The organism is Bradyrhizobium sp. UFLA01-814 (genome assembly GCF_046718885.1).
Taxonomy (GTDB): domain Bacteria; phylum Pseudomonadota; class Alphaproteobacteria; order Rhizobiales; family Xanthobacteraceae; genus Bradyrhizobium; species Bradyrhizobium elkanii.
Genome location: NZ_JAQOSR010000072.1, coordinates 1 through 41,264, shown reverse-complemented (window position 1 = coordinate 41,264; position 41,264 = coordinate 1). Strand labels below are relative to the sequence as shown.

Annotated in this window: 49 protein-coding genes, 3 tRNA genes and 1 pseudogene; 23 read left to right on the top strand and 30 right to left on the bottom strand. The window is 63.8% G+C overall.

Translation table 11 applies throughout. From position 1 onward, the window contains the following. Together PMN64_RS22170 and PMN64_RS22165 are read right to left on the bottom strand one after the other, a co-directional pair. A partial coding sequence (locus tag PMN64_RS22170; RefSeq protein WP_411782166.1) for an extracellular solute-binding protein occupies nucleotides 1-478 on the bottom strand: 478 nt, incomplete at its 3' end. Between the two features lie 857 nt (nucleotides 479-1,335). Next, nucleotides 1,336-1,409, bottom strand: a tRNA-Gly gene (locus PMN64_RS22165). A 492-nt stretch (nucleotides 1,410-1,901) separates the two neighbouring features. On the opposite strand from PMN64_RS22165, the gene PMN64_RS22160 reads away from it, so the two are divergent. After that, entirely contained in the window at nucleotides 1,902-2,288 is a 387-nt protein-coding gene (locus PMN64_RS22160; RefSeq protein ID WP_411782165.1) for a YciI family protein, read from the top strand. 73 nt (nucleotides 2,289-2,361) lie between these two features. Here the strand turns inward: PMN64_RS22160 and PMN64_RS22155 are convergent, their stop codons facing one another. Continuing rightward, the gene (locus PMN64_RS22155; RefSeq protein WP_411782164.1) at nucleotides 2,362-2,784 is read right to left on the bottom strand and encodes a hypothetical protein; all 423 of its coding nucleotides are present in this window, start codon (nucleotides 2,782-2,784) and stop codon (nucleotides 2,362-2,364) included. Between the two features lie 72 nt (nucleotides 2,785-2,856). Continuing rightward, the gene (locus PMN64_RS22150; RefSeq protein WP_411782163.1) at nucleotides 2,857-3,654 is read right to left on the bottom strand and encodes a lytic transglycosylase domain-containing protein; all 798 of its coding nucleotides are present in this window, start codon (nucleotides 3,652-3,654) and stop codon (nucleotides 2,857-2,859) included. Between the two features lie 345 nt (nucleotides 3,655-3,999). Between PMN64_RS22150 and PMN64_RS22145 the strand changes: the two genes are divergently transcribed. Then, a complete protein-coding gene (locus PMN64_RS22145) occupies nucleotides 4,000-4,230 on the top strand; it encodes a hypothetical protein (RefSeq protein ID WP_411782162.1) in 231 nt (76 codons plus the stop codon). Between the two features lie 89 nt (nucleotides 4,231-4,319). Here PMN64_RS22145 and PMN64_RS22140 read toward each other — a convergent pair whose 3' ends face one another. Continuing rightward, nucleotides 4,320-4,547 (bottom strand): hypothetical protein, encoded by a 228-nt coding sequence (locus tag PMN64_RS22140; protein WP_016843397.1) that lies wholly within the window; start codon nucleotides 4,545-4,547, stop codon nucleotides 4,320-4,322. Between the two features lie 62 nt (nucleotides 4,548-4,609). Further along, on the bottom strand, nucleotides 4,610-4,906 hold the full coding sequence (locus PMN64_RS22135; RefSeq protein ID WP_092082318.1) for a hypothetical protein: 297 nt from the start codon (nucleotides 4,904-4,906) through the stop codon (nucleotides 4,610-4,612). Nucleotides 4,907-5,244: 338 nt separating this feature from the next. Between PMN64_RS22135 and PMN64_RS22130 the strand changes: the two genes are divergently transcribed. The 3 genes from PMN64_RS22130 to PMN64_RS22120 all read left to right on the top strand — a co-directional run bounded on the left by PMN64_RS22130 (nucleotide 5,245) and on the right by PMN64_RS22120 (nucleotide 8,348). After that, complete coding sequence (locus PMN64_RS22130) at nucleotides 5,245-5,640, top strand: NUDIX hydrolase (protein WP_028339396.1); 396 nt, start codon at nucleotides 5,245-5,247, stop codon at nucleotides 5,638-5,640. Between the two features lie 853 nt (nucleotides 5,641-6,493). Beyond that, nucleotides 6,494-7,807, top strand: a complete 1,314-nt coding sequence (locus tag PMN64_RS22125; RefSeq protein WP_411782161.1) for a chloride channel protein — start codon at nucleotides 6,494-6,496, stop codon at nucleotides 7,805-7,807. A 340-nt stretch (nucleotides 7,808-8,147) separates the two neighbouring features. Next, entirely contained in the window at nucleotides 8,148-8,348 is a 201-nt protein-coding gene (locus PMN64_RS22120; RefSeq protein WP_411782160.1) for a hypothetical protein, read from the top strand. Nucleotides 8,349-8,426: 78 nt separating this feature from the next. Here the strand turns inward: PMN64_RS22120 and PMN64_RS22115 are convergent, their stop codons facing one another. Continuing rightward, a complete protein-coding gene (locus PMN64_RS22115) occupies nucleotides 8,427-9,617 on the bottom strand; it encodes an adenylate/guanylate cyclase domain-containing protein (RefSeq protein ID WP_411782159.1) in 1,191 nt (396 codons plus the stop codon). Nucleotides 9,618-10,478: 861 nt separating this feature from the next. Between PMN64_RS22115 and PMN64_RS22110 the strand changes: the two genes are divergently transcribed. Both PMN64_RS22110 and PMN64_RS22105 read left to right on the top strand, forming a co-directional pair. Next, nucleotides 10,479-10,967, top strand: a complete 489-nt coding sequence (locus tag PMN64_RS22110) for a TIR domain-containing protein (RefSeq protein ID WP_411782158.1) — start codon at nucleotides 10,479-10,481, stop codon at nucleotides 10,965-10,967. A gap of 887 nt (nucleotides 10,968-11,854) precedes the next feature. Then, a pseudogene (locus tag PMN64_RS22105) lies at nucleotides 11,855-12,622 on the top strand (response regulator). Nucleotides 12,623-12,696: 74 nt separating this feature from the next. Here the strand turns inward: PMN64_RS22105 and PMN64_RS22100 are convergent. Both PMN64_RS22100 and PMN64_RS22095 read right to left on the bottom strand, forming a co-directional pair. Further along, entirely contained in the window at nucleotides 12,697-13,941 is a 1,245-nt protein-coding gene (locus PMN64_RS22100; protein WP_411782157.1) for an amidohydrolase family protein, read from the bottom strand. A gap of 22 nt (nucleotides 13,942-13,963) precedes the next feature. After that, a complete protein-coding gene (locus PMN64_RS22095; RefSeq protein WP_411782156.1) occupies nucleotides 13,964-15,319 on the bottom strand; it encodes an MFS transporter in 1,356 nt (451 codons plus the stop codon). Nucleotides 15,320-15,438: 119 nt separating this feature from the next. Here PMN64_RS22095 and PMN64_RS22090 point away from each other — a divergent pair, with 119 nt between their 5' ends. Both PMN64_RS22090 and PMN64_RS22085 read left to right on the top strand, forming a co-directional pair. Further along, complete coding sequence (locus PMN64_RS22090; protein WP_028335380.1) at nucleotides 15,439-16,365, top strand: LysR family transcriptional regulator; 927 nt, start codon at nucleotides 15,439-15,441, stop codon at nucleotides 16,363-16,365. Between the two features lie 156 nt (nucleotides 16,366-16,521). Further along, a complete protein-coding gene (locus tag PMN64_RS22085; protein WP_411782155.1) occupies nucleotides 16,522-17,382 on the top strand; it encodes a sterol desaturase family protein in 861 nt (286 codons plus the stop codon). 165 nt (nucleotides 17,383-17,547) lie between these two features. Here the strand turns inward: PMN64_RS22085 and PMN64_RS22080 are convergent, their stop codons facing one another. Together PMN64_RS22080 and PMN64_RS22075 are read right to left on the bottom strand one after the other, a co-directional pair. Beyond that, on the bottom strand, nucleotides 17,548-18,783 hold the full coding sequence (locus tag PMN64_RS22080; RefSeq protein ID WP_411782154.1) for a glycosyltransferase family 87 protein: 1,236 nt from the start codon (nucleotides 18,781-18,783) through the stop codon (nucleotides 17,548-17,550). 303 nt (nucleotides 18,784-19,086) lie between these two features. Beyond that, nucleotides 19,087-19,172 (bottom strand) — tRNA-Tyr (locus PMN64_RS22075). Between the two features lie 309 nt (nucleotides 19,173-19,481). Between PMN64_RS22075 and PMN64_RS22070 the strand changes: the two genes are divergently transcribed. Then, on the top strand, nucleotides 19,482-20,306 hold the full coding sequence (locus PMN64_RS22070; RefSeq protein ID WP_411782153.1) for a TrmH family RNA methyltransferase: 825 nt from the start codon (nucleotides 19,482-19,484) through the stop codon (nucleotides 20,304-20,306). Between the two features lie 60 nt (nucleotides 20,307-20,366). Here the strand turns inward: PMN64_RS22070 and PMN64_RS22065 are convergent, their stop codons facing one another. From PMN64_RS22065 to PMN64_RS22055, 3 genes are all read right to left on the bottom strand, one after another. Further along, complete coding sequence (locus PMN64_RS22065; RefSeq protein WP_411782152.1) at nucleotides 20,367-20,780, bottom strand: hypothetical protein; 414 nt, start codon at nucleotides 20,778-20,780, stop codon at nucleotides 20,367-20,369. A gap of 95 nt (nucleotides 20,781-20,875) precedes the next feature. Then, nucleotides 20,876-21,349, bottom strand: coding sequence for a hypothetical protein (locus tag PMN64_RS22060; protein WP_018272262.1), 474 nt, complete (start codon nucleotides 21,347-21,349; stop codon nucleotides 20,876-20,878). 220 nt (nucleotides 21,350-21,569) lie between these two features. Then, nucleotides 21,570-22,319 carry an urease accessory protein gene (locus PMN64_RS22055; protein WP_411782151.1) on the bottom strand — a complete coding sequence of 250 codons (750 nt, stop codon included), beginning with the start codon at nucleotides 22,317-22,319 and terminating at the stop codon, nucleotides 21,570-21,572. A 194-nt stretch (nucleotides 22,320-22,513) separates the two neighbouring features. Between PMN64_RS22055 and PMN64_RS22050 the strand changes: the two genes are divergently transcribed. The 10 genes from PMN64_RS22050 to PMN64_RS22005 all read left to right on the top strand — a co-directional run bounded on the left by PMN64_RS22050 (nucleotide 22,514) and on the right by PMN64_RS22005 (nucleotide 26,241). Then, entirely contained in the window at nucleotides 22,514-22,954 is a 441-nt protein-coding gene (locus PMN64_RS22050) for a hypothetical protein (protein WP_411782150.1), read from the top strand. Between the two features lie 206 nt (nucleotides 22,955-23,160). Then, nucleotides 23,161-23,235 (top strand) — tRNA-Thr (locus tag PMN64_RS22045). Between the two features lie 10 nt (nucleotides 23,236-23,245). Then, on the top strand, nucleotides 23,246-23,626 hold the full coding sequence (locus PMN64_RS22040) for a hypothetical protein (protein ID WP_411782149.1): 381 nt from the start codon (nucleotides 23,246-23,248) through the stop codon (nucleotides 23,624-23,626). Nucleotides 23,627-23,809: 183 nt separating this feature from the next. Next, complete coding sequence (locus tag PMN64_RS22035) at nucleotides 23,810-24,067, top strand: hypothetical protein (protein ID WP_411782148.1); 258 nt, start codon at nucleotides 23,810-23,812, stop codon at nucleotides 24,065-24,067. 14 nt (nucleotides 24,068-24,081) lie between these two features. Continuing rightward, entirely contained in the window at nucleotides 24,082-24,315 is a 234-nt protein-coding gene (locus tag PMN64_RS22030; protein ID WP_411782147.1) for a hypothetical protein, read from the top strand. A 68-nt stretch (nucleotides 24,316-24,383) separates the two neighbouring features. After that, complete coding sequence (locus PMN64_RS22025) at nucleotides 24,384-24,629, top strand: hypothetical protein (protein WP_411782146.1); 246 nt, start codon at nucleotides 24,384-24,386, stop codon at nucleotides 24,627-24,629. 176 nt (nucleotides 24,630-24,805) lie between these two features. Continuing rightward, nucleotides 24,806-24,994, top strand: a complete 189-nt coding sequence (locus tag PMN64_RS22020; protein WP_411782145.1) for a hypothetical protein — start codon at nucleotides 24,806-24,808, stop codon at nucleotides 24,992-24,994. Between the two features lie 55 nt (nucleotides 24,995-25,049). Then, nucleotides 25,050-25,229, top strand: coding sequence for a hypothetical protein (locus tag PMN64_RS22015; RefSeq protein WP_038383198.1), 180 nt, complete (start codon nucleotides 25,050-25,052; stop codon nucleotides 25,227-25,229). A 125-nt stretch (nucleotides 25,230-25,354) separates the two neighbouring features. Further along, on the top strand, nucleotides 25,355-25,573 hold the full coding sequence (locus PMN64_RS22010) for a hypothetical protein (protein WP_411782144.1): 219 nt from the start codon (nucleotides 25,355-25,357) through the stop codon (nucleotides 25,571-25,573). Nucleotides 25,574-25,707: 134 nt separating this feature from the next. Next, complete coding sequence (locus PMN64_RS22005) at nucleotides 25,708-26,241, top strand: hypothetical protein (protein ID WP_411782143.1); 534 nt, start codon at nucleotides 25,708-25,710, stop codon at nucleotides 26,239-26,241. A 42-nt stretch (nucleotides 26,242-26,283) separates the two neighbouring features. On the opposite strand, the gene PMN64_RS22000 is transcribed toward PMN64_RS22005, so the two are convergent. The 3 genes from PMN64_RS22000 to PMN64_RS21990 all read right to left on the bottom strand — a co-directional run bounded on the left by PMN64_RS22000 (nucleotide 26,284) and on the right by PMN64_RS21990 (nucleotide 28,759). Beyond that, nucleotides 26,284-27,444 carry a DUF2652 domain-containing protein gene (locus PMN64_RS22000; RefSeq protein ID WP_411782142.1) on the bottom strand — a complete coding sequence of 387 codons (1,161 nt, stop codon included), beginning with the start codon at nucleotides 27,442-27,444 and terminating at the stop codon, nucleotides 26,284-26,286. Between the two features lie 101 nt (nucleotides 27,445-27,545). Continuing rightward, entirely contained in the window at nucleotides 27,546-28,394 is an 849-nt protein-coding gene (locus PMN64_RS21995) for an alpha/beta fold hydrolase (RefSeq protein ID WP_411782141.1), read from the bottom strand. After that, nucleotides 28,391-28,759 (bottom strand): hypothetical protein, encoded by a 369-nt coding sequence (locus PMN64_RS21990; protein WP_050384776.1) that lies wholly within the window; start codon nucleotides 28,757-28,759, stop codon nucleotides 28,391-28,393. Before PMN64_RS21990 ends, PMN64_RS21995 begins: the two co-directional genes overlap by 4 nt. A 510-nt stretch (nucleotides 28,760-29,269) precedes the next feature. Here PMN64_RS21990 and PMN64_RS21985 point away from each other — a divergent pair. Beyond that, a complete protein-coding gene (locus PMN64_RS21985) occupies nucleotides 29,270-29,521 on the top strand; it encodes a hypothetical protein (RefSeq protein ID WP_028342643.1) in 252 nt (83 codons plus the stop codon). A 65-nt stretch (nucleotides 29,522-29,586) separates the two neighbouring features. On the opposite strand, the gene PMN64_RS21980 is transcribed toward PMN64_RS21985, so the two are convergent. The 4 genes from PMN64_RS21980 to PMN64_RS21965 form a co-directional block, all read right to left on the bottom strand. Further along, a complete protein-coding gene (locus PMN64_RS21980) occupies nucleotides 29,587-29,826 on the bottom strand; it encodes a DUF6719 family protein (protein ID WP_026192929.1) in 240 nt (79 codons plus the stop codon). A 183-nt stretch (nucleotides 29,827-30,009) separates the two neighbouring features. Continuing rightward, nucleotides 30,010-30,726 carry an outer membrane protein gene (locus tag PMN64_RS21975; RefSeq protein WP_411782140.1) on the bottom strand — a complete coding sequence of 239 codons (717 nt, stop codon included), beginning with the start codon at nucleotides 30,724-30,726 and terminating at the stop codon, nucleotides 30,010-30,012. 359 nt (nucleotides 30,727-31,085) lie between these two features. After that, nucleotides 31,086-31,511: a hypothetical protein gene (locus tag PMN64_RS21970; RefSeq protein WP_411782139.1), complete on the bottom strand. Its 426-nt coding sequence runs from the start codon at nucleotides 31,509-31,511 to the stop codon at nucleotides 31,086-31,088. Between the two features lie 230 nt (nucleotides 31,512-31,741). Next, the gene (locus PMN64_RS21965; protein WP_038383214.1) at nucleotides 31,742-32,062 is read right to left on the bottom strand and encodes a His-rich protein BRANT; all 321 of its coding nucleotides are present in this window, start codon (nucleotides 32,060-32,062) and stop codon (nucleotides 31,742-31,744) included. Nucleotides 32,063-32,346: 284 nt separating this feature from the next. Between PMN64_RS21965 and PMN64_RS21960 the strand changes: the two genes are divergently transcribed. After that, entirely contained in the window at nucleotides 32,347-32,895 is a 549-nt protein-coding gene (locus PMN64_RS21960; RefSeq protein ID WP_304495915.1) for a tetratricopeptide repeat protein, read from the top strand. 186 nt (nucleotides 32,896-33,081) lie between these two features. Here PMN64_RS21960 and PMN64_RS21955 read toward each other — a convergent pair whose 3' ends face one another. The 9 genes from PMN64_RS21955 to PMN64_RS21915 form a co-directional block, all read right to left on the bottom strand. Then, a complete protein-coding gene (locus PMN64_RS21955) occupies nucleotides 33,082-33,993 on the bottom strand; it encodes a DUF1932 domain-containing protein (protein WP_411782138.1) in 912 nt (303 codons plus the stop codon). Nucleotides 33,994-34,116: 123 nt separating this feature from the next. Then, entirely contained in the window at nucleotides 34,117-35,340 is a 1,224-nt protein-coding gene (locus PMN64_RS21950) for an MFS transporter (protein ID WP_411782137.1), read from the bottom strand. A 120-nt stretch (nucleotides 35,341-35,460) separates the two neighbouring features. Next, nucleotides 35,461-35,742, bottom strand: a complete 282-nt coding sequence (locus PMN64_RS21945) for a hypothetical protein (protein ID WP_411782136.1) — start codon at nucleotides 35,740-35,742, stop codon at nucleotides 35,461-35,463. Nucleotides 35,743-35,870: 128 nt separating this feature from the next. Then, a complete protein-coding gene (locus PMN64_RS21940) occupies nucleotides 35,871-36,620 on the bottom strand; it encodes a cation transporter (protein ID WP_411782134.1) in 750 nt (249 codons plus the stop codon). 151 nt (nucleotides 36,621-36,771) lie between these two features. Continuing rightward, on the bottom strand, nucleotides 36,772-37,086 hold the full coding sequence (locus PMN64_RS21935; protein ID WP_411782133.1) for a copper-binding protein: 315 nt from the start codon (nucleotides 37,084-37,086) through the stop codon (nucleotides 36,772-36,774). Nucleotides 37,087-37,115: 29 nt separating this feature from the next. Further along, the gene (locus tag PMN64_RS21930; protein WP_411782132.1) at nucleotides 37,116-37,589 is read right to left on the bottom strand and encodes a cupredoxin domain-containing protein; all 474 of its coding nucleotides are present in this window, start codon (nucleotides 37,587-37,589) and stop codon (nucleotides 37,116-37,118) included. Between the two features lie 42 nt (nucleotides 37,590-37,631). Next, complete coding sequence (locus PMN64_RS21925) at nucleotides 37,632-38,987, bottom strand: multicopper oxidase family protein (RefSeq protein WP_411782131.1); 1,356 nt, start codon at nucleotides 38,985-38,987, stop codon at nucleotides 37,632-37,634. A 12-nt stretch (nucleotides 38,988-38,999) separates the two neighbouring features. Continuing rightward, on the bottom strand, nucleotides 39,000-40,424 hold the full coding sequence (locus PMN64_RS21920; protein ID WP_411782130.1) for a TolC family protein: 1,425 nt from the start codon (nucleotides 40,422-40,424) through the stop codon (nucleotides 39,000-39,002). Nucleotides 40,425-40,433: 9 nt separating this feature from the next. Continuing rightward, on the bottom strand, nucleotides 40,434-40,739 hold the full coding sequence (locus PMN64_RS21915) for a hypothetical protein (protein ID WP_411782129.1): 306 nt from the start codon (nucleotides 40,737-40,739) through the stop codon (nucleotides 40,434-40,436). A gap of 251 nt (nucleotides 40,740-40,990) precedes the next feature. Here PMN64_RS21915 and PMN64_RS21910 point away from each other — a divergent pair. Beyond that, nucleotides 40,991-41,264 (top strand): hypothetical protein (locus PMN64_RS21910; RefSeq protein WP_411782128.1); only part of this gene is annotated, 274 nt, incomplete at its 3' end.

Below are 41,264 nucleotides of genomic sequence, written 5' to 3'. Positions count from 1 at the left end.
GATCACGACCGTACTTGGCCTTGAAAGCCGACTGAATGTCGGGCCGCGAGAACCAGTCCTTGCGGTAGGTCCAACCCACGGCGTCGGCCATCGCCGGCAGCGCCCAGTAGTTCGGCGTGTTCTTCGGCCATTGCGAGTAGCCGACGACGGTCGCCGGGACGAAGTCGTCCATCGAGATCTTCTCCTTGGCGAAGAAGTCGTTGAGCTTGACGTACCACTTGTTCTCGGCGGCGCCGCCGATCCACTGGCTGTCGCCGATGATCAGGTCGCAGAGCTTGCCGTGGGAGTTGAGCTCGTTGAGGAAGCGATCCGCGTAGCTCGTCCAGGGGACAAACTCGTACTTCATCTCGATGCCGGATTGCTTGGTGAAATCCTTGCCGAGTTCGACCAGCGCGTTGGCCGGATCCCATGCCGCCCAGCACAGCGTGAGCTGCTTACCCTGGGCCGCAGCTTCGCCTCCGCCAAATATCCCCAGCAGCGCCGCCCCGAGAACCGTGGTGGCCGCCGAGCTTCTCAGCCAATTGAATGTTCGCATATCCGTTTCCTCTCTCGTTGAAGCATCCAACCCGCTCGGCGCGCTCTGCCGGAGCGACGCCAAGACCCTGAAACCGAGTTTGAGGAGCGACGAGTGAAGGACGAGACGGACCGTTGCCGGAGACGGCTCCGGCATTGGCTTGGGCTCCTCCTGCACATCGGCGCTCGATGCGCGATGTTTAGTTTTTTGTATTACTAAACGTAGTACTAAAATTTTTCAGCCGTCAAGCCGGTTCTCGCGACCCTGGCGAAAATATTCGCGACGCTCGCACGGGCAAGCGGCGTTGTTCGCAATGCAGCAAACTATTCGGAATTTGTAGCGGATGCGGCGGACAACGATTGCCGATCTGGTCCGGCCGACGCAGTTCGGCCCGTCCCGATAACAGGAAAGCCAGAAGGTCAGCCGCAGCCGGTATGTTTAGTACGCCACTTTACTGAACGTTCAACAGGACGATTGAGAGCGCAAGCCGCCTCGCCGGCAATGTCTGCAGACGCAGCGCTGACCGGGGGAGATCAAGACATCGCTGAAAGTTTGCGCGCGGCCGATATTGCTTCATGCCGAGTCAAGCGATCTGGCAAGCCACTTGGCAGTTGGGATATGAGCCGGCTACTGCACGGTCGCGCCACGAACCGGCACGTTCGGGCTCCTGAACATCCTTGCGGTTGGCATGACAAGACGGGTGCGGTTCAGATCCGCAGCACACATCAAACGCTTCGCGGCAGACCCGCAGCCGATGCATCCGGATGAACCTACGGCCGCCCAGACCCTTTAAAGGGCCTTGCAGCATCAGGGGGAATCATTGGAGCGGGTGAAGGGAATCGAACCCTCGTATTCAGCTTGGAAGGCTGCTGCTCTACCATTGAGCTACACCCGCATCTCGCGTTCACCTAACACGGCCGGGCGGCGGCCTCAACTGCCCCGGCGTGCGTTCTGATTCTCCGCAAAAGAAACCATTTCGCCGCAATCCCGCCGGTTTCCCGGCGCGGACGGGCCGGAGGCGGCCTTAACAGCGGCGGATTCGGCACCTATATTCGAAGTCCCATCAACAAAGAAAGGAGGTGATCTAGTGTCTTGTCTCAAGCGCTGTCACCTCGCTGGGATCGCCCGCTAGGACCTGAGCAATCAGCCTGGCATCGGGGCGCTCTCAGCCCTGGACCAGCGAGACATCAAAATCGGGGGCGCGGCGGAAGCTCATCCGCCGCGCCTTTTTGCTGTTTTGGCCTGCGCGATTCGCCGCCGCCATGCCGGCCGCCGGGATACCTTGTCGCAGCACAGAAACCGTCCGATCCGCTACAGATGAAATGTCGGCTCGGATCGCCGCGAGACGTCCTTGGGCCTGTCGCATCAGAAATAAGGAGCACATCAGATGCTTTATGCCATCCTGGCTTATCACGTCGAAGCCGAGGTCAAGTCGTGGAACGCCGAGGAGGACGCTGCCGTGATGACGGGTCTGCGCGAGGTCCATCAACGGCTGAAGGGCAAGCTCGGCCCCGCTGCGCGGCTCGGCGATACTCGCAACGCCAGCACGCTGCGCGGGCCCGGCCACGGCATGGTGATCGACGGGCCGTTCTCCGAGACCAAGGAGCAATTGCTCGGCTTCTACGTGATCGATTGCGCCGATGAAGCGGAGGCGATCGCCGCGGCGCGCGACCTGCGCAGCGTCAACCCATCGGCGGTCTACGAGATCCGCGCGCTGAAGCTCTACATCCCCGGCGCGCCGTTCGCGGAGACCGCAGGCCCGCGCGACGCGTGAGCATGATCCCCGCGCAAACGCCTTTGGCGTTTGTCGCGCGGGAAAACCGCTTCGCACTTTTCCGGATCATGCCTTAGCGGCTGGAGCGTTTCGGCAGCTTCGGAAGCTTGCTCGGGTCGAACTTCGGCAGCGGCAGATCGAGCGGCGGCTCGGGCGCCACCTCCTGGCTCGGAATCAGCGTCACCTCGAAGGCGAGATCGGGCACGGCGTCCGCCCTGCCCGTACAGGTCGCGATCGCGCCGGTCCAGATGCCCTCGAGCCGCACCACGAGATCGTCGGTGCCGAACACGGTCGTGCCGTCCCTGGAGTGCCGCTGCGTGGTGAGCACGGCGGAGAAGTGCTCGCCGTCGACCTCATAGGTGCCGCTGTAGAGCATGACCGCGTCGCTGCCCCACAGCCTGCCATCGGCGACGTGCACGATGCCGGTGCCGTCCGCAAGCGACGTTCGAAACCACGCCGCGTAGGTGCCGTTCTTGAGCATGGAGCCGGTTTCCATCTGCTCCCGTTTCACAGCGCACGATCTGGGCATCGTTGCGTTAACAGGCGATGAAGGAACTCGCGCCTGCGCTCATTGGCCGTCGATCTGCCGCCCCATGATGGCGATCGCCTTCTGGTAGACGCCTGCCGCGTTCCACGCCTCGATCGCAGCGAAGTTGGGTTCCCCGGGCTGATAGCCGGCGCCGGCGCGCCAGCCATGGGCGCGCAGGAAGTTCGCCGTCGAGCTCAGCGCGTTGGCCGCGACGTCGAGATTGCCGGTGCCGTAGGCGAGGACGTTCTTCGGCATGAACTGGGTCTGGCCGATCTCGCCATGCATCGAGCCGCGCGTGCTTCCGGACAAAGTGCCGCGGTCGACGAGCTTCAGCGCCGCATAGAGCTGGTCGGTGAAGAACTCCGGACGGCGGCAGTCATAGGCAAGCGTTGCGATCGAGGACAGCATGTTCTGATTGCCGCGCTGGCTGCCAAAACCGCTCTCCATGCCCCAGATCGCGATCAACGGTCCCGGCGGCACGCCATAGCGCTGCTGGATCGAGGCGAACAGCGCCGCCTGCGACTGCTTCAGCGATCGGCCGCGCGCCACGATGGTCGCAGATCCGCGCTTGGCCATGAACTGCTCGAGCGACAGGCCGAAGCTGCGCTGGCCACGATCCGCGGCAATCGTCGCACTGGCATAATGGGTCTGCATCAGCGCGGCGACGGCGGTGGGGCCGATGCCCTTGGCGCTCGCCTCGCCCGAGAACTGCTGCTTCCAGGCTTCGAACCCGCCGGGCCCGTTGCCGCACTGCGCCGCGTTCGCCTCAGCCCCCAGCGTTGCAACCATCACGACGATGGCGAGCGCCGACGTCGCAACCTGCCAGCCCCTGATCATCCGAAACTCCTTCGCAAATGTGCCGCCGCCCCTCGCGGGCGCGGCGCTGACGATGGCCGGATTGACATGACCCGGCGATGAACGATCCGCCTCAGATTCGGCCGCGGACCGTCACGATATGTCGCCGGCAGCGGATTGGCCATCCCGGCCGCCTCAGGCAGGCCGGGACATTTGGCCCCTGCGCCCGGAAGGCGTCATGCGCCGGACATGACGACGAACACGGCGTGCGCGACGATGCAGAGCGCGCGTTTGATCAGCGAAATCCGGTGGTGAAAGGCGTGCGATGTAGTAGGTTCTCCGCGGGGACGGCGGCCCCGCTGTCCTCCAACTTGGGAGGCGATGGCTATGATGAAGACCCTGTCACTTCTAGCGGTCCTGCCCGTGATCGGCGTCCTGTCGATGTCGACGGGCCACGCCGCATCCACATGCTCCACCAGCAATTTCGGCATCTCTGCGGTACCGTGCGGGAAGCGCTATGCGGTCAGCTACGAAGCCTGCCGGAAATACGTGATCGAGCATGGCGCATCGCCGGCCGAATCCTGGTGGTACTGCAGCAGTCAAGGCTACACGAAATAGCCGGCATTTCCTGAGCAAGGCCTTTCGCCGCCGCGGACAGCGCGTTGAGCTGCCGCGACGCCGAACGCGTATGCCTGCCGATCAGCGTGTTAAGGCACGTCGCCTCTTCTCACCGGGCCGACGGTCTGCGGCCGGTTGAGGAAGAACTCGCGATTGCCGAGCGCGGCCTCGGCATACTGGTCGATCGCCACGATGATCGCCTGCACGTGGTGAAAGCACCAGCCTTCCCGCGTCGCCATGTGCCGGACCTCGGCCAGCGCCTTGATCCAGGGCGCGTGATCATCGCTGTCGTGGAAATACCGAAGCGGCTCTCTCATCTTTCCTCCGGCACATCACGTCTTGCAACTCGGCGCGCAGCCGCCGCATTCCGAGCGCGCCGTCATGCACGCGCTTCGCCGGCGGCCAGCTCTCGCCTCGCCGGGCGAATGAAGGCTGGCGTCGCGGCGCGACGGCGCGGTGCAACGCTCGCATGCACGATGATCGGATCGCGGTCGCCCAGGACCTCCCGCTCCTCGACCAGGCGGCTCATGACCAGCCGCATCTTCAAGAGGTCCCCGGCGACGAAGGCGCAGTCCTCATCGCGGTTGATCTGCTGGCGCATGATGGCTTCGGCCTCGAGCATGCTGACGCGCAGCGCCCTGATCTGCCTGCGAATTTCGCTGATGCGGTTGTCCATGGCGTCCTCCAATTCCCGGTGGAGGTAATTAGAACAAAACAAGAACATTGAGTCAAGCGGTGAAAGCCGGTCCGTCATGGGGATCGTTATCACGACGCAACCGGGTGAGTTCCGGTCACCGGCCGTAACAGCTTTCACGAATTCAACGTGAGGTACCGGACATCAAGCGAGATGGAAGCCACGGCCGACCGCGCGCAGCGAGGATCGCAGCCGTCAAAGACAAACAGCCGACACACGGCTGTGGAACAATGTGGCATCGAACTTGTCTACACAAATAGACAAGTTAAAATGGGTCGATTCTATTTCGATCATTGCGCAGCAAATGCCCAAGTACTCCAATGCCCAAGTCCTCCAAGCTGGTAGCCGCGAAGCGCGGCAAGGTTCTTCTGGTTAGACGCCGATCTGACGGGCTGTGGATGTTCCCCGGCGGGCGCAGGCGCGCGCGCGAGACGGGGAAGGATTGCATCAAGCGCGAAATCAAGGAGGAGCTGCCGAAGCTCAAGCTCGGCAGGCTCAGCCTGTGGAAAGAAGTGACGGCCAGGAACAAGCGTTCCGGCCGCAGGATGAGCGACGCGATCTTCATCGCCAAGAACGCCAAGGGTCGACTGGCGATCGGCGACAAGAAGGAGATCGACCGCGCCGCCTGGCAGAAGCCGCGGGGCCTTCGCCTGACGCCGACCTCCCGCTACATCCGCGACCGGCTGTTTCCGAGAAAGCAGCGGCGCCGGAGATAGACGCACGATCGACCGCGCCCGCATCGCAGTGCACGCAGGGCTTTTTTTCGGCTCTCGCGCAGGCCACCAGTTCCACCGCAGGAACACCGTACTGATCCGGATTTCTGGAAAGATAGGACGGACGTAATACCAACCCTGCTGGCGTTACCGTTCTTTGCAGAGCATTTTTTCACGACTGAGTTTTTACAGACCTATTATGACCGGCAGAAAAGGGCCGCCGATGCGACGGCCCTTTTCGATTCAGTGCCCGTATCAAGCGGGCGGCTTCAATCCCGGTGAATTTGCCTTAGCCAACTCAGTATCAGGCAGAATGAGGCCGCCCAACCGGCGGCCTCCTTGTTGAGCGGCCCCAGCAACCTATGGGGGCCTGGGAGGGCAGGCGCTGGGGCCATCTACCGGCCCGGGTAGCGCGGTCGGGCCAGGTGAGCATCCATCAAATGAACAGAGCAACGGCAACCATTGCGATTGGGCAAAGTCCCAATACGACGATGCCCGCTCGAACAATCACTTCGGACATGACACGCGCCCTTCAATGGGACGGTCAAAATACGCCGCGGCGAAAGCCGCGCAAAGTGCAATTTGTGCCAGTTTTTCCGCGTCCCTCAATCATGCGTCACCGCGGGAAAGGACGCGCCGGGGCGGAGTCGTTCAGACACCAAAACTGACGCGCGAACCTCCTGAAGATCGCCGAAGAGTTGGCCCTCAGCCGGTATCGCGCATTTCGGCCTTGGAGTTTGGCGACTGCGCCGGCACACCGTGCTGATTTCTTGAGCTTCGTATACCATCGACGCGTGCTAGGAATGACGTGATCCGCTTCGTATCGGACCACGACATGAGCTGAGAATTCGTCAGGATGACCTTCCCCTCCAACCGCCAGAGGCGGCTGTTCAGACTGGTCTCCGCGCGCTGGCAGCGCCGGGCCCTGTTCTTGCTGGGCGGCATTGCGGTCGGTGCGGCGGCCGTCGCGCTCGCACAACTCGCGGATCTGGCGCAGATCGCGTTTGGCGCAGTGGTATCCCGTTTCCATTATGCCTCGCTGGTGCTGACGCCGGCCGGGTTCGCGCTGTCGGTGTTTCTGACCAACCGCTTCTTTCAGAACGCGCAAGGCAGCGGGATCCCGCAGGCGATCGCTGCACGCCATCTGACCGACCAGACCGCGCGCGAAAGCCTGGTTTCGCTGCGCGTTGCGGCCGGCAAGATTCTGCTGACCCTGTTCGGCCTGTTGTGTGGCGCGTCGGTCGGGCGCGAGGGGCCGACGGTGCAGATCGGCGCCTCGATCATGTTTGCGCTCGGCCGCTTCTCGCCGCGGCGCCAACCCGGCCTGATCCTTGCCGGCGCGGCCGCAGGTGTCGCGGCCGCCTTCAACACCCCGCTGGCCGGGATCGTGTTCGGCATCGAGGAAATGAGCCGTGCCTTTGAAACGAGAACCAGCAGCCTGATCATCGGCGCGGTGATCGCTGCCGGCCTGACCTCGCTCGCGCTGATGGGCAACTATACGTATTTCGGCACCAGCGCGACGGCCCTGCGCAACGGCACCGACTGGCTCGCGGTCCCGCTCTGCGGCGTTGCCGGAGGTCTTGCGGGCGGCCTGTTCAGTCGCATCCTGATCACAATGGCACGCGGGTTTGCCAATCCGGTGGGAAGCGCGATCAAGCGTTATCCAGTCGGTTTTGCCGCAATGTGCGGATTAGCGGCTGCGATTTGCGGGATTGCGTCCGACGGCGCGATCTATGGCACGGGATATCATCAGGTCAAATCCGCGCTCGAAGCCGGAACACAATTGCCGGCGAGCTTCAGCGTCTGGAAATTCCTGGCGACCACGTTCGCTTCGATCAGCGGCATGCCGGGCGGCATCTTCGCGCCCTCGCTCGCGGTCGGTGCCGGGCTCGGCTCCAACATCGCGCCGCTGTTTCACGGCGCGCCGCTGTCGGCCATCATGCTGCTCGGCATGGTCTCCTATTTCGCCGGCGTGGTTCAGGCACCGATCACCGCCTTCGTGATCGTCACCGAGATGACCGACAATCACGCGATGGTCGTGCCCTTGATGGCCGCGGCGCTGATTGCGCATGCGAACTCGCGCCTGATCTGCAAGGAAGGCGTCTATCACGCCCTCGCCAAGGGCTTCGTCGAGCAGGCCGCGCCGGCGCAGAAGATCACCTCGATCTGAATTCCCCGGCACCAAGGGAAACCGGCCCCAGCCTCTCGCGTTGCCGGGGCCGTCCTATTCCCATGCTCACGCCGAACCGCCGGCTCCGATAATCAGGCGGACCCTCTGGGTCTTAAAAAATTCCTTAAATGAAAAAGCCTGCCCAGTGCTCGAATGATTCGCGCGATCCGGCGTTCCGGAAAATAACGCGTGTGAATCCAGCTTAAATAAACTTCGCCTGAAACAAACGGAATGTTTCAGTGACTCTTCATGCGTGAACGAAGTTCCGGGTTCCTCGGGGAGCGGACTCATCGCGGCGACGTTGGTCTATGGGCAGTCCCCGGGAAGAGGGGGAAGCGCTATGATCGAGAACGTCATGAACAACCCCGCCTATTGGCGGGATCGAGCCGCCAAGACACGCGCCAAGGCGGATTCGTTCAGATACCAAGACTCCCGCGCGAACCTTCTGAAGATCGCCGAAGAGTACGATCGTCTGGCAAACTATGCCGAGCAGCAATTGTTGCGCGCACCGGCGATGAAACTGTCCGGCCAATCTCCATAACGGTAGGAGCCTTTTGGACATTGGGCCGTCTCAGCCGGTGCGTGCGCCCCACGTCACGCTGCTTTCGGCCATCGAGCCTCAGCCGCGATACGCAAACAGCTCGATCGGCTCGCTGAAACCGCGCACCGAATGCTCGCCGACATGCTCGAGCGCGAAATCGTGCTCGACCAGATCGGCGAAGGCGCGCGACAGCAGCACGTTTCGTCCCAATTGCTTGGTCAGAGCCTCGAGCCGCGAGGCCATGTTCACCGCGGGGCCGATCACCGTGAAGTCGAGCCGGCTGCGCGATCCGATATTGCCGTACATGACGTCGCCGACATGGACGCCGATGCCGTAATTCATCGGCGCCCGACCCATCATGCTGTTCTTTTCGCTCAGCGCCGCCATCGCCTGCCGCGCCTCGGACACCGCGTGCAGCAGGTTGGCGCAGGCCCTGGGATCGCTGAGCGGGAAAATCGCAAGCAGGCCGTCGCCGATGAATTTCAGGATTTCACCGCCGTGCCGCGCGATCGGCTCCGACATCGCGTCGAAATAGTCGTTGAGGAGATCGATGACGTCGTCGCGCGGCCAGGAGTCGGAGATCCGGGTGAAATCCCTGAGATCGCAGATCATGATCGCGGCGCGGACCGTGGTCCCGCTGCCCCGCCGCGTCGCACCCGCCAGGATCATCTCGCCGGCATGGGTGCCCACATAGGTCTCGAGCAGCGTCCGCGCCAGGCGGTTCTTCATCCGGATTTCGCTGACCAGCGCCAGCACCGGCAGCACCTTGCGCAGCTCGGCGATGTCAGCGTCATCGAAGCCGCCGGACCGGTCGGTCGCGAACGTCACGACATGCCGCTTGCCGAGCGTATGCAGCAGCGGCCACGCCACATAGTCGGTCAAGCCTTGCGCGCGCATCTCGTCAAAAAGCGCATGCGTGCGGCCAGGCGGCCGTTCGAGCCGCTCGCGCACTTCGCCGGCGCCCTGGTGGATTTCGTAGACCGGGCTGCCGATATATTCCGAGCGCTCCCTGACCTCGTAGTCGACCCGCGTGATCTCGGCCTCGCGCTTGCCGTCGCCCCAGATGATCCGGGCGCCGAGCCATTGCGGATGCTGGATCAGGAGATTCATCGTCGCCCGCTTGAGGGGAATACCCGTCTGCTGGAGCCTGATGCACAGCTCGGCGAAGATATTGTCGATGAAGCGCTCGTCGCGGGTCTCGTTGGTCAGCCAGGCCACCACGTCGCCGCCCGATTGCGGCGTGACGGACTCGATGTTGGGGGCGTTCATGGCTTGCTCCGGAGCGGCGGGTGGGATCGGCACGCGATATGTCGTGCTTCCGCCCGGCAACGTCAACGCCGCCAGCGGTAACGTGATCGAGCTCGTCGGACCTGCCCGAGCCCCTCGATGGGCACCGCGGGCCTCCGCGTGGTGTGGTGAGGGCGGACGGGATAGCCGGATGCGATAGCCTGCCGTCGCGTGGACCAAAATATCGAAAACAACCCCATGCACAGTAGCCGGCGGGCACGGCAACTTGACATGTCGGGCAACTCAGTGGCATTCTTCTATTATCCAGAAATCGTGCAGAGCCTCGCCCTGGACTATCGCCTATGGCATTTGCGGACTTCTGCGACTGACGTCTCCACGCCGTCATGGCCGGGCCATGGAACGTGGCAGGTGGCCATATGTGATCGCATCGCCCTTCCCGCAGAACGGGAGAGGCTCAGGAAGCCTGTCGCAGGATCGATCAGCCTGCCCTCTTGCCGTCCTACCCGCCCAGCCGGTCGACCTCGGCCTTGCCGGCCTTCATCATCGGCGGGATGTACTCGCCCAGAGGCAACCTCGACACCTATCGGTGAAGAATTCTGGTACGAGCAGCGGCGATGCAAAAAAGCACGCTAAATGTCAGCGGTAGCACTAATCACAAAGGTTAGCCCAGCACCTCAGACATATCGCGCTGCTGCCCACGTGTTCTTTATTTGTTCCACTTCATGTGCGCTACCGCTTACCGTTTCCACGATGATCTGATGACGACGAGTTTTCCAAGCTCATTCAAACGTGTAAACGTGCGCAACCACAATTGACGGCCTATCCTGCTTGCGGCCTCCGGCCGACCCATCAGATGGGCATGGAGAAGACTCGAATGCGAGCATGTCCGCTATGAACGGGTTTGTATCGTATTCCCACGACGATTATGGTTCGTTTCAGGTCTTTCAGACTCATCTGCGCTCAATCGAGCGCGCATTCTCGGCTTCGTTTTGGGCGGACAAGCGCATCCACGCAGGGGCACACTGGAATAAGACCATCCAAGATGCCATCGATGCCGCTAGTGTTTTCATCTTATTGTTGAGTCCGGGCTTTATCGCTTCCGATTACATCTACGATCACGAAATACCCGCAATAGGATCGAAGCATCTCAGCGCTGGAGCATTGGTGCTGCCGGTGGTGCTTAAGCGCTGCTCTTGGCAGATGGTGGCTAGTGCGTTGCAGGCGATCCCCAGTCATGACGGAAGAACAAAGCCAATCGTCGACTGGGTACCACACAACCACGGCTACGATCGGGCGCGCGAGCAGATCGCAAATGCGATCAACATGCATTTTGGACTAGCTCCAACGTCTGTCGATTGGACTAAGCCATGACGACGGCACCCGATTTGCCGATCGGCGAACAAAGAAAACAAGGGCTAATTGTAACGCTCCAAGAACTCAACAGTTCTCTTTCCGAGTTTAAGTCGGATCTAAACAACGTAAATGACAGTCACCTTAGAGATGTGGCGACAACTCTAGTTAAAGCCTTCCAGCCGGTCGTAGATGCCCATCTAGGCCAGCCAACCTTTTCTATCGCAGACGATATGGCCGGCTTGATCTCAGGTGTAATGTCACTGCGGCTTCCGCTTGATGACGAGTTAGGATCGACCCAATCACGAAAGCTTCTTCGAAAGCATGCTGGACTTCTGCTCTTTAATTTGAAGGATGTCATGGCGGCTGCAGCAAGCCTTGGCATTCATCCAACTACATCGCCAAGCATTAGCAACTCGGCGACGGTTTCTCGAAACGGCCTTGATGGAAAACTCGAGGCACTCAAATCTCGCCTGGCCGATGTTGAGCATGTCCTTTCCCAGCTCGAGTCGGCGGAAGCCCCGCAAACAAGCTTCCGCCAACAGTCAGACCTTTTGCAATTTTACATTGGCTCGATGAGAGTCGAAATAAATCTCGCCAAGTTTCAGCTCGATGTTTCGAATGTTACGATCGACCTGACCTCCTTAACCAGAACTATGGAGGTCATGGCCGAACTAACTCGAGATTTCGTTGAGACTGCCCGAAACTGGGCGGCCCGGCTTACTTCCGGCATCAACTCCCTGATACCTCCACTTCTGTTTCGCTTTCGCAAATTTGCGCAGGGTGTAGGCACCATCGTAAAGTCAGTTCAGAACGCTCCGACGCCGAAAGCTCCCCGCTCGCCGCAGGCGGAAGAAAGCGTACGTGAGCCTCCGAGAGTGGACGCACCACAACGGTTCGAAAGAGGCATCCTTGAAGAGCACTTTCCTCTCCTGCGTCGTTATGCTCGCGCATTGTTAGGAACCCAGAAGAGTGCGGATGAAGTCTTGCAGCAAACACTGAACGCACTTGTCGTTCGCCGAAGGACCCAGCCACTCCAGCTTACGAGAAAGGCGCTCTTTTCTGAATTTTCGATGGTCGTGAAGGGACAGATCAAAACATATCCAGACGTGCAGCCGATCTTACTTCCTGAACAGAAGTTGACACAACTACCTCCTCTCGAACGTCAGGTATTCTTACTGAAGTCGCTCGAGGGATTTTCGGTTGAAGAAATAGTCGACATACTTCAGGTGAGTACTGCCGTCGTCGAAGCCGCCGAAAACGAGGTCGGCATGTTGCTGGAAAGCATACTGAAAACACGTGTGCTGATAATTGAGGATGAAACATTCGTCGCCAACGAATTGGCGAATCTATTTTAGTCATTGGGCCACGACATTATCGGTATCGCTCGAACAGAAAAGGAAGCAATTTCACTTGCTAATTCCGACAGTCCCGGATTGATTTCCGCTGATATCCAGCTCCGCGATGGCAGTTCTGGATTGGACGCCGTTAACACAATATTGAGCAAGCACGAGGCGCCCGCAATTTTCGTCACAGCATATCCTGAGAGGTTCTTGACTGGATCGCGGCCTGAGCCAGCTTTCTTGATTTCGAAGCCATTTGTTCCAAGCATGTTAGCAGCTGTAGCTTCGCAGGCCTTGTTCTTTAGTCGTCATAGCCGAATACGAAAGAAGTAGCGGCGTCCCTAATAGGGCGGAAGCACTGCGAAACGTTGTTTCCGATCGTCACCGATAAGGCGGCTTTCACCTCACTACCCGCCCAGCCTGTCCACCTCGGCCTTGCCGGCCTTCATCACCAGCGGAATGTGCTCGCCCTGGCCGAGCAGGCACGTCACGTCGCGCAGCGGGTTGCCCTCGACCACCAAGAGATCGGCGAAGGCCTCCGGCGCGATGCGGCCGAGCTTGCCTTCCATGCCGAGCACCTCGGCGCCGATGATGGTCGCGCTGGCGATCACCGCCTGAGGGCCGAGCAGCTCGGCGCGGATCCGGAACTCGTCGCTCTGCAGCCTCTGCGACGGCCCGAGCAGGTCGGTGCCGAACCCCATTTTCACGCCGGCCTCGCGGTAGATCGCGAGCGAGCGCAGTCCGGCGTCGCGCACGTCGGCGATCTTGGCAACGCTCGCCGCCGGCAGGCCGTATTTCGCGCCCTCGTTTGCCAATGCTTCGTAGGTGACCAGCGTCGGCACCACATAGGCGCCCTGCTCGGCCATCAGGCGCGCGGTCGGAAGGTCGATCAGATTGCCGTGCTCGATGGTGCGCACGCCGCAGCGTATTGCCCGCTCGATCGCCTCCGCGGTGTAGGCATGCGCCAGCACATAGGTGTGACGCGCCTTCGCCTCGGCGACGATGGCGCGGATCTCGTCCTCGGAATAGCCGTAAGCGCCGATCGGATCGGTCGGCGACGCGACGCCGCCGGACGCCATGATCTTGATCTGGTCGGCGCCCATCTGCAGCTCCTCGCGTACCGCCTTGCGCACCGCATCGACGCCGTCGACGACGCGCGCGATCGCGCCGACCCGCACGCAGCAGGAGCAGGTCGGGTCGGCCAGATAGTCCGAGCGGGCCCGCCCGTCGCCGTGACCGCCGGTCTGGCTGAGCGCGCGGCCGGAGACGAACAGCCGCGGACCGTCGGTGAGGCCGGTGTCGATCGCCTGCTTCAGCGCGTAGCCGGCGCCGCCGGCATCGCGAACGGTGGTGAAGCCGCGCTTAAGCATGCCACGCAGCAGCATGGTCGACCGCAGCGTCACCAGCACGTTGGCCATCCGCGCCTGCTGCGACAAATCGAGCTCGACGGCGACAGCATGCACATGCAGGTCGATCAGGCCGGGCATCAGGGTCTTGCCCTTGAGGTCGATGACGCGGTCGGCGGAAGCCTCGATCGGCCTGTCCGACACCTCCTTGATCAGGCGATCCTCCACCAGCACGTGGTGGCCCTCGAGCAGATCGGACCGCAGCGGATCGAGCAGCGCGGCATTCTTGAAGAGGATGGTGGACATGGTCGTCTCCTGGCCTGCGTGATCACGCAGCCTTGCTTGCAATGTCTTCCAACGACCGGCCGCGCGTCGGCACGCCCATCAGCACGACGGTCAGCGCGCCGATCAGGAGCACCGACGTGGTGACGCCGAACACGCCGGCAAAGCCGAAATTCGGGTAGAGGTAGCCGACCAGGATCGGCGCCACGATCGCGCCGATGCGGCCGATCGCGGATGCGAGCCCGGCCCCCGTGGTCCGGATCGATGTCGGAAACACCTCGGCCGTGTAGGCATAGACGCCGGCATAGGTGCCGTTCATGAAGAACGAGAGCAGCAGGCCGGCCGTCATGATCTCCGCATCGCTCTTGGCAAAGGCAAGCCCGAGCGCGCTGGCGCCGCCGAACAGCATGTAGGTCGCAATCGTCGCCTGCCGTCCGATCCGTTCATTGAAGAAGGCGGCGGTGAAATAGCCCGGCACCTGCGCGCAATACATCGCGAGCGAATAGCCAAAACTCTTGGTGATGCTCATCCCGTTCTGCACCAAGAGGCCGGGAATCCAGACGAAGAAGGAATAGTAGCTGAAGGTGATCGACAGCCACATGATCCAGGTCATGGTGGTGATGCGCGCCTGCCGGCCGGCGAGCAGCGCGGCAAAATTGCTCAACAGCGTTCCCGACGAGGCGACTGGCGCTGCCGGCTCGGCGACCGCAGGCGGCAGCGCGCGGCCCTCGCGCGCGAAGCCGGCCTCGATCCTGTCGAGCACCGCTTCGGCTTCCTTCGCCCTGCCCCGGCTCTCCAGCCAGCGCGGCGATTCCGGCAGCGATCTCCGCCACCACAGCAGCATCACGACAGGCACGGCCGTGATGACGAGCACGATGCGCCAGCCGTTCTCGTAGGCGGGCACGATGAAATAGCCGAGCAAGGCGGCGGCGACGAAGCCGAACGAGAAGAAGCCCGCCAGCGCGCCGGTGAAGGCGCCGCGGTAACGCCGCGCCACGAACTCCGCGAGGTACGGCGCGATGATCGCGCTTTCCGCGCCGGTGCCCATGCCGGCGACGACGCGCGCGGCAAAGAATGCCGGCCAGCTATCCACCGCCGCGCTGACCAGCGAGGCTGCGCTGTAGAGCGCGAGCGCCGACATCATCACCGCGCGGCGGCCGATCAGGTCGCCCAGCATCCCCGCGAGCAGCGCGCCGAACAGATAGCCGACGAAGGTGCTGCTGCCGAGCACGCCGGTCTCGACATTGGTCAGCCCCCAGGCGGTGCGCAGCACCGGCAGGATGAACGCCAGCACCGCGGCATCCATCGCGTCAAAGAGATAGCCGAGGCCGCCCATCAGCAGCAGGTGCACATGGAACCGCGCGAACGGCAGGCGCTCGATGCGCGCCGAGATCATCGACATGAAAGTCCCCCCTCGCCCCGCGGTCGGCACGCGCCACAGGGTCAGCCGGGGAATGATAGACAAACCAATATTATCCGAATAATTTATAATCGTTATCTGGCACATCACCATTGTGAATATTGCTCGTGTCCTTCCGCACGCTCGACCTCAACCTGCTGAAAGTCTTCGAGGCGCTGATGACCGAGGGCAGCGTCACGCGCGCCGCCAGCGCGCTGACCATGACCCAGCCCGCGGTCAGCAACGCGCTCGCGCGGCTGCGCGACGCGCTCGGTGATCCCTTGTTCGTGCGCACCGCGAGCGGGATCCGCCCGACGCAGCGCGCCGTGGCGCTGTGGCAGCCGATCGGCGATGCCCTGGAACATGTCCGCCACGCACTCGACGAGGACGCCTTCGATCCGCGACAGACCCAGGCCGAATTCATCCTGTCGATGTCCGACTACGTTGCCTCGCTGGTGATGCCGCGGCTGCTCAACCGCTTCAGCGAAGTGGCGCCGTCCGCGCGCATCCACACCGTGCCCAACACCATCCTGGAGATCGGCGACCGGCTCGAGGACAACCGGGTCGATTGCGTGCTCAGCGTCTATGTCAACGAGGCGCAGCAGCCGCCGGCCGTGATCCGCTCACGCTCGCTGTGGACCGTCGAATATGCCTGCATGATGCGGCGCGACCATCCGCTGGCCAGGCAGAAGCGGCTCAACACCCGGAGTTTCCTTGCCGCCAAGCATGTCGATGTCAGCCTCGCCGGCAAGACGCTGCCGACCTACGACCAGTTTCTCGCCTCGCGCGGGCTGTCGCGCAATCTGGTCGCGACCGTCAACCACTACAACGCCGCCTACGAGATCGTGCGCCAGTCCGACCTGATCGCCGTGCTGCCGCGCGATCTCAGCGCGCAGTCCCGCCACGCGCCCCATCTGCACGCCATGCCGGTGCCGCTGCCCGCGCCGCCACGCATCGTCAGCCTGTTCTGGCACCAGCGCAACGACACCGTTCCCGCGCAACGCTGGCTGCGCGAGACGCTGGTGGAGATGTTCGCAAGGATGGAGTGACGGGCTGGATTTGGCCCGCTCCGGCGCCCGGACACCCGTGATCCCCGTAGCGGCACGGGGATGCTGATTAACGCTCCCACAACTCGGGTTTCGTTTCCGATTGACGCCATCGGGGACCGAGGTGGTAGGCTGTCGCCATTTCACGTGGCCATTTGAATGCGCGCGCTATTGGAACAATACCAGCTTTTGCTGGCGCCCTTGATCTTCGTGCCGTTCGAGCAACTCTTTGCGGCGAGGCAGCAGAAGATCTTCAGGCGTGGTCTTTCGACCGATATGGCCTTCCTGTTTCTCAACGGCTGGCTGGTGTTCATCGGCGTGACCGCGATCATCGCGGTGGCGACGCTGGTCAATCAAACGATCCTCCCCTCGCCAGTCAAGCAGGCGGTCAGCGATCTCCCGTATTGGGCTCAGGCGCCGATCGCGATCGTGATCGGGGACCTCGGCATCTACTGGACCCACCGCATTCTGCATGTCGTGCCCGCCATGTGGCGCATCCATGCCGTTCATCACGCCGTCGAAGAGCTGGACTGGCTCGCCGCGATCCACCAGCACCCGCTTGACGTGACCTTCATGAAGGTTGGTTCGCTGTTTCCGCTGTTCGCGCTCGGTTTCTCCGTTGAGGCGATCGGAACCTATCTTGCGATCTACTACTGGCAGTCCTGGCTCGCGCACGCCAACGTGCGACTGGGCTACGGCCCGCTGCGCCATGTCCTGGTGTCGCCGGAGTTTCATCACTGGCACCACAGCAGCGAGCGGGAAGCCAGGGACAAGAACTACGCCGGGCTGTTCTCGTTCTACGATGTGCTGTTCGGCAGCCTCTATCTTCCGGAAAGGCAGAAGCCGACGGCATTCGGCGTCGATCATCCGATGCCCACGAGCTACCTGGCACTTTTGGCCTATCCATTTTTCGCCTGGGCCTCGATGCTCAAGCGCGACGATCCGTCGGGCACCAGGCACCCGGTTGGCACGGAGGCTGTGCCCGGCACGGCAACACCGCCGGCGCACCAGGACGGCTGATCCTGATGATCTTCGCAGACTGTTCGCGATCACGACACTCAAGCGCGATGAGATCGGGTTGAATCCTCATCGCGCCTAGGCTCTTTGCTTGAGCATGATCTCCGCGCAAACGCGTCCCGCGTTTGTCGCGAGGGAAAACCGCTTCGCACTTTTCCGGATCCTGCTTTAGCCTCCGACGGTCGCGGATTTTCGCAACTCCTCGCCTGGAGCTGTCTCGCCGGCCTCTTGCCGGTATCTCGTCCAGATCAGCGCGATCACGGTTGCGCACATCATCGGGCCGAGAGGCGTGCGCACGAACGGGAAAGCGTATCCCAATACGAAGATGACGCTGACCGCGATCCGGAAGGCGCTTCGACCCGAACGCGACGCGAGGCGGCCCGCGGTGGCGTTCATGAGAAAGAGCAGCGCGACCACCAGGATCGGCATATCGTAGATCGCGAAGTAAGGAGAAATCAGCGGCGTTGCCGCCAGCAGGCTTGCGGCCTTTACGGCGAAGCTGACATGGCCGCGCCACAGGATCAGCACCCCGATCGTAACCACCGATGCGATGGCGACGTGGACCGCCATCGCCAAACCGTAGCCAAGGCCGGCGTCTCTCAAGAGCCCATAGATACTCTGAAGCTTGTACCACGGCAGCGCGCCACTGAGGTGGAATTGCGTCGTGGCGAAGGTGGCGGCCGCGCGGAATCCATCAAAGGTATCCCAACCGAAGATCAGTCCGGCGAGCAGCAGCAGCACCGGAATCACCAGGGCGGCGGTGATGACGACGCGCCAACGCCCGGTGGCGATCAACACGAAGGGAAGCAGAACGCCATATTGAGGTTTGAAGATCAGCAGCGCGATCAGGATTCCGCTGAGAAGCGGACGCCTGTCCAATGTCAGCAGGATGCCGCCGAGCAGCGATGCGGCGAGCAGTGCGCTTTGGCCGGAAATGAAGTCGTAGAATACAGGCGGAGCAACGAGTGCCAGCAGCAGCGCGCCGAAGCGTGGCCGGATGGCATAAGCGACAAGCAGCCAGCAAGACAGCTTTGCCGCGCTCCAGACCCAGAACGCAACCGGAAACGGCAGCAGCGCCAGCGGCGCCAGAACCAGGAAAAACACCGGCGGATAAAAGAACGGAACCGGCACCTGATCGTAAGGATACGGAGCGTGATTGAGGGATTGCACCCGGAGAACAAGTTGCTGATGCAGCTGCTCCCAATCGTAGGCCGCCGCCGCATGGCCTTCGAGCGCCATCGCGCCCGCGCCCCAGAAACATGAAAAATCAATTCCGGCCTGGCCGCCACCACCGAAAAATGCCGGTATCGAAACCAGGATCGAGACGCCAAGCAAGATGACGCAGGCAACCATCAGCGCCGGGTCATCTCCTGCAGAAACGTCCCAGTGCAAAATTTTCTTCATGTCGTCTGAAACGGCTCAATCATGAAATGGCGCAATCTATCATTTCACTCGCGGGCCGAGCAATGGAACGCCGGCGGCGGCCGGAGCTGTTTGCGCGGATAGGGTGAAGACGCAGGCGTCGAATGGGCGAGTAGGTTGTGGCCCGCCTTCGCTAACTTCGCTGCGATGGAGTTTTCTGGGCTTGCCGCGCCGTAGGATGTCAGTCCGTCTACGCTTTCGCTGGCGCTCAAGCTACGCCGGACACGCTTCGCCCTGACGGGCCCCGGCGCGGCTGCGCCACGCGTAGCCCGTCAGGGCGAAGCGTGGTGGGGGAGGCAGGACTCGAACCTGCGAAGCCATGAGGCGGCTGATTTACAGTCAGCTCCCTTTGCCACTCGGGACACTCCCCCGTCCAACAGCATCAGACCGGCCGCGCGAGTGGCGGCGGACCGGGTCATCGAAATGACGCTGATAACCGGCCGACCCGAAGCGGGTGCGCGGTCGGGCGCGTTTATGGGGGAAGGCGGTCCCCAAAGTCAACCAAGCCAGCGGCCTATTTGGGATACTTTTGCAGGCTCCGGCGATCTCTGTTCCAAAGTCGTGCGTCTTGCGGCTAGATTCTTGTTTTGTCGCGTTTTCTTCACGCGAACCGGACCCCACTTCGCTCGAAAACGCTGTGTAAAATTGCCAATATTCGGGAGCCGTGACACAAGCCTCACATGAGCGATCGCGACCGCAAACCCAATTTCCGAGGCAAGGGCGGTAAACCCTTCCAAAAAGGCCCGAAATTCGGCCGCCCGCCGGCCCGGCGGGACCGCGAATCCGGTTCCGACGGGCCGGTGATTCTGTATGGCTGGCACACGGTGTCGGCCGCGCTTGCCAACCCCGACCGCCATATCCGCAAGCTTTACCTCACCGAGAACGCGGCCAAGCGCCTCGCCGACGAAAACATCGCGACCCGCGTCGCCCCCGAGATCGTCCGGCCCGGCGACATCGACCGGCGCCTCACCCCCGATGCGGTGCATCAGGGCCTCCTGGCGGAGGCCGATCCCCTGCCCTCGCCCGGCATCGACACGCTGCCGCTGGAGGGCATCGTGCTGGTGCTCGACCAGATCACCGATCCGCACAATGTCGGCGCCATCCTGCGCTCGGCCGCGGCGTTCGCGGTGAAGGCGATCGTCACCACCGCCCGTCACAGCCCGGAGGCGACCGGCGTGCTGGCGAAGTCCGCCTCCGGCGCGCTCGAGCTCGTGCCTGTTGTCACCGTGCAGAACCTGGCGCGCGCGCTGAACGAGTTGAACGAGCGCGGCTTCCAGACCGTCGGCCTCGACAGCGAGGGCACGGAGGATCTCGGCAAGGCCGCGCTGCAAGCGCCGCTCGCGCTGGTGCTCGGCGCCGAAGGCAAGGGCTTGCGGCAATTGACGCGCGAGACCTGCCGCCTCGTCGCCCGCCTCGACATGCCCGGCGAGATCAAGAGCCTCAACGTGTCGAACGCCTGTGTGCTCGCGCTCTATATCGGCGCCAGCCGGCTCGGGCTGATGTGAACGACAAACGCCCGCTCGCGTGACGCGAACGGGCGCTGATGTCTTCGATCGATCGCCGGATCAGTAGTAGCGGCGCAGCACCGGATGGCCGTAGCGGCCGTAGCGATAGCCGTAGTGCGAACGGTAGCCGTAGTGATGGCGGTAGCCGTAGTGACGGTAGCCATAGCGGCGATAGCCGTAATATGGGCGGCCGTAGCCTTCGCGGTAGTACGGGCGCGGTGCCCAGTTGCCCGGACCGGTGTAGGTCGGTCCCTGGTTGACGTAATAGTACTGCTGCGCCGCGCTGGGATAAGCGGCATCCGGGTCGGGCAGACGTTCGACGGCGCCGTAACCGTAGCCGTAGCCACCGCAACCACCGCAGCCGTAATTCACGACGGGCGCGGAATAGCCGCAAGGGTTGAAACCGCACGCCATTGCGGGCGCGCTCAGCATGACGGCCACCGCCGCAATCAGTCCTTTGATCATTTGACGCATTACTCTCTCCTGTAGGTCTCTCTGTTCGTCGCGTAGCTCTTGATGGCTATTCAGGACCCCCGTTTCGCGGGGCTCTTGATTTCGGGCAGTTGATTTCAGAATCCTCGGGGTCGCGGTGGCCGCGGGAACGGGCGCGGCAGCGGCCGCGGCCCGTTGAACTCCGGCGCGTAGATCACCGGCGGCGGATCGACCGGCACGTTGGACTGTGCCGGCAGCGGAGCCGATTCCGCACCCCACGATTGATGATAGCTCTCGGCCGGCTTGGGCAGGCGGCGGTTGGCCGGCGGCTCGATCTCGAGGCGGCCGTAACCCGGCATGCGGCCGAGGCTCGGATAATAGTGGCCGACATTCGGCTGGGGATCGATCGGGCGGCCGCCATAGACGGTCGGCACCATCGACTCGTTGCGGGCGAGCCCCATCGCGCTTTCGACCACGGCATAGGAGGCGTCGACGCCGTTAATGATGATCGGCACGCCGGGCCGCACCGGCACGACAATGTCGAAGCCGCCGCCGGCCAGCGCCGTCGAGGTCATCGCAGCCAATATCGCCAGCGCAAGACTTGCGCGCATGTTCACCCAGCGTCCCGAATTGTTTCACCCGCAACCTAATCCAACGGCTTGGCGGAAGGGTTAAGGACGCCGGCCAAACTGCCGGTAAGCCTAACGCGTAAGCATCGGCATCCGGTCAATACGGCCGTGCGGAATCAGAAATCGTTAACGCGCGCCCCGGGAGCATGATCCGGAAAAGTGCGAAGCGGTTTTCACGCTCAAACAAGGAGCCGCCTACCCGTCAGGTGAAGGCGTTCTCGACGATCGAGTGGACGCCGATCGCGATCGTGACCGCGCCGACCGCCATTTGCAGGCCGCGATTGGCCCAGGTCAGCCAGCGCGCCGAGGCTGCGAGCGGCACCGCGATCACGCTGGACAGCACGCCCATGCCGATCATCGAGCCGATGCCGAACAGCGCGACATAGCCGAGCCCGATCACCGGACTTGGGGCCTGCGATACCGTCAGCACCAGGAGCGCCGCCGAGCCGGCCATGCCGTGCATCAGGCCGACCAGGAGCGTGCGCCAGCGGAAGCCGTGCGCATGGCTGTGCGCTGCGCGGACGTGCGGCACGGTGGACGCAGGCGCCACGGTGGACGCACGCGCCACGGTGGACGTGGCCGCCATGGCTTCACCGGCATGGCTGTGGGCGTGGAAGTGCGTGGTGCCGTCGCCATGCGAATGGGTGTGGAAGTGCACGCGGTCGCGCCACAGCCGCCACCACACATGCGCGCCGAGGCCGACCAGCATGATGCCGACCGCGGTCTCGATCGGCTGTGCGACCGTTTCCGGGATCGCGCGCCCGAGCAGGATCGCGGCGCCGGCAAAGATGAACAAAGTGAGCGTGTGGCCAAGCCCCCAGGTCAGCCCGTGCTTGACGATGTCACCGACATGGGTGCGGCGGGCCGCGATGCTCGATACCGCCGCGATATGATCCGGCTCCAGCGCATGCTGCATGCCGAGCAGAAAGCCAAGACTCAAGATTCCGAACATCAATCCCCCGCGTCGGCACCGACACCAGTTCGTTCACCGCTCTACACGCAATTCTCGTTAAAGGCAGCATGCTCCGGAACGCATCATGCGCACGAACCTGCAGAACTTCACACTGCTTTGAACACGGGGCAAGGCCGCGCTGGAACAGGCACGGCGCCGCGAGATTAGCTCTCGACGACGAGAGGAGATTTCGCATGACACAATTCAAAATCCTCGGCGCAGCAGCCCTGCTCGCCTCGGCGCTGGCGAGCCCGGCGATGGCGCAACAGACGATCGGCACCCCCGCGCGCTGCTCGAATGCATGGCCGGACGCCCGATGCCAGGCGATGGCACCGGCCACCACCCGCACCGCCTATCACCAGCGCATCGGTCGGCGGGACCAAGGCTGGCAGGGCAGCTACAACCGCTATGACCCCGGCCCGTTCGCGCCTGTCGACGCCGCGGCCCGCGTGGCCGGTGGTGTCGTCGGCGGCGCGGTCGGCACGGCGGCTGCGGTCGCCACCGCGCCGTTCGGCGGCCCCGACTATGCCCGCGCCCCGATCGGCGGCGCCGAATATGCGCGGCAGAACGGCTTTGTCTGCACCCCCGGCACCTGGTTCCGCGGCAGCGACGGCCGCCAGCATCCCTGCCAGTAGTTCAGCTGACAGGCCGACGGCGCAAAAGGCGGCCTGCGGGCCGCCTTTTTTGCTGCCAGGCCGATGCGCGCCGAATGATGGAATCCGGGCCGCGCACGTTCCGGCCTTCGGGCTCTGCTTGGGATCCTGGCCTTGGCGGTTCTGGCCTTGGTTCTGGCTCTGGCGCGCCAAGTCTGCTATGCGAGCGCGCAAATCATTCCCAATTCGCCGGCTTAGCTCAGCGGTAGAGCAGCAGTTTTGTAAACTGAAGGTCGGGGGTTCAATCCCCTCAGCCGGCACCAATTGGCTTGGATGTCCGCCGTCCCGGCCGCCGCGACACGGCTTCAGTCTGCCGAGATCGACCGTCGACCGCGGCAGCCCCGCCAGCTCGCAGGCGAATACGGCAGTTCCGAGCATGGGGAAGCGTGCTTCGAGGCTGCAGAGCTATCCGAAGCATGCTTCTTCGATGCCGACGCCGAAGCAGTCCGCTGCTGCAAATCCCTTGATGACCCTGTGAACGCCGACCGTCCTGCGGCCGATGCTGCCTTCAAACCGAAGTGCCTGGGCATCGCGTCCTCCATCCAGATATGCGCGGCCTACGCCGCGTCGTTCCCGGCTGCGATTCGAACACGTCGTCGCGATTCAATCAAAGCGCTTCGCCTGATTGCCCACAAGGTACAGAGCGAGCCGTAGTATTCCGGTTGTCGGGAATGCCACATCGTCGATCGCGCTCACATAGCCAATGCAACGACCTCTGCGCTTCGCAATGTCTTGCGTGAAGCCCTAGCGAGAACGTTGAGTACCCACGCGACGACTACTTGTGATTTTGTTCCCGCTGGCTATTGTTCCGGCACTTTCATCTTTGGGAATTTCAAAATGAAGATTGTTTTCTGCACCGCGATTGTCTTGTCCACGCTGGCCGTCGCTCCGGCGAGCGCCAGGGAGCGCAATGACAGCCCTCACTCCCAGGCCTGCATGGCCAAGAACGGCTTTACTCTCGATATGTGGCGCGCTCACTCCGCGGGCACCGACGCGCAGGTGCTGAGATACATTCAGTGTCGGGATCGGGTGTCCGCAGCACAGGCCAAGGCGATCGGCATTCGCGACCATAACTTCAGCGCGGGCTATCGATGAGCCTTGAAGGGGACATGAAAATCGCACTCGCCCTCGCTTTCCTTGCCGTCGGCTGCATCCCGGCGAGCGCCGCAGGCTGGACCTGCTCCGCCCCGGGTCTGATCTCGGGGTCGTATGATGGCGGCGATAGCGCCTACATCCATCTCACCGGCTTCTCGAACGGCAACAACTATCCCGTCGCGAAGAAGGGCAGCCGGGCCACCGGCACGACGAAGAACGGCACGCGCTTCGTCTGCACCCAACGCTAAGGCGCATCGCCAATCCTGATCGGCCGGAAATTGTCGCCGACCAGGCTTCACCATTTTGAGGAATCACCATGAGATTGCTGATCCTGCTCGCGACCTTCGCCGCCACCATTTCGGCGGCCACTGCCGAAACCGCTGTCGAGCGCCAATGCGCGTCGGGCAAATGCACCTGCTCCTTCATCGCGTCGACCTGCAAGACCTGGAATCGCACCCATGGCGGCGACCTCGCCGTCTGCGACAGCTACCGCGAGAGCTGCCTGCAGAGCGGCCGATGGGACGACAGAAACCGCCACATCGATGTGGTGGTGAAGCGCTGAGGCAGTTCGCCCTTTCCGAATCGGCGCTGCGCCGCAGGGGCCGGTTCGGAAAGCCGCCGCGACACCTCCCTGGCAGGAATCGTGGGATCCTTCCCGTAGGATCACCCATCCCTCGCCTTGCTTCTGTTCTTGCGGCCCCAAACGGGGTATGCAGAATGCGGGGTGGGACTCTGCCAATGACCTATTTGATCCTTGCCCGAGATGGCACCAGCCAAATCGTGCTGAAGCGCGACAGCGAAGACGCGGCCGAGAAGAAGGCACGCGAGCTGAAGGAGATGGGCTGGTTCGAAGTCGAGGTCCGCGAGGACAAGACGGGGCCCGCCACGTCGGCCCCGCCGGCGGATCGCCCACCGACGCTGCAATGACGCCTTGATGAACCTTTGCCGGGTGGCCCTTACAGATATGTGAGGAGCCGCCATCATGTCCGACACAGCACATTACCGCTTCCAATCCGATCAGGCGCGACGGCTGGCCCGGCAGGTGACCGACGCCGCGGTGCGCGAGAAGCTGCTGGAAATGGCCGAGGAATATGGCCGCTACGCCGACCTGATCGAGGCCCGCAGCATCGAGCAGGTACCCGCCGCGGTGGCGGCCCACTAAACCCACCCCGTTCCGGCCGGCTCACTCCTCTCCTGATGCTCGCTCTTAAGGTGAGGCCAAATCAGCTCGACAACGCCCTGAGGATTTGTTCGGAACGTTATGCCCGCTCACGCGATTTTCCTCGCATGAGGGTCCGCGAATCCGACCGCAATCTGCTGCTTCTGGGCACGTTCACGCTGCTCAGCGTGGCCGCGGCCGGCCTCGTCGCCCTGCTCGATCCGGCACCCGCGCCGGCGAACCCCGCGCCCCGGCCGGCCGCGAATCAAGCATCTGCGGGCGGTCAGCCCCCGGTCCGGATCGTCGGTACCCCGTTCGTGCCGAACACCAATCCCCGTCAGCGCTGACCCGTCCACCACGCGCGGCGTGTCACAATTATGTCACCGCGCCTACCAAACAGGCGTCTTCGTCAACCATCATGATGACGAGCGCTTGATTCCGCGCGGTTGCTTTGCTGGAATCCGCGCGCTCAAGGTGCGCCATGAAGTGGATGAAGGAACGCGATCTCCTGATCGCGCAGACAATGGCCTTCGTACAGTCGGTGAAGGGCAAGCTGCCCGACGCCGAGCCGCTGGCGCCTGCCCCGCAGACGGAGGTGCCGCCTGCCGCAAAGCCGACCGCCGCGCCACCCGCTGCTACACCTGCACCCGTCGCCGCGTTGCCAACCGCCGCTGAACAGGCCCTGGCCGAGGCGATCGCCACGTTCAGCGTCAAGCCTGCGGCCGAGGTGCGGGCTGCGGTCGTGCCGCCTCCGCTTCCGGTGCCGACCGTGCTCGAGGGCCTGCCCCCCGCTCCGTTGGCGGTGACGGTCGTCGAAGTCCCGCCTCAACCGGCGCAGCTGCCGCATTTTGCCAGGCTCGACATCAGCGGCGACTTCGGATCCGAGGTACGGGAGCGGGTTGCCAATTTCCGCGCCCAGCAGCAGCGCTTCCTGAAGGAGCGCGAGGAATACTGCACCACGACCATGGCCAAGGTCCGCGCCGCGATCAACGAGCTGCCGCGCTCGGGCAAGTAAGCGGGCCCCCTTTTTGCCGGATCGGTCCGGGTCCGTTGGGCTTCAGCCGCGCTCGCCCGATTTCACCGGTTCGGTCAGAAAGCGTCCGCCCGATCGCGTCAGCGTCGGCTCTTCCACTGCGTCGAGGGCAGGCTGCTTCCCCTCCATCATGGATCGCAAGCCGGCGATCGCCTTGGTCATGCGTTCGGCGTATTTCACCGCGGCGCCGTCGACGAACTCTCGATCCTTTGGCTTAGGCTTGGCGACCCGCAGCTCCAGATGCGTCATTCCGTTTGGACCGTCCAGAACGGCGCGAGTCATCACGATCCGCGGCGCGCCCGGAATTGGAAGCGTGATGCCCACCGTAAAATAATCGGTCGGGCGCCAATCGAGCATCTCCTCAACGACGGTATGGTTGCCGTGCATACAGTGGTTCTTGGTGCCGAGACCACGACGTCCCTTGCCGGAATCCTCGACGATGGCGTCGGCGTCCCACCATTTCTGCCATTGCCCGGGCACGGTGAAAAACTCCCACACCGTCTGCCGCGGCGCGGCGATGTCGAATTCCAGCATGGCGTAGGCATCGCCACGCGTCACCTGCATCCGGGTTTGCGCATCTTCCTGCCGCCACGCCGCTTCGAGATCGCGCGCCCACAGCGTCACGTCGCCGATGACGTCGATGGTTTCGTGATGGGCGATGAGACCCTGCGCGACCGGATCGACGCCGATCGCGCGGATGGCCGCGTCGCTGTAGAGCGCATATGCGCGCCCGCCGATCTTCTCACCAATCGTGTTCTTGAGCAGCCGGTGGACCAGAATGACGTCGCGCCCGGCGAGCTCCTCTCTCCCGCCCATCTTCTGCTTCACCATCTCGCCATGATGAATAACGAACTTGAAATCGAGATCGCCCATCGCGACGCAGGCCTGACACTCGCAAGTCGAGGCCTGGCGCACGTCGCGCAGGCGCCGCCGGAATTTGAAATAGGCGCCCTCGATCGCGTCCTGCAGCAGCGAGCCGTCGATTGCTTCGGCGGTGGTGTAGACGAACGCGGCATCGCCTTCGAACTTGGCGAGGCGGAATGGCGGGCGCAGCGCTTTCACCACCGTATCCATGAAATCGGCGATGATGTCCTGCGCATGGTCGAGCTCGACCGCCGCGAGGAAGTTGGTATAGCCGGAGATGTCGGCAATCGCGAAAAAGGCCGCTTCAGCCTTCGGAAGCATGGGGACCTCCTGCGCAACCGGTTCACGCCCAATCGTGCGGATGCGCAGTCTGTCATACCGCGCCGCCCGAGGTCGAGGACCAAAGCAACCCTGGGCGTGCGCTAGCGGCCGCCGATCTTCTCCAGCACCGGCAGCAGGTGCTTGAGAAACTCACTCGGATTCTCGCTCATCGGGAAATGGCCGAGGCCTTTCATGATGGTGGCCTCGGCTCCGGCAATGCTGTTCGCGACCGCCAGCGTCTCTTCCGGCGTACAGGAATAGTCGTACTCGCCCGACAGCAGGAACAGCGGGCAACGTCTCGTGTCGATCTCGGCGACGCGGGCGCGAATGTCGCCGTCGACCTTGTAGAAATAGAGGTCGCCCTTGAACACGCCGGGCCCGCCTTGCATGTAGTGCCACAGCGTCTCCCACCGCTCCTTGTCGGGTGCGTCGGGGCCGACGAGGCCCGAGACGATGGCGGCGGCGACCTCGCCGCCATGCACGTCCGGCCGGTGCAGGAAATTCAGGTCGTAATAGGGATCGACATGCGCGCCGGCCTGCAGGCCGATGATGGCGCGGAAACGTTCGGGATGCTCGAGCGCGAGATGCAGCGCGATCCGGCCGCCGATCGAGCAGCCGATCACGATCGGCCTGTGGAGGTCGAGCGCGTCCATCACCGCCAGGATCATGGTCGTGTATTGCGCGGAGGTGAGCTGGTATTCCTCGTCGTGCCAGCCCTGCGGCGGCGACGACTTGCCGTGCCAGGGCATGTCGAAGGCGATGACGCGGTGGTTGCGCGTGACGCGCGCATCGTTCATCAGGCCGCGATATTGCCGCCCGTCGGCGCCCGCGGTGTGCAGGCAGAGCAGCGGCGTGCCCTCGCCCGCCTCCTCGACATAGACGCGGTGGGCCCGGCCGAACAGCTCCAGATGCATGTAGCGGCCGACGATCGGTTCGAATTTTGCGCTCATGCGGCCACTCCCTCGCGGCGCAGCTTGCCGAGCGCCTCCTTGAAGTAGCGCAGGTTCGCCATGAAGATCTGCAGCTCGCCCTCGGCTTTCAGCACGCGGCGCTTGATCAGCGCCATCAGGTCGTTCGAGCCCGGCGGCGGCCGCTTCTCGCAGAACCGCTCCCACTCCGCCTGCGAGGTGCGCAGCGCGAACGACGACGAGGGCATCACGAACGGGCCCTTCGTCACCGCGACGATCCGGCCCTCATGGATCGCGATCAGCCAGGCGGCCGCGCCGATCTCGAGCAGGAATGTCGTGGTGAGGTAGCGGCCGCGCCGCACCAGGCCGGCATCGCCATTGACCCGTTCCTTCAGCGTATCGATCATATCAGCTCCCCCGATCGCGGCCCGTCCGCGCAGGGCGCAGCGGGCGCTTGTTCTGGCGGCAATGATGGAAGGAATGCAGGTGCCGTCAATCGCCAGCGGCGCCACGCGGCCCCGGCGATTTCGCGTGGCCGCCACATCCAGATTTTGGCGAGAGCCGGCAGATCCAGGGGTCAGGAAATCTAGAGCCAGGACCAGACCAGCGCCACGTTCGCGGCGCAGGCCGCGAGCAGCGCAACCGCAAGGGCGAGCTGCACGCGTTCGTAAGGAGGCTGGTGGATCGCTCTCATGGACCGGAGCATCCGGCGATTCTACCCGGAGAGTCCCGGGGATTCTTTTTTCGGGGATTTACCACCCGTTAAGGACTCAGGGCCCCTGCGCGAAAGGGCCGAAATGACTCATATTTTCAGAGGCTTGCCGCGGATGCTCGCTCACGGTTCCGTGACCGGAACGGCGATATTGCCTGAAACCCAAAACGGGTGCTGGCGTTGTCGGTTGTTTGGGGAACGACGAATGCCGTACGCGCTGTTTTATCAGGACGCCAAGCTGAGCAAGGCCTACCCGACCGAGGCGGATGTCTGGACGCTGGCCAGGAAATCAGGCCTGGTGGTGGATGCCGTCTCCGAGGAGGAGAAGTCAGCGCCCCGCCCGGTGCTGGATAACGACTACGAAATCCGGCCGTGTCAGCTCGACCCGAACGAGGATCCGGCCAAGAACAAGGCCGATGCCGATCGCGAAGCGCGACTGGAGCCGCGGTTGAACTAACAGACGTTGGGTTGGCCGGCGCGCAGCGGCGGACCGGGGATGCAATGGGTGCGGTCGCCCCGCCCCTATGGGGTTGCCGTCGCCAGCGAGGCCTGTTCGGCGGCGAGCGAAACGCAAATCTTCCGCCGATGCAGACCCCGGATCGCGCCGGTCACCTTGAGCACCTTGCCAGCCGAGCAGGACGCGTCCTGCACGAACACGACCTCATAAGGCGCGAGCGCCAGGGGTTCGGATTTGAGGATAGTTTGGGCAAGGCACGGCACGGAGACCGCAGAGAGGATCAGCCCTAACGCAAAACTACGCATGTTCGTTTGTCCACCAGCCCGGCGATCGCATAATAGCGCAGCACGATGAAAGTTCCGTGCAATGCAGGAATTATTTTTTGCATTGCACGATCAGGCGTGAACATCAGCTGAATGAGACAGCGTCAGACAAACAAAAAGGCCGCCCCGAAGGCCGGCCTTTTCATTGATGCGATGAAGCCGCGATCAGTAGCGGGAGCCGACCGGGCCACCCCAGCCGAAGCGGTAGTTGACCCCGAGCTTGACGGTGTGCTCGTCGTTCCGGAAGCTAGTCCCGACGAGGTCGGCCGGGCCGCTGGTGAAGTTGGTCTTGCCGAAATTGTAGTACTGGTATTCGGCCTTCGCCGACCAGTTCGGAGCGAACATGTATTCGAGGCCCGCGCCCACCGTATAGCCGTCCTTGTGGCCGCCATCGGTGGTGAAGGACGCCGGCACGCCGCCGACCGACGCGGTGATGTTGTTGTTGTCGCGCCAGGCATAGCCGCCCTTGGCGTAGAGCAGCGCCGGACCCCAGGTGTAGCCGAGGCGGCCGGTCACCGAACCGAGCTGGTCGGTGTTGCCGGTCACCAGCGTTCCGCCCGGGAGCAGCACGCCGTTGTTCGAGGAGCTGGGCAGCCAGGAATACTGCGCCTCGACGCCCATCACCCAGTTCGGGGCGAACTGATAGTCGAAGCCGCCCTGCACGCCACCCATGAAGCGCGCGTCGCTGCCCATCAGGTTGTTGCCGTCGGTGAACGCGCCGCCGACATGGCCGCCGATATAGAAACCGGTCCAGTTGTAGACGACCGCGGGGGCGGTATAGGGCGGCGGTGCCTTGGTATAGGTGCGGGCCGGCATATCAGCCGCAAACGCCGGGCTCGCGAGAGCGGCCAGCGCGACCGTGCCGAACAAAAACTTCTTCATTTCTGGTCCCCGTTACTAACGCTGCGCTATTAAGCCAAACAACGTGACCTCAATTAGGTTGCTTTGGGGCAATGCCGGACCCGTGATGTTTCCGAGCTGTGACAGGGTCGCAACAACGCCCGTTTGTTCCTTGGCACAGCGAGATTTTTCACCGGTTAAGCAACCGCATCTCGGCTGCATGTAAGTCGCAGACGGCTAAGTTGAAGTTCAACGCTCCCCGAAAAGTGATCGGAGTTCGCTAACGTTTCGATCAGGGTTGCGACAAGCCGCCGCGCAGAAGCGCGATCAGATCACGCTTCTGCCTCTTGTTCGGGCATGATCTTTTCGGAAACCCGCTTCACACTTTTCCGGATCATGCCCTAGCGCGACATCTTTTCCAGTTCCGGAAATGCCGCGTAGGACGCGCCGGCGCAGGGCTCGGCGGGGTTGTCGAGGATGCGGTCGAGCCGGCCGTCGACAAACAGGACACCGCGCTCGCGGGCCGGCCGGTAATTGCCGTCGGTATCCTTCGCGCTGTAGCGCAGGCACACGACGTAGCGCAGCCGGCCGCCGATCGTGCGCTGCGCCGGCTCGGCGATAGCAGCCTCGCGGACCCCGACCGGATTGTTCAGGTAGGTCCGCATGAAGGCGAGGATCTGGTCGCGGTACCGGTCCGGGAACGGCTGGTTGGCGACGCCCCGGTCATCGGTGAAGGTGGTCGGCCCGCCGCCGTCGTCGCTGGTGAGGCAGCCGGCGAGCGGAAGCGAGAGCAGCAGGATGGCTACCAGTTGTGATGAAATCCGCAAACGACGCTGTTCCCTGAGTCCCCGGAGGCGTCTCATAAACTGCCGGGCGGCCGAAGGGAATTCGCAAGTCGGTTATTCTTCGCCCGGGTTCACAACCGGAGCCGGACGCACTCCGGCCCGTCGCCATTGGGGAAGCAATGGACGGACGGGCCGGTTCTGCATCCAAAAGGCGCAGCGGGGCAATGTGGATCGAAACTACGCCCCTCGGATCAGATTCAACCGCGCTTGGGTCAGCCGCGTTTGGCCGGCGCGACGTGCTTGGTCGCGACCTTCGCACGGACGTGCGTGGTCGCATGCTTCGGCGACTTCACCTTCAGCATGCCCATGTGCTTGTGGTGGCGATGATGGCGATAGTGCTTGTGGTGCATCTTGGCGTTGGCGTTGCGCACCTTCGACGGCAGCTGCTCGCTCTTGATGACGGGGGCGGCCTTGGTCGCGGGGGCGGTCGTGGTCGCCGGCGCGGGCGTTGCGGCCTTGCCGGTCTCGGCGGCGAGCGCGGGCGCTGCGATCACGGACATGGCGAGCAGCGCGGCGGAAATCGTCTTCAGCATGATGGTCCTCCTCGTCGGGATCGAGAGGTTTCCGGCCGGATGGTCGGCCTCACCGATCAATGCATGTGACCTTAGGGACCGCGCGCTGAACCGGTTCTGAAGGACCCTGACGGACTTCATTCATGTGAATGACATCTCTGTCATGTTCTCCTCCACCGCCGGAAAAGCAGGATCACGCAATCGTGGGATCGGCCGGGAATGTTCTGCACCCCTGGGTGTTCAAGTCATCAGGCTTCGGTGTAGGATTACCGAGCACGATCAGGAACGATCAGGAGCAACCAGGAATGAGCAGGAAGACGAAGTTTTTGGGCCTCGCAGTGCTCTCGATGACGCTCGCCTCCGGGCCAGTCATCTCGGCCTATGCCGCGGGCAGCGACAATCCCTCGCCGCCGGCTTCCGACAGCGGCAGCAGCAAGGGCAAGAAGGCGAAGAAGGACAAGAGCTCCGCGATCGACGATCAGAAGTTCCTGGCCAGCTATCGCGCCGCCTACACCACGATCTACGACAAGCACGACTACACCGCCGCGATCGAGCAGCTGAAGGCGCTCGGCCAGGATGATCGCGCCGACGTCGCCAACCTGATCGGCTACTCCTATCGCAAGCTCGGCGACTACAAGGTCTCGCAGATCTGGTACGAGCGCGCGCTGAAGGCCGACCCTGCCCATGTGCGCACCTGGCAGTATTACGGCCTCTGGCAGGTCGAACAAGGCAACCGCGATCAGGCGCAATACCACCTGAACCGCATCGCGCAGCTCGCCGGCACCAACAGCGACGAATATCGCTCGCTCGCCGCGGCGCTGGAGAAGCCCCCGGGCACCGGCCTGGTTTACTGAGTTAAGGCAACCGCTTTCGAGCCGGCGTGGTCGCGACGACTGCGCCGGCTTTTTGCTGTGCTGTAGGATGGGTAGAGCCGACGGTCCGCGCAAAGCGCGGCCCGATGATAAACTCCGCGAAACCCATCGTCTGTCACCGTGGCGCGAAGTCGATGGGTTTCGCTTCGCTCTACTCATCCTACGAATTTACAAATCGCGAGCGAGATCAGCCATTCTCGCAGCATACGCATCGAGCACGTCGTCGGCGCTGTAGACCTGGCGCGCCGCGAAATCATCGCGCAGGCCGAGCCGCGCCGATGTCCTGAGCCGTGCGGCGGTCGCTTCCGTCATGATCGGTTGCAGGCCGATCTCGCGCAGCCCCTCGGCGACGCCATCCATCTCGACGGCGCGGCGCTCGGCGTGCAGCACATCGGTGCGCACGCACATGTCGACGAATTTGCTGTAGCGCGTCGCGTCCATCGGTTCGCAAATGCCGCGCAGCGCTTCGCTGCGCACCCCCGCGAGCGAGGCGGCGGTCAGCGCCTCCACGATCAGCGCCTCCATGCCCTTGGTCACCACGCTGCGCAGCATCTTCACCGCCGCCGCCGTGCCGGCCTCCAGGCCGGCGAGCTCGATCGTGAAGCCCAACGGCGCAAACAGCTCGGCGAAGCGTGCGGCGCCGTCGCCGGAGCAGTACAGCGGCACCGCCGCACCGTAGATGCTGACCGCGCCCATCAGGTTGGCATCGACGAAGCCACCACCGTTCGCTGTCACCGCATCGCCCACCAGCCGCTTGGCTCTGGGCGTGGAGGCGTTGACGTCGACCACCAGCATCCCGGGCCGAACCAGGCCGGCGATGGCCTGCCCGACCGGCACGGCCGTTGCGACCACGACCGCGGAGAACACGATGTCGGCGCGCGCCATCAACGCGGACAGGCTGTCCACAAGCTCAACGCCGCGGGCGGACGCGATGCTCCGGAACGCTTCCGAATATGGCGGACGATGGGTCTTGCCCTCGCAAAACACCAGCGGTGCGGATTCCTGCCTGCCTGCGAGATGCGCCGCGAAGCATTGCGCGGCCTCGCCGAAGCCGACGAAGCCGATACGCCGTTGGGTCATGGCAACCTCTCGCGTCATGCTTTGAGCGCGCGCTTGCGATCGCTGTATCGCGCTCGGTGGCAAGAGATTCAAAGGCAAGAAGTGTGCCGGGCACATGCGCCATGACCGAAAAGGCGCTGCGTTTCACGACGTCGCGCCGATCCCGACGACGCGCCTTCGGCGACCGAGCATGGTGAGCATCACCAGCGCACCGATCGAGCAGGTGAGCGCCAGCTCGAGCACGGCGTTGCTGCCGAACCGCGTCAGCAGACCGGCCAGGACCGGCGGCGCCACCGCCGAGATCAGGTTGAGCGGCAAGGCGATATGCGACGTCGCCTTGGCGAACGCGCTCCTGTCGTAGAACACCAGCGGAATCGTCGCGCGTGCGACCGCAAGCGCGCCGCTGCCGAGGCCATAGATCAGGATGAAAGCCGCAATCGCCAGATGGCTGCCGTGGCCGACGATCAGGATCAGCATCGCGACCGGCAGCAGCGTGCCGGCGACGAGCCCCGTGGTGATGCCGTCCCAGCGGCCGCCGCCCATGAAGTCGATTGCGCGTGCCGACACCTGCACGATTCCGAGGGTGGAGCCGAACGCGACCGCCTCGGGTGCCGACAGCCCCTGCGCCTTCAACAGTTCGACCAGCACCGCGCTGAACCCAAAGCTGACGAAGGCGTTGAGCGCGATTGCTGCGACCACCAGGAAGAACGTGCTTCTGGCCGGCGGCGACGCGGCCGACCGGTCCGGTGGCAATGCTGGTTCGGCCGCGTTGGCCAAGCGGCGCGGCAGCCCGAAGCTGTAGAGCGGCAGGCAAACAAGGACCATCGCCGCGGCATAGAGCAGGCAGGTGCTGCGCCAGCCGATGGCTCCGGTGAGGAACGCGGTTGTCGGCCAGAAGATGCTGCTGGAAAGTCCGGTGACCAGCATCAGCGCGCCGATCGCCCCCTTGGCGTTCCGCCCGGCCACCTCGTTCAACATGATGTAGGCGGCCGTGCTCAGTGCCGCGCTTCCGGCAATACCGAGGACTGCCCAGGCGACGAAGTAGAGCGCGGCCTGATGCGCGCAGGCCAGCACGACGAAACCGAGCGCGGCAATCACGCTGCCGATCATCATGACGCGCCGCGCGCCAACGCGCCGGAACGGTTCCGCCAGCAACGGCCCGCACAGGCCCATCGTCACGTACAGGGTCGACGTGCCGGCAAACACCATCGGGAGCGAGATGTGGAGATCAGCCGCAATCCGGTTACCGGCAATGGCCGGCAGACCGAGGATCCCCCAGCCGAACACTTGCGCCACGGCAAGGACAAGAAGCACTCCGGCGGTGTGCCGATCCATTCCCGGGAATTGGGCCCGGTTCTTCCCCGCCATGAACCTGTCCACCGCGTTTCAGCCAAACGCCTTGGCTAGCCGATGCGGCATGACGATATCATGACTGATGCCGCCCGAACCGGCCCAGACCCGGTGACGTCCCCAGGATTACGAGGGTGATTACGGATAATGCTCGAGGCGACGATCGGGCTTTGGCGGGCGGCTCGCCCCCACCGTGTTGCCCGCAGCAGCGCCGGCATCCGGCTTTGCCGGACGCGCGGCCTTCTCCACCGGCGGCCCGCTGTCGCCGGTCTTCTTGGCGCTGTTCAGCGCCTGACCGGTGGTGGTCACATTGGCGGCCTGCCCGGCCCCCGCCGAGCCGGCCGAAGGGCCGGAGCTTTGCGCCAACACGGTTCCCGACAGCACCAATGCCGCCATCAGTATTGCCGCGTTGATTGTCATTGAGGGGGCCTTCTGTGCGCGAATGATGCACAGCAACGCGCCGCTGCCACGGACGTTCCCCCGGAGCCATCATTTAAGGTAAATGCGCGGCAAATTTCTGCCCTGGCGCGGCCTATCTTGCGGCCTCATCAGCCATGCGCCGCTGACGGGCTGCGTAGCGCCGCCTCGCGATACTCGGTCCATGCCTGCCGCAGGATTTGCACCGACGAGGTGAGGAATATCATCGCCATCACGGCGGCGACGGCAAGATCAGGCCAGGCCGAGACCGATCCCCACACGCCGAGAGCAGCCGCCATCACGATGAGGTTTCCGATCGCGTCGTTGCGCGAGCAGAGCCAGACCGAGCGGACATTGGCGTCGCCGTCCTTGTACGGCAGCAGAAGCAGAACCGAGCCTAGATTGGCCGCGAGTGCCAACATGCCGATGGCGCCCATCACCTCGGCTTTCGGTACGCCGAGCACGAACGTCTGGTAGACGGTCGAGCCGAATACCCACAACGCCATCAAGCTCAGCGACGCGCCCTTCAGCAGCGCGGCGGAGGCGCGCACACGCAGGCTGGCGCCGATCACCGCAAGGCTCAGTCCATAGGTGACCGTATCGGCAAGGAAGTCGAGCGCATCGGCCTTGAGCGCCTGCGATCCGGCAAGCTGCCCCGCGATCATCTCGGTCAGGAACATCGCGCCATTGAAGCCGATGACCGTCCAGAGCACGCGCTTGTAGCGCGGATCGAGACCGTCAAAGACCGGAACGCCGCCTGAGCAGCCGCACGAATCGGCCGCGCGATCGCGGTCCCCTGCCCGCACGCCGGCCTTGATCGGCAGCGTCAGCCGCGGCGGTGCGCAGCATTCGGTCGTCTTCTGCCCGCAGCAATCGTTCATGGCTCGTCCTTCCAGACGACAGGATAAGGCCTGCCACGCAAGCCATTCAAGCCGATCCGTCTGGAACAGCTCTGGCGATCATGCGTCGCGGATTCAAGGGCCGCCGGCTGGGTTCAGCCGACAGCCCAACCTGTTGATGCGGGCCGTCGCCTCACTTCGCCTTCTGGATCGCGGTGACGGTGTAGCCGCCGTCGCCCTCCTTGGCCTCGAACCGGACCTTGTCGCCGACCTTGACCTGCTTCAGCAGTGCCGGATCCTTGACGCGGTAGACCATCGTCATCGGCGCGTCCATGCCAAGGCTCTTGGCCGGGCCGTGCTTGAGCGTGATCTTCCCGGCGCCCTCGTCGATCTTCTTGACCTCGCCATCGATATCGGCGCCCTGCGCGAAAACAGCGCCCCAAGGCACACTCCAAGTCAACGCCAGCGCAAGCGAGGCCGCGCCCGCGATCCGGATGATCCTGTTCATGGTTGTTGTGCTTTCTTTCGTTGCTGGTTTCATTTCACGATGACGCGGCCGGTCATCCCGTAGTCGCGGTGATCCGGGATCAGGCAGGAATATTCAAACGTTCCGGCCTTGGTGAATTTCCAGACGATCTCCGCACTCTTCTTCGGTGCGAGGCGAACGCCGTTCGGATCGTCATGCTCCATATGCGGATGCTTCTTCATCACTTCGGCATGCTTCAAATTCTCTTCGGTGGTCGCGAGCAGAAATTCATGATCCTCGGTGCCGGCATTGCGGATCACGAAGCGAATCTGTTCGCCGCGCTTGACCTCGATGCGGAACGGCGTGAACTCCATCTCCTTCATCTCGACCTCGACCGTGCGCGAGGGCTTGCTCGGATCGCCGGGCTCGCCGGCCGAATAGGATTCGTGGCCGTGCTTCTCGTGGCCGCGCGACGGCGCGGCGGTTACCGACAGCGCGATCAGCGCGACGCCGATGCTGGTGAGTTGCTTCACTGGATTCTCCATTTTTGTGTTTGATGCTTGTTGTTGGTGAGTGAGCTGGGTCCGCTACATCTTCATTCCCTTCATCGATGGCTTCGCTTTTTGCTCGGGCGCCGCCGGCGGTTGGCGCGCGGGCTCGGCGGCCGGCGCCTCGATCTCATAGGCAACCGTGCCCGCCGGATATTTGTACGGTCCGGGGTCGGCGTAATCGTCGCGGCCGAGCCCCTGGCGGATCTTCATCACCGTGAACATGCCGCCCATCTCGATCGGCCCGAATTGTCCGGTGCCGGTCATCATCGGCAGCGTGTTGTCGGGCGCGGGCATCTCCATGTTGCCCATCGCCATGCCGGTCGATCCCATCACCATCGCGTCGGGCGCGAGTTTGCCGACCGCCTTCGCCAGATCCTGGCGCGACACGCCGATAAAGTTGCGCATGTCGTGGCCCATCGCGTTCATGGTGTGGTGCGACTTGTGACAGTGGAACGCCCAGTCGCCCGGATTGTCGGCGAGCATGTCGAACGCCCTGACCGCGCCGACCGGCACGTCGGTCGTGGTTTCCGGATATTGCGCTGACACCGGCACCCAGCCGCCGTCGGTGCAGGTCACCGCGAAATTGTGCCCGTGCACATGGATCGGATGGTTGGTCATGGTCAGGTTGCCGATCCGCACGCGGATCCTGTCGCCGAGCCGGATCGGCATCGGATCGATGCCGGGATAGACGCGGCCGTTCCAGGTCCACATGTTGAAATCGGTCATCTCGTTGACCTTCGGCAGATAGGTGCCGGGGTCGATGAGGTAGCTGCTCATGATGAAGACGAAGTCGCGGTCGACGGGACGGAACGCCGGATCGCGCGGGTGCACGATGAACATGCCCATCATGCCCATCGCCATCTGCACCATCTCGTCGGAATGCGGGTGGTACATGAAGGTCCCGCTGTTCTTCATCTCGAACTCGTAGACGAAGGTCTTGCCCGGCTTGATGTGCGGCTGGTTGAGCCCGCCGACGCCGTCCATGCCTGACGGCACGATCATGCCGTGCCAGTGCACCGTGGTGTGCTCCGGCAGTCTGTTGGTGACGAAGATGCGGACCTTGTCGCCCTCGACCGCCTCGATGGTCGGCCCCGGCGCCTGGCCGTTATAGCCCCAGAGATTGGCCTTCATGCCGTCGGCGAATTCGCGCACCACGGGCTCGGCGACGAGATGGAATTCCTTCCAGTCGCCGTTCATCCGCCACGGCAGCGACCAGCCGTTGAGCGTGACGACCGGCCGGTAGTCGGGCCCGCTGGTGGGATGCAGCGGCGGCTGCATCACCACCTTGTCCATGGTCGGCGCTTCCGGAATGGCGGCGGCCTGGACGCGGCCGCTGACCGCGCTTGCCGTGACCAGCGCCGCGCTGCCGAGAAATCCTCGTCGTGAAAACATGTGCTGCTCCATTCAATGACCGCCGCCGGCCGCGGGCTGCGCGGCCGAGGCGATGGAAGACGGTGTCGAAGCTGCGCCGGCCGCGCCGCCGCCGTTGATCGCGGTCTGCAGCTCGGATTGCGCCAGCCAGAAGTCGCGCTTGGCGTCGATCGCCGCGCGCAGTGAGGCGAGCCGCTGCCGCGCTTCGGTCAGAAGCGCGAACACGTCGACCTGCATGCTGGAGAAGCGCAGCTGCATCTCCTCGGTGATGATCTGCCGCAACGGCAGCACCTCGCGCTGGTAGTGGCGCGCGATGTCGTAGGTCGAGCGGTGGACGCGGTAGACATCGCGCGCCTCGGAGCGGACGTTGATCGCCTTCTCGGTCAGGCGGTTCATCGCCTGGCGGTAGGTCTCCGCCGCCTGGCGTACCCTCACCTCGCCGCCGTCGAAGATCGGAATCTGGAACTGGACGTCGAAACCGCGCTCCCTGAACGGCGGGCCTTCGGGATCCTGCGTCCGCCTGTCGATGCCGGCGACGTCGAGCAGCGTGACGAAGCGCGTCGCCTCGGTGAGATCGAGCGCCTTGGCGAGCGCGACGATTTCCATCCGCGCGATCTGCAGATCGACGCGGTGACCGACCGCGGCGATCTCGATCGACGGCTGTTCCAGCGGCCGCTTGGGCAGCGGCGGCAGCCGGTCCGGAATCCGGAAGCCGAGATCGCCATCCCACAATCCGAGCAGCCGCGCCAGCCGCTCGCGCGAACTCGCCGCATTCTGCCGCGCGCTGGCGAGGTCGGCGGTGATCTCGGCGTAGAACACCTGCTCGCGGGCCTGGTCGAGCTTGTTCATACCGCCGGTCTCGCCGAGCTTTTTTGCGAGCTGCGCGGTTGACTCCGCGGTTGCCTTCGCATCCGTCAGCAGCGCGACCGTCTCGTTCGCGGCCACCGCCGCGACATGGCTGCGCCGCACCTCGGCGGCAAGCCGCAAGGTGGCGAGCGCAGCCTTGAGCTGCGCCTGGCGGAAGCGCTCGCGCGCGATTTCTGAGCGGGCCGGAAGGGTCGCGAGCGCGAGGATGTCGCCGACCACCTGCCGCTCGACCTCGCTGGCGCCGTTTCCGGTGATGCGGGAGACCGAGAAGGTCGGGTTCGGCGGCAGGCTGTCGGCGACGTAATCGGTCTCCGCCAGCGCCAGCTCGTTATAGGCGGCCTGCAGCCCCTTGTTGTTCAAGAGCGCGACCTGCACGGCGGCATCCGCCGTCAAATTGCGCGCGAGCAGCCGTTTCACCGCGGCGTCGACGCTCGCGGCCCCCTCTCCGCTGCGAACGAAGGCGACGTCCTTGCCGATCGCCTGCTCGGTCACCTCGGAGACGACGCCCATGCCGCTGTCGGGCGAGAACGACGCGCATCCCGCGAGCGCGGATGTCAGCAGCAGGATCGGCGCGATGGCCGGATATCGCATGGCGCCCTCCTACCGATCCGACGTCGAACTGGCCGGCGGCGTCACGCCGTCATTGCGCTCGCGCCACGGCAGCGGCGTCGCCGGACGCAGGCTGCTGTAGGGTGTGATCGTCGGGCGGTAGCCGACGCCGGCCGTCCCCGCCGCCGGGTTCGCCGGATCGCTTGCGACCGCAACCGGCCGGCCGTCGGCCATGCAGCCGGCCAGCGGCGCAGATGCGAGGATGGCGGCGGCCATCCGCGGCAGCAATGTGGGTGGCGCGCGCAAGCCAAGCCTGGTGGCCACGGCGGCGAGCCTCGCCCCGAGATGCGAATACATGGATCTGTCCCGATCATCAGATGAGCAATCGGCATGCGCCCGCGTGCGCGCGGCGCAGCCACGATGTCAGCGAAAGATCAGGCGATGGGGGGACGATAGAGGCGCGCCGGCGCCTCGCTCCGCAAGCTCTGACGAGCCTCGCAAAGGCGCGTGGCGATCGGGTGCAAGGGCGTTGCGACGAAGGGAAGATCGGCCGGCAGCGCCGATACGCACATCAACGCGCAGCACGGCCCCGGTGCGGTCTTGCCATCGTGGCTGTGCTTCGCAGGCGGCGCAGCATCATCGGCCGCTTGATGCATCTGCATGCCGCCATGATCGTGGGCGGCATGATCGTGCGCGACGCCTTCGGCATGCGCCATCGGCATCGACGCCGCGTGCACATGCGCCGCGGCAGCCGGCTGGACCTCATCGGTCAGGCACGGAAACGGCGCCCCGAATGCGAGCGCGAAGGACGGCGCGAGAACGCAAAACAGATAGGCCAGGATGATGGCTGTCTCTTATACACATCTCCGAGCCCACGAGACT

Coding starts and splice junctions, on each gene's coding strand:
- PMN64_RS22100 (WP_411782157.1), bottom strand. CDS start 13,941: ATGTCCACCATCCTCTTCAAGAATGCCGCGCTGCTCGATCCGCTGCGG.
- PMN64_RS22020 (WP_411782145.1), top strand. CDS start 24,806: ATGACCTATTTGATCCTTGCCCGAGATGGCACCAGCCAAATCGTGCTG.
- PMN64_RS22085 (WP_411782155.1), top strand. CDS start 16,522: ATGCGCGCGCTATTGGAACAATACCAGCTTTTGCTGGCGCCCTTGATC.
- PMN64_RS21990 (WP_050384776.1), bottom strand. CDS start 28,759: ATGATCGATACGCTGAAGGAACGGGTCAATGGCGATGCCGGCCTGGTG.
- PMN64_RS22050 (WP_411782150.1), top strand. CDS start 22,514: ATGACACAATTCAAAATCCTCGGCGCAGCAGCCCTGCTCGCCTCGGCG.
- PMN64_RS21950 (WP_411782137.1), bottom strand. CDS start 35,340: ATGGCGGGGAAGAACCGGGCCCAATTCCCGGGAATGGATCGGCACACC.
- PMN64_RS22140 (WP_016843397.1), bottom strand. CDS start 4,547: ATGAGAGAGCCGCTTCGGTATTTCCACGACAGCGATGATCACGCGCCC.
- PMN64_RS22005 (WP_411782143.1), top strand. CDS start 25,708: ATGAAGTGGATGAAGGAACGCGATCTCCTGATCGCGCAGACAATGGCC.
- PMN64_RS21925 (WP_411782131.1), bottom strand. CDS start 38,987: ATGTTTTCACGACGAGGATTTCTCGGCAGCGCGGCGCTGGTCACGGCA.
- PMN64_RS21955 (WP_411782138.1), bottom strand. CDS start 33,993: ATGACCCAACGGCGTATCGGCTTCGTCGGCTTCGGCGAGGCCGCGCAA.
- PMN64_RS22040 (WP_411782149.1), top strand. CDS start 23,246: ATGTCCGCCGTCCCGGCCGCCGCGACACGGCTTCAGTCTGCCGAGATC.
- PMN64_RS22145 (WP_411782162.1), top strand. CDS start 4,000: ATGATGAAGACCCTGTCACTTCTAGCGGTCCTGCCCGTGATCGGCGTC.
- PMN64_RS22030 (WP_411782147.1), top strand. CDS start 24,082: ATGAAAATCGCACTCGCCCTCGCTTTCCTTGCCGTCGGCTGCATCCCG.
- PMN64_RS21920 (WP_411782130.1), bottom strand. CDS start 40,424: ATGCGATATCCGGCCATCGCGCCGATCCTGCTGCTGACATCCGCGCTC.
- PMN64_RS21995 (WP_411782141.1), bottom strand. CDS start 28,394: ATGAGCGCAAAATTCGAACCGATCGTCGGCCGCTACATGCATCTGGAG.
- PMN64_RS21965 (WP_038383214.1), bottom strand. CDS start 32,062: ATGCTGAAGACGATTTCCGCCGCGCTGCTCGCCATGTCCGTGATCGCA.
- PMN64_RS21935 (WP_411782133.1), bottom strand. CDS start 37,086: ATGAACAGGATCATCCGGATCGCGGGCGCGGCCTCGCTTGCGCTGGCG.
- PMN64_RS22010 (WP_411782144.1), top strand. CDS start 25,355: ATGAGGGTCCGCGAATCCGACCGCAATCTGCTGCTTCTGGGCACGTTC.
- PMN64_RS22120 (WP_411782160.1), top strand. CDS start 8,148: ATGATCGAGAACGTCATGAACAACCCCGCCTATTGGCGGGATCGAGCC.
- PMN64_RS22135 (WP_092082318.1), bottom strand. CDS start 4,906: ATGGACAACCGCATCAGCGAAATTCGCAGGCAGATCAGGGCGCTGCGC.
- PMN64_RS21985 (WP_028342643.1), top strand. CDS start 29,270: ATGCCGTACGCGCTGTTTTATCAGGACGCCAAGCTGAGCAAGGCCTAC.
- PMN64_RS22065 (WP_411782152.1), bottom strand. CDS start 20,780: ATGCGTCAAATGATCAAAGGACTGATTGCGGCGGTGGCCGTCATGCTG.
- PMN64_RS21945 (WP_411782136.1), bottom strand. CDS start 35,742: ATGACAATCAACGCGGCAATACTGATGGCGGCATTGGTGCTGTCGGGA.
- PMN64_RS21915 (WP_411782129.1), bottom strand. CDS start 40,739: ATGTATTCGCATCTCGGGGCGAGGCTCGCCGCCGTGGCCACCAGGCTT.
- PMN64_RS21975 (WP_411782140.1), bottom strand. CDS start 30,726: ATGAAGAAGTTTTTGTTCGGCACGGTCGCGCTGGCCGCTCTCGCGAGC.
- PMN64_RS21940 (WP_411782134.1), bottom strand. CDS start 36,620: ATGAACGATTGCTGCGGGCAGAAGACGACCGAATGCTGCGCACCGCCG.
- PMN64_RS22095 (WP_411782156.1), bottom strand. CDS start 15,319: ATGTCGATGATCTCGGCGCGCATCGAGCGCCTGCCGTTCGCGCGGTTC.
- PMN64_RS22130 (WP_028339396.1), top strand. CDS start 5,245: ATGCCCAAGTCCTCCAAGCTGGTAGCCGCGAAGCGCGGCAAGGTTCTT.
- PMN64_RS22070 (WP_411782153.1), top strand. CDS start 19,482: ATGAGCGATCGCGACCGCAAACCCAATTTCCGAGGCAAGGGCGGTAAA.
- PMN64_RS22060 (WP_018272262.1), bottom strand. CDS start 21,349: ATGCGCGCAAGTCTTGCGCTGGCGATATTGGCTGCGATGACCTCGACG.
- PMN64_RS22000 (WP_411782142.1), bottom strand. CDS start 27,444: ATGCTTCCGAAGGCTGAAGCGGCCTTTTTCGCGATTGCCGACATCTCC.
- PMN64_RS22150 (WP_411782163.1), bottom strand. CDS start 3,654: ATGATCAGGGGCTGGCAGGTTGCGACGTCGGCGCTCGCCATCGTCGTG.
- PMN64_RS22125 (WP_411782161.1), top strand. CDS start 6,494: ATGACCTTCCCCTCCAACCGCCAGAGGCGGCTGTTCAGACTGGTCTCC.
- PMN64_RS21930 (WP_411782132.1), bottom strand. CDS start 37,589: ATGGAGAATCCAGTGAAGCAACTCACCAGCATCGGCGTCGCGCTGATC.
- PMN64_RS21960 (WP_304495915.1), top strand. CDS start 32,347: ATGAGCAGGAAGACGAAGTTTTTGGGCCTCGCAGTGCTCTCGATGACG.
- PMN64_RS22025 (WP_411782146.1), top strand. CDS start 24,384: ATGAGATTGCTGATCCTGCTCGCGACCTTCGCCGCCACCATTTCGGCG.
- PMN64_RS22115 (WP_411782159.1), bottom strand. CDS start 9,617: ATGAACGCCCCCAACATCGAGTCCGTCACGCCGCAATCGGGCGGCGAC.
- PMN64_RS22110 (WP_411782158.1), top strand. CDS start 10,479: ATGTCCGCTATGAACGGGTTTGTATCGTATTCCCACGACGATTATGGT.
- PMN64_RS21980 (WP_026192929.1), bottom strand. CDS start 29,826: ATGCGTAGTTTTGCGTTAGGGCTGATCCTCTCTGCGGTCTCCGTGCCG.
- PMN64_RS22035 (WP_411782148.1), top strand. CDS start 23,810: ATGAAGATTGTTTTCTGCACCGCGATTGTCTTGTCCACGCTGGCCGTC.
- PMN64_RS22155 (WP_411782164.1), bottom strand. CDS start 2,784: ATGGAAACCGGCTCCATGCTCAAGAACGGCACCTACGCGGCGTGGTTT.
- PMN64_RS22055 (WP_411782151.1), bottom strand. CDS start 22,319: ATGTTCGGAATCTTGAGTCTTGGCTTTCTGCTCGGCATGCAGCATGCG.
- PMN64_RS22080 (WP_411782154.1), bottom strand. CDS start 18,783: ATGAAGAAAATTTTGCACTGGGACGTTTCTGCAGGAGATGACCCGGCG.
- PMN64_RS22160 (WP_411782165.1), top strand. CDS start 1,902: ATGCTTTATGCCATCCTGGCTTATCACGTCGAAGCCGAGGTCAAGTCG.
- PMN64_RS22015 (WP_038383198.1), top strand. CDS start 25,050: ATGTCCGACACAGCACATTACCGCTTCCAATCCGATCAGGCGCGACGG.